49 protein-coding genes and 1 riboswitch are annotated in these 52,489 nt (G+C 71.8%); of the genes, 26 read left to right on the plus strand and 23 right to left on the minus strand.

The window, feature by feature from the left end; all coding sequences use genetic code 11:
- Positions 1-216 precede the first annotated feature (216 nt).
- Both CITRI_RS0111875 and CITRI_RS17585 read left to right on the plus strand, forming a co-directional pair.
- On the plus strand, positions 217-1,299 hold the full coding sequence (locus CITRI_RS0111875; protein WP_010145045.1) for a LysR family transcriptional regulator: 1,083 nt from the start codon (positions 217-219) through the stop codon (positions 1,297-1,299).
- Between the two features lie 106 nt (positions 1,300-1,405).
- Positions 1,406-2,602 (plus strand): agmatine/peptidylarginine deiminase, encoded by a 1,197-nt coding sequence (locus CITRI_RS17585; protein ID WP_083843433.1) that lies wholly within the window; start codon positions 1,406-1,408, stop codon positions 2,600-2,602.
- 3 nt (positions 2,603-2,605) lie between these two features.
- On the opposite strand, the gene CITRI_RS0111885 is transcribed toward CITRI_RS17585, so the two are convergent.
- The 4 genes from CITRI_RS0111885 to CITRI_RS18505 all read right to left on the minus strand — a co-directional run bounded on the left by CITRI_RS0111885 (position 2,606) and on the right by CITRI_RS18505 (position 8,757).
- Positions 2,606-3,052, minus strand: coding sequence for a universal stress protein (locus CITRI_RS0111885; protein ID WP_010145048.1), 447 nt, complete (start codon positions 3,050-3,052; stop codon positions 2,606-2,608).
- Between the two features lie 242 nt (positions 3,053-3,294).
- Positions 3,295-6,951: a DEAD/DEAH box helicase gene (locus CITRI_RS0111890; RefSeq protein ID WP_010145049.1), complete on the minus strand. Its 3,657-nt coding sequence runs from the start codon at positions 6,949-6,951 to the stop codon at positions 3,295-3,297.
- Positions 6,952-7,018: 67 nt separating this feature from the next.
- The gene (locus CITRI_RS0111895) at positions 7,019-8,329 is read right to left on the minus strand and encodes an AI-2E family transporter (protein ID WP_237709058.1); all 1,311 of its coding nucleotides are present in this window, start codon (positions 8,327-8,329) and stop codon (positions 7,019-7,021) included.
- Positions 8,330-8,445: 116 nt separating this feature from the next.
- On the minus strand, positions 8,446-8,757 hold the full coding sequence (locus tag CITRI_RS18505) for a hypothetical protein (RefSeq protein ID WP_141566092.1): 312 nt from the start codon (positions 8,755-8,757) through the stop codon (positions 8,446-8,448).
- A gap of 74 nt (positions 8,758-8,831) precedes the next feature.
- Between CITRI_RS18505 and CITRI_RS0111905 the strand changes: the two genes are divergently transcribed.
- Both CITRI_RS0111905 and CITRI_RS0111910 read left to right on the plus strand, forming a co-directional pair.
- Positions 8,832-9,560, plus strand: coding sequence for a helix-turn-helix domain-containing protein (locus CITRI_RS0111905; RefSeq protein ID WP_010145052.1), 729 nt, complete (start codon positions 8,832-8,834; stop codon positions 9,558-9,560).
- A gap of 81 nt (positions 9,561-9,641) precedes the next feature.
- Positions 9,642-10,787: an acyl-CoA dehydrogenase family protein gene (locus CITRI_RS0111910; protein WP_010145053.1), complete on the plus strand. Its 1,146-nt coding sequence runs from the start codon at positions 9,642-9,644 to the stop codon at positions 10,785-10,787.
- A 98-nt stretch (positions 10,788-10,885) separates the two neighbouring features.
- On the opposite strand, the gene CITRI_RS0111915 is transcribed toward CITRI_RS0111910, so the two are convergent.
- Positions 10,886-11,239, minus strand: a complete 354-nt coding sequence (locus tag CITRI_RS0111915; protein WP_010145055.1) for a cupin domain-containing protein — start codon at positions 11,237-11,239, stop codon at positions 10,886-10,888.
- A gap of 143 nt (positions 11,240-11,382) precedes the next feature.
- Here CITRI_RS0111915 and CITRI_RS0111920 point away from each other — a divergent pair, with 143 nt between their 5' ends.
- From CITRI_RS0111920 to CITRI_RS0111930, 3 genes are all read left to right on the plus strand, one after another.
- Positions 11,383-12,135, plus strand: a complete 753-nt coding sequence (locus CITRI_RS0111920; RefSeq protein WP_010145056.1) for a ZIP family metal transporter — start codon at positions 11,383-11,385, stop codon at positions 12,133-12,135.
- A gap of 40 nt (positions 12,136-12,175) precedes the next feature.
- Complete coding sequence (locus CITRI_RS0111925; protein ID WP_010145057.1) at positions 12,176-12,781, plus strand: hypothetical protein; 606 nt, start codon at positions 12,176-12,178, stop codon at positions 12,779-12,781.
- A gap of 63 nt (positions 12,782-12,844) precedes the next feature.
- The gene (locus CITRI_RS0111930; protein ID WP_010145058.1) at positions 12,845-13,441 is read left to right on the plus strand and encodes a cyclodeaminase/cyclohydrolase family protein; all 597 of its coding nucleotides are present in this window, start codon (positions 12,845-12,847) and stop codon (positions 13,439-13,441) included.
- A 151-nt stretch (positions 13,442-13,592) separates the two neighbouring features.
- Here CITRI_RS0111930 and CITRI_RS0111935 read toward each other — a convergent pair whose 3' ends face one another.
- Positions 13,593-14,510 (minus strand): serine hydrolase, encoded by a 918-nt coding sequence (locus CITRI_RS0111935; protein WP_083843434.1) that lies wholly within the window; start codon positions 14,508-14,510, stop codon positions 13,593-13,595.
- A gap of 85 nt (positions 14,511-14,595) precedes the next feature.
- Between CITRI_RS0111935 and CITRI_RS0111940 the strand changes: the two genes are divergently transcribed.
- Entirely contained in the window at positions 14,596-14,982 is a 387-nt protein-coding gene (locus tag CITRI_RS0111940) for an MmcQ/YjbR family DNA-binding protein (RefSeq protein ID WP_010145060.1), read from the plus strand.
- Between the two features lie 65 nt (positions 14,983-15,047).
- Here the strand turns inward: CITRI_RS0111940 and CITRI_RS0111945 are convergent, their stop codons facing one another.
- Positions 15,048-16,013: a serine hydrolase gene (locus tag CITRI_RS0111945; RefSeq protein WP_010145061.1), complete on the minus strand. Its 966-nt coding sequence runs from the start codon at positions 16,011-16,013 to the stop codon at positions 15,048-15,050.
- A gap of 74 nt (positions 16,014-16,087) precedes the next feature.
- Here CITRI_RS0111945 and CITRI_RS0111950 point away from each other — a divergent pair, with 74 nt between their 5' ends.
- Positions 16,088-17,437 carry a serine hydrolase gene (locus tag CITRI_RS0111950; RefSeq protein ID WP_010145062.1) on the plus strand — a complete coding sequence of 450 codons (1,350 nt, stop codon included), beginning with the start codon at positions 16,088-16,090 and terminating at the stop codon, positions 17,435-17,437.
- Between the two features lie 33 nt (positions 17,438-17,470).
- On the opposite strand, the gene CITRI_RS0111955 is transcribed toward CITRI_RS0111950, so the two are convergent.
- The 5 genes from CITRI_RS0111955 to hutU form a co-directional block, all read right to left on the minus strand.
- On the minus strand, positions 17,471-17,875 hold the full coding sequence (locus tag CITRI_RS0111955) for a hypothetical protein (protein ID WP_010145063.1): 405 nt from the start codon (positions 17,873-17,875) through the stop codon (positions 17,471-17,473).
- 113 nt (positions 17,876-17,988) lie between these two features.
- Positions 17,989-19,146: a formimidoylglutamase gene (hutG, locus tag CITRI_RS0111960; RefSeq protein ID WP_010145064.1), complete on the minus strand. Its 1,158-nt coding sequence runs from the start codon at positions 19,144-19,146 to the stop codon at positions 17,989-17,991.
- Entirely contained in the window at positions 19,139-20,734 is a 1,596-nt protein-coding gene (hutH, locus tag CITRI_RS0111965; protein ID WP_010145066.1) for a histidine ammonia-lyase, read from the minus strand. Before hutH ends, hutG begins: the two co-directional genes overlap by 8 nt.
- The gene (hutI, locus tag CITRI_RS0111970; RefSeq protein WP_010145067.1) at positions 20,731-21,924 is read right to left on the minus strand and encodes an imidazolonepropionase; all 1,194 of its coding nucleotides are present in this window, start codon (positions 21,922-21,924) and stop codon (positions 20,731-20,733) included. The genes hutH and hutI overlap by 4 nt, the downstream gene beginning before the upstream one ends.
- Positions 21,924-23,648, minus strand: coding sequence for a urocanate hydratase (hutU, locus tag CITRI_RS0111975; RefSeq protein ID WP_010145068.1), 1,725 nt, complete (start codon positions 23,646-23,648; stop codon positions 21,924-21,926). The genes hutI and hutU overlap by 1 nt, the downstream gene beginning before the upstream one ends.
- Before the next feature lie 186 nt (positions 23,649-23,834).
- On the opposite strand from hutU, the gene CITRI_RS0111980 reads away from it, so the two are divergent.
- The 4 genes from CITRI_RS0111980 to CITRI_RS0111995 all read left to right on the plus strand — a co-directional run bounded on the left by CITRI_RS0111980 (position 23,835) and on the right by CITRI_RS0111995 (position 27,460).
- Positions 23,835-24,272, plus strand: coding sequence for a MarR family winged helix-turn-helix transcriptional regulator (locus tag CITRI_RS0111980; protein WP_010145069.1), 438 nt, complete (start codon positions 23,835-23,837; stop codon positions 24,270-24,272).
- Positions 24,273-24,333: 61 nt separating this feature from the next.
- Positions 24,334-24,756 (plus strand): organic hydroperoxide resistance protein, encoded by a 423-nt coding sequence (locus tag CITRI_RS0111985; protein ID WP_010145070.1) that lies wholly within the window; start codon positions 24,334-24,336, stop codon positions 24,754-24,756.
- Positions 24,756-25,238 carry a glutathione peroxidase gene (locus CITRI_RS0111990; RefSeq protein ID WP_010145071.1) on the plus strand — a complete coding sequence of 161 codons (483 nt, stop codon included), beginning with the start codon at positions 24,756-24,758 and terminating at the stop codon, positions 25,236-25,238. The genes CITRI_RS0111985 and CITRI_RS0111990 overlap by 1 nt, the downstream gene beginning before the upstream one ends.
- Before the next feature lie 110 nt (positions 25,239-25,348).
- A complete protein-coding gene (locus CITRI_RS0111995) occupies positions 25,349-27,460 on the plus strand; it encodes a BCCT family transporter (protein WP_010145073.1) in 2,112 nt (703 codons plus the stop codon).
- A 118-nt stretch (positions 27,461-27,578) separates the two neighbouring features.
- On the opposite strand, the gene CITRI_RS0112000 is transcribed toward CITRI_RS0111995, so the two are convergent.
- Together CITRI_RS0112000 and CITRI_RS0112005 are read right to left on the minus strand one after the other, a co-directional pair.
- Entirely contained in the window at positions 27,579-28,991 is a 1,413-nt protein-coding gene (locus CITRI_RS0112000; protein ID WP_010145074.1) for an MFS transporter, read from the minus strand.
- A gap of 18 nt (positions 28,992-29,009) precedes the next feature.
- On the minus strand, positions 29,010-30,074 hold the full coding sequence (locus CITRI_RS0112005; protein ID WP_010145075.1) for an MBL fold metallo-hydrolase: 1,065 nt from the start codon (positions 30,072-30,074) through the stop codon (positions 29,010-29,012).
- 101 nt (positions 30,075-30,175) lie between these two features.
- Between CITRI_RS0112005 and CITRI_RS0112010 the strand changes: the two genes are divergently transcribed.
- The 4 genes from CITRI_RS0112010 to CITRI_RS0112025 all read left to right on the plus strand — a co-directional run bounded on the left by CITRI_RS0112010 (position 30,176) and on the right by CITRI_RS0112025 (position 34,863).
- Complete coding sequence (locus tag CITRI_RS0112010; protein WP_010145076.1) at positions 30,176-31,108, plus strand: LysR family transcriptional regulator; 933 nt, start codon at positions 30,176-30,178, stop codon at positions 31,106-31,108.
- A gap of 203 nt (positions 31,109-31,311) precedes the next feature.
- On the plus strand, positions 31,312-31,467 hold the full coding sequence (locus CITRI_RS19675) for a hypothetical protein (protein WP_157998927.1): 156 nt from the start codon (positions 31,312-31,314) through the stop codon (positions 31,465-31,467).
- Between the two features lie 189 nt (positions 31,468-31,656).
- Positions 31,657-34,224, plus strand: coding sequence for an ATP-dependent Clp protease ATP-binding subunit (locus CITRI_RS0112020; RefSeq protein WP_010145078.1), 2,568 nt, complete (start codon positions 31,657-31,659; stop codon positions 34,222-34,224).
- Positions 34,225-34,467: 243 nt separating this feature from the next.
- Complete coding sequence (locus tag CITRI_RS0112025; protein ID WP_010145079.1) at positions 34,468-34,863, plus strand: hypothetical protein; 396 nt, start codon at positions 34,468-34,470, stop codon at positions 34,861-34,863.
- Positions 34,864-34,885: 22 nt separating this feature from the next.
- Here CITRI_RS0112025 and CITRI_RS0112030 read toward each other — a convergent pair whose 3' ends face one another.
- Positions 34,886-36,268 carry an NAD-dependent succinate-semialdehyde dehydrogenase gene (locus CITRI_RS0112030; RefSeq protein WP_010145080.1) on the minus strand — a complete coding sequence of 461 codons (1,383 nt, stop codon included), beginning with the start codon at positions 36,266-36,268 and terminating at the stop codon, positions 34,886-34,888.
- Between the two features lie 186 nt (positions 36,269-36,454).
- Positions 36,455-36,558, plus strand: a riboswitch (TPP riboswitch).
- 51 nt (positions 36,559-36,609) lie between these two features.
- On the opposite strand from CITRI_RS0112030, the gene CITRI_RS0112035 reads away from it, so the two are divergent.
- From CITRI_RS0112035 to CITRI_RS0112050, 4 genes are read left to right on the plus strand one after another with little or no spacing between them, the layout of a single operon-like run.
- The gene (locus CITRI_RS0112035; RefSeq protein WP_010145081.1) at positions 36,610-37,722 is read left to right on the plus strand and encodes a thiamine ABC transporter substrate binding subunit; all 1,113 of its coding nucleotides are present in this window, start codon (positions 36,610-36,612) and stop codon (positions 37,720-37,722) included.
- A gap of 31 nt (positions 37,723-37,753) precedes the next feature.
- Positions 37,754-39,562 (plus strand): iron ABC transporter permease, encoded by a 1,809-nt coding sequence (locus CITRI_RS0112040; RefSeq protein ID WP_010145082.1) that lies wholly within the window; start codon positions 37,754-37,756, stop codon positions 39,560-39,562.
- Positions 39,562-40,509, plus strand: a complete 948-nt coding sequence (locus CITRI_RS17590) for an ABC transporter ATP-binding protein (RefSeq protein WP_010145083.1) — start codon at positions 39,562-39,564, stop codon at positions 40,507-40,509. Before CITRI_RS0112040 ends, CITRI_RS17590 begins: the two co-directional genes overlap by 1 nt.
- Positions 40,510-40,548: 39 nt before the next feature.
- A complete protein-coding gene (locus CITRI_RS0112050) occupies positions 40,549-41,007 on the plus strand; it encodes a GNAT family N-acetyltransferase (RefSeq protein ID WP_050813683.1) in 459 nt (152 codons plus the stop codon).
- Between the two features lie 26 nt (positions 41,008-41,033).
- Here CITRI_RS0112050 and CITRI_RS20270 read toward each other — a convergent pair whose 3' ends face one another.
- From CITRI_RS20270 to CITRI_RS0112085, 7 genes are all read right to left on the minus strand, one after another.
- A complete protein-coding gene (locus CITRI_RS20270) occupies positions 41,034-41,294 on the minus strand; it encodes a hypothetical protein (RefSeq protein ID WP_010145086.1) in 261 nt (86 codons plus the stop codon).
- Positions 41,295-41,570: 276 nt separating this feature from the next.
- Complete coding sequence (locus tag CITRI_RS0112060) at positions 41,571-42,527, minus strand: zinc-binding dehydrogenase (protein WP_010145087.1); 957 nt, start codon at positions 42,525-42,527, stop codon at positions 41,571-41,573.
- A gap of 168 nt (positions 42,528-42,695) precedes the next feature.
- On the minus strand, positions 42,696-43,262 hold the full coding sequence (locus CITRI_RS0112065) for a hypothetical protein (RefSeq protein WP_010145088.1): 567 nt from the start codon (positions 43,260-43,262) through the stop codon (positions 42,696-42,698).
- Between the two features lie 3 nt (positions 43,263-43,265).
- Entirely contained in the window at positions 43,266-43,835 is a 570-nt protein-coding gene (locus CITRI_RS17595; protein WP_010145089.1) for a hypothetical protein, read from the minus strand.
- Positions 43,836-44,049: 214 nt separating this feature from the next.
- Positions 44,050-44,253, minus strand: a complete 204-nt coding sequence (locus CITRI_RS0112075; RefSeq protein WP_010145090.1) for a cold-shock protein — start codon at positions 44,251-44,253, stop codon at positions 44,050-44,052.
- A gap of 248 nt (positions 44,254-44,501) precedes the next feature.
- Positions 44,502-44,765 (minus strand): GlsB/YeaQ/YmgE family stress response membrane protein, encoded by a 264-nt coding sequence (locus CITRI_RS0112080; RefSeq protein WP_010145091.1) that lies wholly within the window; start codon positions 44,763-44,765, stop codon positions 44,502-44,504.
- Positions 44,766-44,923: 158 nt separating this feature from the next.
- The gene (locus tag CITRI_RS0112085) at positions 44,924-46,210 is read right to left on the minus strand and encodes an MFS transporter (protein ID WP_010145092.1); all 1,287 of its coding nucleotides are present in this window, start codon (positions 46,208-46,210) and stop codon (positions 44,924-44,926) included.
- A gap of 250 nt (positions 46,211-46,460) precedes the next feature.
- Between CITRI_RS0112085 and CITRI_RS17600 the strand changes: the two genes are divergently transcribed.
- From CITRI_RS17600 to CITRI_RS0112105, 4 genes are all read left to right on the plus strand, one after another.
- Positions 46,461-46,985 (plus strand): hypothetical protein, encoded by a 525-nt coding sequence (locus tag CITRI_RS17600; protein WP_010145094.1) that lies wholly within the window; start codon positions 46,461-46,463, stop codon positions 46,983-46,985.
- A 64-nt stretch (positions 46,986-47,049) separates the two neighbouring features.
- Complete coding sequence (locus CITRI_RS0112095) at positions 47,050-48,795, plus strand: dihydroxy-acid dehydratase (RefSeq protein ID WP_010145095.1); 1,746 nt, start codon at positions 47,050-47,052, stop codon at positions 48,793-48,795.
- Positions 48,792-49,670: an NAD(P)-dependent oxidoreductase gene (locus CITRI_RS17605; RefSeq protein ID WP_010145096.1), complete on the plus strand. Its 879-nt coding sequence runs from the start codon at positions 48,792-48,794 to the stop codon at positions 49,668-49,670. Before CITRI_RS0112095 ends, CITRI_RS17605 begins: the two co-directional genes overlap by 4 nt.
- Positions 49,671-50,097: 427 nt before the next feature.
- Positions 50,098-51,249, plus strand: coding sequence for an MBL fold metallo-hydrolase (locus CITRI_RS0112105; RefSeq protein WP_010145097.1), 1,152 nt, complete (start codon positions 50,098-50,100; stop codon positions 51,247-51,249).
- An 831-nt stretch (positions 51,250-52,080) separates the two neighbouring features.
- Here CITRI_RS0112105 and CITRI_RS20275 read toward each other — a convergent pair.
- Positions 52,081-52,326 (minus strand): hypothetical protein, encoded by a 246-nt coding sequence (locus CITRI_RS20275; RefSeq protein WP_029139281.1) that lies wholly within the window; start codon positions 52,324-52,326, stop codon positions 52,081-52,083.
- Between CITRI_RS20275 and CITRI_RS20280 the strand changes: the two genes are divergently transcribed.
- Positions 52,325-52,489 (plus strand): BCCT family transporter (locus CITRI_RS20280; RefSeq protein ID WP_237709059.1); only part of this gene is annotated, 165 nt, incomplete at its 3' end. The genes CITRI_RS20275 and CITRI_RS20280 overlap by 2 nt on opposite strands.

Raw genomic sequence — 52,489 nt, forward strand, 5'->3', positions numbered from 1 at the left:
CGGAGAAGGTCGTCGGGTGGTTCCGGGCCTCGCGCAGCCAGGTGCGGACCTGCTCGACGGCGGCCGGGGCCAGGTCCTTCAGCGGTCCGGGATCGGGGACCACCGGGTGGGAGACGTGGATGCTCATACCGACATTGTTCTCCGTCACATCCTGCACCACCAGCGAACGTTTCCGCAGGGTACCCTTCGGATCAGCCGAACTGATGGGAGGGCATCGTGCTGGACGTCCGACGCCTGGTGCTGCTGCGTGAACTGTCCATCCGGGGGACCATGACCGCCGTGGCGCGGGCCATGAACCTGGCGCCGTCCTCCGTGTCGGAACAGCTGGCGCTGCTGGAACGGGAGACGAAGACGGTCCTGCTGCGCCGGGCCGGTCGCACGGTGCAGCTCACGGAGGCGGCCCTGGCCCTCGTGGAGCGCACCGACCCGATCCTCGACGCCCTCGAGCAGGCCGAGGCCGCCCTGGCCTCCACGGGCCAGGAGGTCACCGGCCGGGTCACCCTCGCCGTGTTCCAGTCCGCCGCCCTGACCCTGCTGCCACCGGCGCTGACCCTGCTGCGCACCCGGCATCCGGGGCTGCGGCTCGAGGTGGTCCAGTACGAGCCCGAGACCGCGCTGCACGAGACCTGGGCGCGAGACTTCGACGTGGTCGTCGCCGAGCAGTACCCCGGGCATTCCGCCCCGCACTGGCCGGGCCTGGACCGCCGTCCGCTGCTGCGCGACGAACTGCAGCTGGCCGTTCCCTCGTCGCTGGACGTCGATCGGCTGGACGCCGGGCCGGGGATCGAGGTGGGCGCGGGGGCCGGACCGCACACAGCACCGCGCACAGCACCGGGGGCCGGGCCGGACGGGCCGGGGGCCGAACCGCGCACAGCACCGGGGACCGGGCCGGACGGCCGACGGCCGACGCCCGGTGCCGTGCTGCAGGCGCTGCTCGCGCACCGGCCCCTGCCGTGGGTGATGGAACCCCGCGGCACGGCCACCCGGCACTGGGCCGAACAGGTGTGCCGCTCGGCCGGCCACGAACCGGACGTGCGCTACGTGTCCTCCGACCTGCAGTCGCACCTGGCCCTGGTGGAGTCCGGCAACGCGGTGGCCCTGCTGCCGGGGCTGATGCTGGTGGGCTCCCGGGCCCGGTTGCGGCGGATCCCCCTCGACGGCCGGCCGATGCGCACCGTCTTCACCTCCACCCGGTCCTCCACGGCCAGGTCTCCCGCCGTCGTCGCCGTCCGCTCGGTCCTGGAGGAGGCGGCCGGTGACCTCGGGCTGGGGCCGGCGTCCCGGACCGGCTCCGTGTGAAGCGCGTCGCACGCTCGCATAGCATGGGAGGTGCCGGCCGCACGGGGCCCCGCCGGCGGCCGCCGTCGCCGGCACATCCCGTGAACGACCTGATGAGAGGGGATCCATGGACGAGCAGCCCCGGGCGTCATCGGGCCGGGAGGCCTCCTCGGGGACTCCGGCTCCGTCCACGGGCCTCCCGCGGTCATCATCCCCCGGGGCGCGGTCTCCCGCGGCGGAGCCCCCCGGTTCCGGCACGTTGCTGACCGGCACCACGGAGGACACCTGGCACCTGCCGGCGGACACCGAACCCCAGGAACGGTTGTGGCTGGCCTTCCCCCGGGACTACTCGCGGATGGGAGCCAGCTCGTGGGAGGTCTCCGGGGCCCGGCGCGCCTGGGCCCGGGTCGCCCACGCGGTGATGGACTACGAGCCGGTCACCCTGCTGGTGGACCCCGCCGACCGGCAGATCGTGCACACCTACGTGGACCCCCTGATCCCGGTGGTCCCGCTGTCCATGGACAACCCGTTCCTGCGGCTGTCCGGCCCCACCTTCACGGTGGGCGGCGTGGACGGGCGGACCGGTCAGCGCCGGATCGGCATGATCGACTGGGTCTTCAACGGCTTCGGCCGCCGCCCGGGCGTCGAGTTCCGGCTGGACGACGTGGCCGGGGGCACCCTGGCCGAGCTGACCGGTGCCCGCCGGCAGCTGTCCCTGCTGGTCAATGAGGGTGGTGCGTTCATCACCGACGGCGAGGGAACGCTGATCGCCTCCGAGTCCGTGCTCCTGGACCCGGCGCGCAACCCGGGATGGTCCCGCGCGCACGTGGAGGCGGAGTTCGCCCGGTACACGGACATCCGCAAGGTCATCTGGCTGCCCCGCGGCCTGGCCCGCGACGCCGGCCCGCACGGGGTGGGCGGGCAGATCGACCAGGTGGTGGCGTTCGCCTCCCCCACCGTGGTGCTGCTGCACTGGCAGGAGAACCCGTCCCACCCGGACCACGAGGTGTCCGTGCAGGCACTGGAGATCCTGCAGGGCGAGACCGACGCCCGGGGCCGTCCCCTGAACGTCGCCGCCATCACCGCTCCACTGGCGGAGTCCGACGGCAGGGGCCAGGTGTCCTGGTCCTACGTCAACGTCCTACCGGTCAACGGGGCCGTGGTGGTGCCGTCCTTCGATGACCCCCATGACGAGGGGGCGCACCAGGTCCTCGAGGCCGCCTACCCCGGGCGGACCGTGGTGCCGGTTCCCGCGCACCGGTTGTACCGCCGCGGCGTGGGCATCCGCCACGTGGGCCTGCCGCAGCCGACGCGGATGGCCTGACGTTCAGCGGCCCCCGTCCCCTCCGTGCTTGTGCGTGATGAGCACCGAACAGTGGGCGTGGGCGGCCACGGCGGAGCTGACCGAGCCCAGGAGCAGGCCGGCGAAGCCCCCGTGACCCCGGTTGCCCACCACCACGAGGGAGGCGTCCTTGCTCAGGTCGCGCAGCACCTGCGCCGGCGGCCCCTCCCGGACCACCCGTTCCAGCCCCTCGGGCACGTCGTCCCCGAAGGCCGCCGTGATCGCCTGGTCGACGGCCTCCTGGGCCCGGCCGCGGAAGTCCTGGGCATCCGGGGCGGGGACCGCTGCCGCCACGACCGACCAGTGCCAGGCCGTCACCACCTTCAGCGGGGCGCCCAGCAATGCGGCCATGCGCCCGGCCTCCTTCAGGGCCTCCACGGAGGTCTCCGAACCGTCCACGCCGACGACGACCGGCTTCACTGCCTCTCCCATCACCACTGCCCCTCTCTGACGTCGGGTCCGGTCCGGCCCTTGGCGCGCCGTCGGTGAACTCCGGATGTGCGAACACCGTAGGTCCGCCCGGCGCGCGGGACAATATCCGGCGTCCCGGGCGCAGTCACTCTCTGGTTTGGGGGCAGCCCCTGTACCGGTCCGGGGGCAGCCCCTGTACCGGTCCGGGGGCAGCCCCTGTACCGGTCCGGGCGCAGCCCTGACGCCGGTCCGGGAGCGTCCCCTCAGCCCCGGTCCGGGGCGAACAGCTCGCGGACGTCGTCGGCGGTGATGGTGCTGGAGAACGCGGTGTCCCCGTCGGTGAGGGAGGAGAACAGGGCCGCCTTGCGCTGCTGCAGGGCCAGCACCTTCTCCTCGATGGTCCCCTCGGCCACCATCCGGTACACCATGACGGTGCGCTCCTGGCCGATCCGGTGGGCGCGGTCCACGGCCTGGGCCTCGGTGGCCGGGTTCCACCAGGGGTCCAGGAGGAACACGTAGTCGGCCTCGGTCAGGGTCAGCCCGAAGCCGCCGGCCTTGAGGCTGATCAGGAAGGCCGGGGCGGTGCCCTTCTTGAACTGGCTGATCACCTCGGAGCGGTTGCGGGTGGAGCCGTCCAGGTAGGCGAAGGCCACGCCGCGGTCGGCCAGCCGGTCCCCCACCCGGGACAGGAACGAGGTGAACTGGCTGAAGATGATCACCCGGTGCCCCTCCGCCACGATCTCCTCCAGGTTCTCCATCAGCTGCTCCATCTTGGAGGAGGGCACGGAGGCGTACTCCTCGTCCACGATCGCCGGGTCCAGCGCCAGCATGCGCAGCAGGGTCAGGGACCGGAAGATCACGAAGCGGTTCTCGTCCATGTTCTGCAGCAGCCCCAGGACCTTCTTGCGCTCGCGCTGCAGCACCTGGTCGTAGAGCCGGCGGTGCTTGGGCACCAGTTCGACGTGGCTGACCTGCTCCTGCTTCGGGGGCAGGTCCGAGGCCACGAGCTCCTTGGTGCGCCGCAGCATGAACGGCCGGATCCGCCGCCGCAGCCGCGCCATCCGCTCGGCGGCGAATCGGGCGCCGTCATCGGAGGGGTCCGGCGTCTCGATCGGCTTGGTGTACTCCTGCCGGAACACCGTGTGTGAGGGGAACAGCCCGGTGGCCGTCAGGGACAACAGGGCCCACAGGTCGGACAGGGAGTTCTCCATCGGCGTGCCGGTGATCGCCAGCCGGAAGGGCGCGCGGACGTCCCTGGCCGCCTGGTGGGCCTTGGCCGTACGGTTCTTCACGAACTGCGCCTCGTCCAGCACCAGCCCGTCCCAGTCCAGCGCGGTGTACTGCCCCGAGTCCAGCCGCAGCAGGGTGTAGCTGGTGACCACGACGTCGGCCCCGGCCACCTCCTCGGCCACCGTCGTCCCGCGCTTGGCGGCGGTGGTGTCCAGCACCCGCAGGTCCAGGCCCGGCACGAAGCGCTCGGCCTCCTCCTTCCAGACGGACAGCACCGAGGACGGCGCCACCACCAGGAACGGGGGCGCCACCGGTGGGGGCGGCACGGGTTCGCCGTGGTCCGGCGGGCGCTGTTCCGCCAGGGGCTCGGCGGGGTGCTGGCCGGGGTGGTCACCGGGGTTGGCGCCGGGGCCGTGAGCGCCGCGCTCGCGCGCCCGGGCGATGAGGGCAAGGGTCTGGACGGTCTTGCCCAGGCCCATGTCGTCGGCGAGGATCCCGCCGAGTCCGTGGTCGTACAGGAAGCTCAGCCACGCGAAGCCCTCGAGCTGATAGGGACGCAACCGGGCGTCGAGGCCCTCGGGGACCTCGGGCGTGGGGATCTCGGCCAGGTCCTTGAGCGCGCCCACCGTCTCCTGCCAGGCCCGGGCCGCCACGGACTCGTGGGCAAGGTCCTCGAACTCCTCCCACAGCGCCACGTCATAGCGCGAGATCCTTGGGCGCTCGGCGCTCCAGTCCCCCATCACCTCGGCCTCGTTGATGAGGTCGCGCAGCTTCTGGAAGGAGGGGTGGTCGAGGCGGAACCAGGTGCCGTCCTTGAGCATCAGGGCCTTCTGCCCCTCCGCCAGGGCCGTGAACACCTCGGTGAAGGGGAACAGCTCCCCGCCGATGGTGATCTCGAAGCCGAGGTCGTACCAGTCGTTGTCCTTCTTCCGCCCGGACTCGACCTGGGTGATGCGCACCAGCGGGTCGTCGGTCAGTTCCCGGTAGTCCGGCCTGGACCCGTGCTCGGTCACGCTCACGTGCTCCAGGCCCTGCAGCACCGGCAGCACGTTCTCCACGAACCGCGCCGTCTCCATCCCGGCCAGGTGCTGCACCCCGCCCGCGCCGGCGACCGGCCAGTGCTCGCCCACCGCGTCCAGCACGGCGTCCTCGTGCTCGAGGTCCCGGTCGGCCTCGGGGTTCCGGGCCCGGCCCGAGTACCCCGTGGGGGACCAGCCACCGCGGGACCGGGACCGGCGCGATTCCAGCGGCAGTTCGCGCCGCGGACCCCAGTACAGCCAGGACCAGTCCAGGCTCGCCCGGTGGTCCTTGCCGTACCGCACGCGCAGCTGCAACTCGGGGGCGGGCACCTTCGGGAACTCGACGGATCCGTCCGTGCTGGCCACGGGCATCATGCGGGAGAGCCGCGGGTAGACGTCGTAGAAGAACTCCTCCGTCTCCCCCGCCGGGATCTGCAGCGGCTCGTCCTGCTTCAACAGGTCCAGTACCGGTCGCGGCAGCGTGCGCTCGGCCGGCACCAGTGTCAGGCGCACCGGGGCACCCCACTGCGGGGCGTCGTCGGGCACGTCCACCGCGATGAATCCCCCGGTGCCGGCCGCCCGAGCCCCGGGCACCGGTGTCCCGCCGGACTCGACCACGGGCACCACGGCGAGGTCCGACTCCCCGCGCACGTCCAGGCGCACGCTGGCCGGCCCGGCCAGGACGACCTCGCCGACCACGCCCTGGCCCACGAACTCGACCCCGAGCTCCCGGGCGCGGGTGAGCAGTTGCCAGGCAGGCGGTCCGGAGAGCTGGTCCAGCCGCAACGTCTCGTCGTTGCCGAACATCCCCTGGGGACGTTCGGCGAGGAAGAGGCGGTAGAACTGCCCGAGCAGTTCCACGTGGTCCTCGCGCAGCTGGTGGCGCAGTCCCCCGTACTGGAACTTCTTCCAGGTCAGCCCACCCTTGATCCAGTTGTCCCGCGAGCCGCGGCGCATCGGACGCAGGTGGACCTGCAGGGCGGCACCGGAGCGCACGTCCGCGACGCTGGCGGCGTGGGCGCCCCAGCGTCGGCGCATCTGGTTCTGCGGCTCGGCCATCAGCTCCACGCCGATCCCCACCGGCTCGTCCGAACCGAGGCTCAGGTTCTCCCCGGTGAGCTCCCCCAGCACCGAGCGCCAGTCCTCGCGTTCGGCCCCCTCCCCCCAGGGGCCGCCGCCGTCCTCACCGTCCCACACGTCCGCCTCGGTGTAGCGGTGCACCTGGCCCCAGCCCTGGACCGGGGGTGCAGCGTCCTGCCCGGCCGTCCCCCCGGGCACGGCACGCAGTGCCTGGTGGCGCAGGTGCCGGCGCATCGCCTCCTCGGTCGCGGCGTAGAGCAGCGCCGCGGCGTGCTTGCAGTCGTTGCGGACCGGGCAGGTGCAGCCACCGCGCAGCGGGCGCCAGGATTCCAGTGCCTCCGGGGACGACGCCGGCCGGCCGGGCACCAACAGGACGTACGTCTCGTACGGCAACGGGTCGTTGCCCTGCACCGACCCGGTCAGGGTCGCGGACGGGGCGGACGTTGCCTCGCCCGCCCCCTCCGGGGCGTCCCACTGCATCGAGGTGACGGCACCCTGGCGGGCGTAGGCCTTGCCCTTGTCTGCCGCCGCGGACCCCACCAGGCCAGCGATGTCCTGGTCGGCGACGTACGGCAGCGTGGGGGTGGTCATCCCTCCATGGTTTCACGGACGACGGACAGGGTCCGGCTTGCCCGGGCCGGGCCGTGGGCGGGCCCGTTCACTCGGTCCGCTGTGGAGGGGACTGCGCCCCCGGGTCCCCGGGCGCACCGCCGTCATCGGCCCCGTCACCGCCACCCGCAGCGGCGCCATCGCGCGCCTCCTCGCCGGGCAGCACGCCGTCGCGGGCACCGGACACCCGGGCGGCCACGGTATCCTCCGCGGCCCGTTCGGAACGCTGCCGCGCCAGCGCTGTTCGGTTCCGGTCCTCCATCCCGCGCAGGTCGGAGGCGATGAACGTGTTGATCCAGCGGGACTGCGGGTCGGCGTCGACCATGACCGCCTTCAGCAGCAGCGTGGCGGGCAGGGCGAGGATGGCGCCGAGCGGACCGAGGATCCAGGCCCAGAACAGCAGGGACAGGAAGGAGACGGTGGGGATCACGCCCACGGCATCGCCCGTGAACTTGGGCTGGATGATCGACTGCAGCACGAAGTTCAGGACGGAGTAGGCCACGACCACGGCGAAGAACGCACCCCAGCCGCCCTCCACCAGGCCGAGCAGCGCCGGCGGGACCATGCCGATGATGAATCCGATGTTGGGGATGTAGTTGGTCAGGAAGCTCAGCACGCCCCAGACCCAGATCATCGGGACGCCGATGACGGCCAGCGCGGCGACGTCCAGCGCGGCGACGATCAGCCCGAAGACCGTGGTGACGACCCAGTACCGCCGCACCCCCTGGGCGAACGCGGTCAGCGCCTGGCCGAGCTCGTAGTCGGCGGTGTTCAGAAGCGCGATCCGCCGCTCCACGGCCACGGAGTCCATGGCCAGGAAGAACACGGCCATGATGACGGTGGCCAGCAGGCCGATGATGGCGGTGACGTTGGACAGGACCGCGGTGAGCAGGCCGGTCGCCGTGGACACCACGGTGGACATGTTCAGCCCGGAGAGCTGCTGGATGACCATGTCCGGGGTGACGCCGAAACTGCCGATCCAGTTCACCATGCCGAAGTAGATGTTGGTGAACTCCGCGCTGTACTCCGGCAGCGCCATCACCAGTTCCGAGGCCGACCACAGGATCAGGGCCAGGAACACGATCAGCACGACCACCACGATCAGCACGGTCACGGAGGCCCCGAGGAAGCGATTGACCCCCCGGTGGATCATCCACGCCTGCAGCGGGTAGGCGATGATCACCAGGTTCAGGCCGAGGAACACCGGCCCGATGATGCCCTGCAGCCCCTGGACGAACTGCAGCGCGATGACCAGCCCGGCCAGGCACAGCACGATGACGAGGAATCGCGGCCACACCCGGCGGGTCCTGTCCTCGACCGTCTCCCCCATTGCCGCGTCCGCGGCCTGCGCCTTTTCCACGACCCGCAGTCTACGGCGCGGCCCCGACGCGTCGCCTGCCGGACCTGCGCAGGCGACGCGCCCCTGCGGCCCCTGCCCATCCGACGGATGAGACGGCCACCGGCCCTGACGGGGCCTCAGCGCAGGCCGGGACCGCCCCCGAGGGCGGCCGCGCGCCGGATCCGGTGCATGGCCTGCCCCTCGCGGTGGTCGATGCCGACGCCGGGGCGCTGGCCCATCCCTGACCCCGTGCCGGAGCCGGCCCCTGAACCGGGGTGGCGCTGGGCGCCGGCGCCCACGCGGATCGCGGACGGCCCGAGGAGGGCGCGGAACGCCCGGCCCAGGCTCCAAGGGGGTGCCGGCTTCGCGGGCTGGCGGGCAGGGCGGGGCAGGTCCCGGGAGGAGTGGTCGGCCGGGAGCGCGACGGTGGATCGCAGCATGGGGGTCATCTCCGTAGACTGGTGCCGAGAAGACTTTGCAGAGATTTCTTTGCAAAGCTGTCTATGCAAAGGTAGCTCTGCACATGCCCCGTGACAAGTCCTCGGCCCCGGGCGACCCCCTCCCCGACGAGGCCCCCCGACCCTCCCCGGACCCCGTGGCGGACGGCCCGGCCCAGTTGCCCGGCGTCGCCCCCCGGAAGGTCGACGCCCGGGCGATGAAGGCCTTCGCCCACCCGCTGCGGATGTCGATCTACTCCCACCTGACGGACGTGGGGTCGGCCACCGCGACCGCCCTGGCCCGGCACCTGGACGAGAGCACGGGGCAGACGAGCTACCACCTGCGCCAACTGGAGAAGCACGGCTTCGTGGAGGAGGACACCGGCCGGGGCTCGGGCCGGGAGCGCTGGTGGAAGCCGGTCGGGTTCGCGGTGCCCACCTACGACCTCGCCCAGGATGAGGCGAACAGGCCGGCCATCCAGGCCCTGCTGCAGGCCTCGCTCGACCAGCGCGCGGCCGCGCTGGGCCGCTGGCTGTCCGTGGAGAACCACGAGGATCGGGAATGGATCGAGGCCTCGATCGACAACACCACCACCCGCGAGCTGACGGCGGCCCAGACCCGGGCCCTGACCGAGGAGCTCATGACGGTCATCGACCGGCACCTGGGCAGGCCCGGTGACCCCTCCGGGGCGGACGGCGACGCCGGAGCGCCCCCGGACCGGCCGACATCGGACGAGGACCCGGCGGCGCAGACCCGCCGGGTACGCCTGTACCTGAGCGTCTTCCCCCTGGCGGCCGACGACACGACGCCATAAGTTACCCGCCGGTATTGCATGTGGGGGTCCCCGGTGGCACCCTCGAGGTGTACCCAGCAGTAACCCCGAGAGGACCGTCCCATGCGCCGTCGCATGTTCGAGACCGAGCACGATGACTTCCGCGAATCCGTCGCCGAGTTCATCAAGCGCCACGTCACTCCGCACGTCGAGCAGTGGGCGGAGGACAAGGGGCTGTCGCGCGAGCTCTGGCAGGCCGCCGGGGAACAGGGACTGCTCGGCCTGGAGGTCCCGGAACAGTACGGCGGCGGATACCCGCAGGACTACCGGTTCAACGCGGTGCTGTTCGAGGAGTTCTCCCGGGTCAACTTCGCCCTGCCGTCCTGCATCGGCATCCACGCGGACGTCGTCCCGCCGTACATCGTCAAGCTCGGCACCCCGGAGCAGCACCAGCGCTGGCTGCCCGGCATCGCCGACGGGTCCATCATCGCCGCCATCGCCATGACCGAGCCCTCCGGCGGTTCCGACCTGGCCAACCTGCGCACCACCGCGGTCAGGGACGGGGACGACTGGGTCCTCAACGGTTCCAAGACCTTCATCACCAACGGCTACTCGGCGGACTTCGTGATCGTCGCCGCCCGGACCAGCCCGGAGAAGAAGGCCCGGGGCATCACCCTGTTCGGCGTCGAGGCCACCATGGAGGGCTTCCACCGCGGCCGCAAGCTGGACAAGGTGGGCCAGCCGGAGTCGGACACCGCCGAGCTGTTCTTCGACAACCTGCGCGCCCCGTCCGAGAACATCATCGGCGAGGTGGACACCGGTTTCATCCAGATGATGGTGAACCTGCCCCAGGAGCGACTGGGCGCCGCGGTCTACGGGCTCGCGCACGCCCGGCAGATCCTGGACGAGACCCTCGAGTACACCAAGGAGCGCACGGCGTTCGGCCAGCCGATCGGCGCCTTCCAGCACAACAAGTTCCTGCTCGCCGAGCTGGTGACCAAGGCCGAGGTCACCCAGGCGTTCGTGGACGAGGCGGTGCTGGCCCACACCACCGGTGAACTCTCGGCCGTGGACGCCGCCAAGGCCAAGTACTGGGCCTCGGACGTGCAGAACGAGATCCTGGACCACTGCGTCCAGCTCTACGGCGGCTACGGCTACATGAACGAGTACCGGGTGGCCCGGGCCTGGAAGGACGCTCGCGTGAACCGCATCTGGGCCGGCTCCAACGAGATCATGAAGGAACTCATCGGGCGCGACCTCGGGCTCTGAGCCGGCTGCTTCGCGTTCGTCCGGATCGAGAGGACTGGTCCGCCCGGGTCCCCGGGTGACCAGTCCTCTCGGTGATGACGGGACGGTATCCGGAGTGTTCAGCTCGGTCCGAGTGCCCCCGTGTCCGGCGACGTCCCGGTGTCCGACCGCGGCCCGGCGCGCTTGAGCTCCACGAAGATCGCCCTCGAGGGCGTGTCCCCCGTGTTCTCGCCGGAATGACGCTGGGCGGGCACCCAGTTGACCGTCCCGGCCGGGATGTCCACGTCCCGCTGGTGATCACCCGCGACCAGCCGGCGGCGGATGTGGCTGAGGGAGTACATGACGCTGTCGGGGTGGTCGTGCGGCGTCGTCCGGTCGCCGGGCCGGTCGGTGTATTCCAGCACCCGCACCTCGTCGTTCTCGAACAGGACGGAGTAGTGCTCCGGATTGGTGACCACGGGATCGAGTTCCACAGCAGCAGTGTCCTCCTGCCGCGGGCCCAGGCCCAGGCCTGCCGACCGGTGACGTGCCCGAATCCGCGAGTCCACGGGCCCACGTCACGCACCGGCACTTCCCCGCGGCCCGGCCGTGCACGATCCTGAACCCGGAGGTGCGCATGCCGGAATGGCTGCTGGCCGGCGGGGCCGGCCTGATCGCCGGTGCGGCGCTGCTGCTGGGCAGCGTCATCGCCTGGTTCGTCGACGTGCCGCGGCGGGTGGTGGCGGCCGTGATGGCCTTCGGCTCCGGTGTGCTGATCTCCGCCCTGACCTTCGAGCTCGTCGACGAGGCCCTGACCACCGGTGGACTCGCCGCCACGGTCATCGGCTTCGCCGTCGGGGCGGTGACCTACGTCGGGCTGAACATCGTGCTGGCCCGGTTCGGGGCCCGGCACCGCAAGCGCTCGGGTCACCAGCAGTCCGGCCTGGACGGGGACGGCGCCGGAGGGGCGATCGCGATCGGCGCCCTGCTGGACGGGGTCCCGGAATCCATGGTGCTGGGCCTGAGCGTGCTCGTCGGCGGCGGGGTCAGCCTGCCGATGTTCGTGGCCGTGTTCATCTCCAACGTCCCGGAGGGGCTCTCCAGCACGGCCGGCTGGAAACGTGCCGGGCGCGGACCGGGTTACGTCTTCGGGATCTGGGGCGGCATCGCGGTGGCCTCCGGGCTGGCGGCACTGGCCGGCTACCTCCTGTTGGACGGCGCCCCACCGGCCACGATGGCCGTCGTCAACGCGCTGGCCGCCGGGGCCATCCTGGCGATGATCACGGACACCATGATCCCGGAGGCCTTCGAGGACGCCGCCCTGTACTCGGGGCTGATCGCCGCGGCGGGTTTCCTCGCGGCCTTCAGCCTGCACGCTGCGCGCGGGTGATGATGGGATGACCAGACCACGACGGCGGCGGGAGACGCGCATGGACCGATGGCAGTTCACCGGGCACATCGCCGGGGCCGGGACCTCCGGTGGGACCCGGCTGGTGCTCGGCGCCTGGGACCACAGCCCCCACGGGCCCTTCGCGGACGTCATGGTGGAGCACCCGGACGGCCGGCGCGAACTGCTGGCCCCGGACGACTGGGTCGCCGACTTCGTCTCGGCCACCTACGTGTTCGACGACGTCCGGCAGGTCCCCGTGTCCGTCGCCGTCGAGGGTTCCGCCTGGACCGTGCGGGCCGGGCCGCTGCACTGGGATTTCACGGTGGGGCGGCGGACGCCCTGGGGGCACCTGTTGCGCGCCGTCCCGCCCCGGCTGGGCCGCACCCTGGCGGTGGCGCGGGTCAGCGACCGGGTGGCCCGGGTGGTGATGCCCGGGGTGCGGACGCTGGGCACGGCGGGGAACGACCGGCTCGAGTGGTACTCCGCCCGGGACCTGCACCGCATCACCGCCTCCACGGCCTCCTGGGACGGCCGGGACCTGGGTGACCTGATGGAGATGGACCCGCCACCGCGGTTCGGGTTCAGCTCCACTCCCCGGGAGCCCATGCTCACCACGCTGACCAGCACGGTGCGGTTGCCGAGTTGACGAGGCCACACCCGGGCCGCCGCAGGACTGGCGCGACTCCGGACGCGGTGCTGTGATGGACCCATGATCCGGCACGAGCGCATCGAGGACTACCTGAACCGCCTGGCCTCCGGCGAGCCGACACCCGGTGGCGGGGCCACGGGCGCGCTGATGGCCGCCCAGGGAGCGGCCCTGGTGGCCATGGCGGCCCGGTTCAGTGAGCGGGAGGAACTGGCCGCCCGCTGCGAGCGGATCGCCGTCACCGCGCTGGGGCTCTCGGACGCGGACGAGTCGGGGTTCGCCTCCGTCGCCGACGCCTTCGCGATGCCCCGGGACACCGAGCCGGAACGTGCCGAACGCTCGCGGCAGATCCAGCAGGCCATCGAACGGGCCGCGGAACCGCCGGGGGCCATCGTGAGGGTGGCGGCCGACGTCGTGGGCGTGGCGACGGAACTGCTGGAGGACTACAACCAGAACGTGCTCAGTGACGTGGGCGCCGCGCTGGGCGCCGAACGCGCGGCCCTGATGGCCGCGGTGGTCACCCTCGAGACGGACCTCGCGCCGCTGAAGGATCTCGAGGCCGAGACGCGGTTGCGCAAGGACATCGACGGCGCCGCCCGGCTCATCGACGACGTGGACGCCCTGGTCACGCGGGTTCGCCGGCTGATCCGGGGCGGCTGATCCGGGGCGGGTGAGCCGCCCGGTCATCGTCCGTCCGGGTCGAGAGGACATCGCCCCCTGCGCCCCCGCACGGACGTGTCCTCCCAGTCCGGACGAACGGGCGGCGGGCAGGATCGGCCGGCGGCCGCGCGGACCGGGACGCGTTCCGGCCTCAGCCCACGTCCCGGGCCCGGGCCGCGGCCAGGCCGAGCGAGCCCAGCACCGCGCCGGCCTCGAGCGCGGATCCCGCCGGGTCCTCGGTGCGGGTCCGCGGGTGGTAGGCGGCCACGCACGCGGCCGGCCGCCCGGTCCCGACGTCGGCCGGCAGGAGCAGCACGGAGGCGCACCCGGGCACCCCGGGCGGCCTCAGGAGCTCGAAGCCGGAGACGGTGCGGTGCGGGATGGTGCGCGGTCCGAAGCCGGGCAGGGCGCTGGCCAGGCCGGCCGGTTCGAAGGCCGTGTCCATCCAGCCCAGGATCCGCTCGGACCGAACCGTCCCGTCGGTGGCCAGGCGTTCCAGCAGGGTGCAGAGGTCGGCCGTGGTCGTCGTTCCGAGGAGGCCCTCCCCCCAGCTCTCCCCCGGCGCGTCCGCGTCCCCGCGGGCCGCGGGTTCCAGCGCGGTCAAGGTCGTCGCGTCGAGGCCCAGGCCGGCCACCGCCCGCCGGGCCTCGCCCAGGACGTCCGCTCCCCTGGCCGTCAGGAGCTCGAGCAGCGCCACCACACACGCCGCGTCGCCGGTCCCGACGACCAGGGCGATCGCGTCGTCCACGGTCAGCTGCAGCTCGCCGCCCATCCGCCGCAGCGTCCCGGAGCGGGCGGCCGCGCGGTGCTCGCCACGGATGGTCACCGGCTGCCCCAGTAACTCCGAGGCGTGCTCGGCCAGCTGCGCCACCGCCACCGCGAGGAACAGCTTGCCGGTCCCGGCCAGCGGGTGCCGGTCCTCCGCCCCGTGCGCCACCGCGGCACGATGCGCATTCCCGGGCGCCGTGGGGAACCGGACGGTGAAGCGCAGCCCGGGCGCCGACGTCGTGAGGTCCTGCAGGGAGACCACTCCGGGGCCGAGCGGGCGCGGTGAGCCGTGTCCAGACATGCGTCCCAGCCTACGAGGACCGCGCCCGGCGGGTGTGGGAGGCTGGCGGTCAGGCGGAGGGACGACGTCCGGCAGGAGGGATGCCGTGAACGGCACTGAGCTGCAGGACAGCGCGCGGGAGATGGCCGAGGAGTTGCCCGCGTCCACCGTGGGCCACCCCTTCGGCCCCGAGCACGAGGTCTACAAGGTCAGGGGCAAGGTCTTCATGCTGCTGACGGACGTGGTGGGCGCGCCCGTCGTGACCCTGAAGGCCGAGCCGGAGGACTCCACGGCGCTGCGCGCGGCCCACGAGGAGATCACGCCGGGTTACCACATGAACAAGCGGCACTGGATCACGATCGGTCCGGGCGAGACCGTGGACAGGACCCTCGTGCGGGAACTGGTCATCGACTCCTACCGGCTCGTGGTGGCCGGGCTGCCGCGTGCCGAGCGTCCCGTGGACCCCGACACCTTCGGGGCCGCGCCGGCGTAGACCCGGCGGCCCTCCGGGCATCCGGGCATCCGGGCATCCGGGCATCCGGGCATCCGGCCCGATGGTCAGGCGGTCACGAGCGGTGAGACCGCGTCCTGCACGGCCAGGCCGACCGCGGCGAACGCCTCGAAGACGGCGTTGCGCCCGGGCAGCCCGTCCGGCAACCGGGTGGGGATCGACTCGGCGAACACCGCGAGCGCGGCCAGCGGCGTGCCGTCCCCGTCCAGCGCGAGGCCCACCTGGGACAGCGAGCGCAGTCCGCGGCCGTTCTTCTCGGCGAAGCCGATCCGCCCGGTGGCGGCCCCCAGCCGCGGGGTGTGGATGCCCCGCATGAGCTCCACGGCGTACCGGCAGTCCTCGGGGGTCAGCTGCAACGCGGCCGCGGCCTCCTCGTCCGAGACTCCCCGGGCGAGCGAGGCCAGCAGGTGGCACTGGTCCGCCGCCGTGGTGACGGTGATGGCGTCCAGCGGGTGGGACCAGGTCAGGTCGCCGGTGCGCGGGAACGTCTCGCGGTGCCAGGTGGCGCCCATCCCGGCCCAGGCGCAGTAGTCGTTGACGTACTGCAGCGCGGCCTCCTCCGCGGAGGTCCCGGGCAGGACGGGGTCGACCGCGGAGCCGATCGCCTCGAACACCAGTTGCGTGCAGATGTTGTCACTGGTCGCCATCATCTGCACCAGGCAGTCGCGCAGGCTCAGCTCGATCCCGGCCGAGAGGTTGCGCATGATCCCGGCCTGCACCCCGTCCTTGAGGTCCTCTGTGACGGTCAGCCGCCGGTCCAGGTCGAGCCGCCCGGCGCGCACGAGGGCGAGGGCCGCGCAGAGCACGCCCACCTTGCGCGTGGAGAAGGAGGGGACCACGACGTCGGCGCCGCTCGAGAGCGTGAGGCCCTCCGCCGGCGTCGGGAGGCCGCCGGCGGGTGCGGTCCGCGCGGCCCCCGGCGCGGGTCCCAGCAGGCGGACCTGGTAGTGCAGGGCGAAGGGAGCGGTGTCGGCCAGGGCGGTGAGACGGCGCTCCAGCGCGGTCGGTTCCATGGGTCCATCTTAAGAAGTTGTCCACGTCACACATCCTCCGTACCGTGGAGGCACACCAACGAGAGGAACGCGTCATGCGTCGTCGTCCGGCCGCCCTCGTCGCGGCCAGTGCACTGGTCGTCGGGATCTCCGCGGGCGGGATGGCTCCGGCCGCCGCCGTGCAGGCGAGTGCGGAGGACGCCGGTCAGGGACCGCCGACGTCCCAGGGCCAGCCGTTCCTGGACCGGCTGGACCTGCAGGAGCGCCTGGAGCAGCGGGACCGCCCGGAGCAACAGCGTCTGGCGCCCGAGGTTGAGGTGCCCAGGCCCACGCACGGGGACGGGGACCGCGAGTCCCGGCAGCTCGAGCGCGCACTGGACCGGGCCGCCCAGGGGTTGGTCGAGGACGGCGCCGTCGGCGTGACGGCCCGCGTGGACTCCCCGGACTTCTCCTGGCGTGGCTCGGCCGGGCACCGGGAGATCGACCGCAGGCCGCAGGCGCGGCCGCAGGACCGGTTCCGCGTCGGCAGCATCACCAAGGCCATGGTCGCCACGGTGGCCCTGCAGGAGATCGAACGGGGGAACCTGGCGCTGGACACCGAGGTCGAGGACATCGTCCCCGGCCTGTTCCCCGGCCAGCCGGACGTCACCGTGGAGCACCTGCTCAGCCACCGGTCCGGCGCCCAGACCGCGTCGGTGGACCTGATCGCCACGCGCATGACGGACCTGTCCGACTGGAACCAGTTCATCGCCGCACTCGGCGAGGACTACACGCCGCAGGACCACCTGGACGTCGTCAACGCACTGCCCTGGCTGTTCGCACCGGGCGCCGACTTCAGCTACTCCAACGCGGGCTACGTGGCCCTCGGCGTGGTGCTCGAGGAGGTGACCGGTGAGGACCTCGGGGACCTGCTGGAGGACCGGGTGTTCGACGAGGCAGGGATGCACCACAGCTCCTTCCCGGACGAGTCCCGGCGCGGCGGGCGGTTCCTCACCGGCGCCATGTGGACGGGTGGGACCGACGTCGGCGGTGTCGGCTGGCAGTCCCTGAGCGGGTTCGACCCGGACGTCTTCGACGCGGCCGGTGCCGTGGTCAGCACCACCCGGGACCTGAACCGCTTCGCGGAGGCGCTGACCTCCGGCGAGCTGGTCCACGAGGACCTGGTGGAGGAGATGGTCACCCCGCGGACCGGGGACGTCGGCGGGTACGGGCTGGGGATCTACCGCCTGCCGGATCCCTGCACCGGGCCGGGTGAGGCGCCGCAGTGGATCTACGGTCATGACGGGCTGACCTTCGGGACCGCGGCCCTGGTGTTCTCCTCCGCCGACGGCACCCGGCAGGTCTCCCTCGGCGCCACGGGCCGGGACATGACCAGCGCCCAACCCCTGACCTATGACGTCAACGAGCTGCTGCTGCCGATGCTGGAGGCGACGTGCGAGTCCTGAGGAGCCGCCCGTGGCCGGGACGTCACCTGCGGGTCAGTCGTCGCACTCCGTCTCGAAGGTGAGTCCGCTGCCCGGGTCGTAGTGGACCAGCAGCACCTCATCGGGCGCGGAGCCCTGACTGATCAGGTCGGCGCGATAGTCGAAGGTGTAGTCACCCAGGGCGAAGACCTCACTGTGGCTCTCCTCGAGGACGTACTCGTCGCCCTGGTCGCCGACCGCCGTGCCCCGGGCATCGCCCTCGACGCTGATCGACCAGTCTGCCTGGATCTCGTAGGCCGCGTGGAGGGTCCCCTCCCCCCGGATGGTTCCCCCCTCGCAGTCGTCGACGGTGAAGGAGAACGGTTCGACGCGCTCGGTGGCGGCGTTCGCGGCACCGGCCGGGGCCAGCAGGCTCAGGAAGAGGGTGGCGGGGACAAGGGTTCGGAGGACTGCACGCATGATGACCTACCTAGGACACGGCTGAAGGGCTCTGTGGATGGAGGACGTGCATCGCGAGGGCATGCACGGACGGGGCAGGATCACTGCCGTCTCACCGCGGTTGAGAAGCCACCCTAGGACCGCGGCCGCGGGAAGCGGAAGGGATCAGCGCCCCGTGCCGTGGCCCCGGCTGCGTGGGCTCGCCCCGGCTCGGGCTGGTCATCCGGCCCCGGTGCCCGCTGTGCGGCCGCGGCGTGGACCACGGTCGTGATCAGCCGGGCGGCCGTCCGGGCCGTGCGGCCGTCGACGTCGAACCGCGGATTGAGCTCGACGACGTCCAGCACCGCCGTCCTGCCGCTGGCGGCCACCTGCCGGCAGACGGCATGGATGACGTGGACCGGCACGCCGAACCCGGCCGGGGCGCTCACCCCGGGGGCGACGGCGGCCGGCAACACGTCCAGGTCGACGCTCAGGTGGATGACGTCGGCCCGGTCCAGCACGTCATCGACGAACGCCGCCACGCGCTCCGGCCGGTCCATACAGTCCTCGTCGGTGAGGTGGTGCGCCCCGAGGCGCTCGGCGGTGTCGAACAGCGCGCGGGTGTTGTTCGGCGGGCTGATGCCGAGCACCGCGTAGCCGAAGGGGCGCCCGGCGGCGGCCTCGGCCTCGGCGATCTGCCGGAACGGTGTTCCGGAGGTGGCCCGGTCCGCGGCCCGCAGGTCGAAGTGCGCGTCGAGGTTCAGGATCCCGAGCCGGCCGCCGGCCCCGCGAGACGTGGGAGCCTCACCGGACGAGGCGGCCAGACGGGACGAGGCAGACAGGCGGGACGAGGCGGCCAGGCCCAGGTAGCTGCCGTAGGCCGCCTCGTGGCCGCCCCCGAGCACGACGACCAGCCGGTGGTCCTCCAGCAGCCGCGCCACCCGGTGGCCCAGCTCCTCCTGGGCGGACTCGAGGTCCTCGCCGGCCACGGTGACGTCACCGGCGTCGTGGAGGCCGAACTCGCCGTGCACCGCCAGGGGGGCGAGGGCCCGGCGCAACGCCGCCGGGCCGGCGGCCGCGCCGGGCCGTCCGTGGTTGCGGCGGACGCCCTCGTCACTGGCGAAGCCGATGAGGGCGGTCGTCGCCGACACCCCGGAAAGGTTCGAGCCACCGGGCGGGCCCGGCACCTCAGACGGGTGGACGGCCCCCGGCCCGCGCACCACGTCGTGCCAGCGCCGGTGTTCCGGCCCCGGGCCGTCGGAGCGACCGGACCACGCCTCACCCCGCGCGTCCGGAGCCGGTCCCTCAGGCATGTCCCCCGTCCCCCTCCCGGTCCGGCCAGACCCGCGGCGCCCAGTCGGTCAGTGTGTGGCCGAGGTCCATGGCCTCGGCCGCGGCGGCCACGACCGCCCCGCTGGTGACCAGCTCGACCACCGCGGCCAGGTCCGGGGACAGGAACCGGTCCGGCCCGGGCCCGGGCACCCTGCCGCGCACCAGCCGCAGGAGTGCCCCGGTGACCGGTGCCGGCGCGGCCCCGCGCAGCTCGAGGGCGCGGGTGGCCGCGTAGAGCTCGACGCCGAGCACGGCGGCCAGGTTCTCGAGGGCCGTGCGCAGCTTCCGTCCGGCGTGCCAGCCCATGGACGCGTGGTCCTCCTGCATCGCCGAGCTGGGGATCGAGTCCACGCTGGCCGGCACCGCCAGCCGCTTGGTCTCGGCGACCATCGCGGCCTGCGTGTAGTGCGCGATCATCAGCCCCGAGTCCACGCCCGGGTCGTCCGCCAGGAACGGGGGCAGGCCCTGGTTCCGGGCGACGTCCATCAGCCGGTCCGTCCGCCGCTCGGCGATCGAGGCCACGTCGGCCGCCACGATGGCCAGGAAGTCCAGGGCGTGGGCCAGCGGGGCGCCGTGGAAGTTCCCGTTCGAGGAGACGGACCCGTCGTCGAGCACCACCGGGTTGTCGATCGCGGCCCGGAGCTCGCGCCCGGCCACCTGCTCGGCGAAGGCCAGGGTGTCCCGGGCGGCGCCGGTCACCTGCGGGGCGCAGCGCAGCGAATAGGCGTCCTGCACCAGGTGGTCGGACTCCCGGTGCGAGGCCACGATGGCCGAACCCCTCAGGGCGGCGAACATGTTGGCCCCGCTGGTCGTCTGCCCCTCGTAGGGGCGCAGGGGCCCCAGCACCTCCGGCCGGAACACCTGGTCGGTGCTCAGCAACGCCTCCACGCTCGCCGCGGCGGACAGGTCCGCCACCGTCAGCAGGTTCTCCAGGTCGTCCAGCGCCAGGACCAGCATGCCCAGCATCCCGTCCGTGCCGTTGACCAGCGCCAGGCCCTCCTTCTCCTCGAGCCGCACCGGGGTGATCCCGGCGTCCGCCAGGGCGCCGGCGGCAGGGACGGCCCGGTCCTCGGCGTCCAGGACCTCGCCCTCACCCGTCAGCACCAGGGCGCACGCCGCGAGCGGCGCCAGGTCCCCCGAGCACCCGAGCGAGCCGTACTCGCGGACCACCGGGGTGATCCCGGCGTTGAGGACCGCCACGTAGCCGGTCAGCGTCTCGGGCCGCACGCCGGTCCGGCCGGTGGCCATGGTGCGGGCCCGCAACAGCATCAGCGCGCGCACCACCTCCCGCTCCACCGGCCGGCCCATCCCGGCGGCGTGCGAGCGGACCAGGGACCGCTGCAGCCGGCCGCGCAGCGCACCGGGGATGTGCCGCTGGGCCAGGGCCCCGAACCCGGTGGAGACCCCGTAGACGGGGCGTGCGGCCCCGGCGAGCCGGTCGACGTGCTGCCGGGCCGCCCGGACCCGGTCGAGCGTGGCGGCGCCGATCCTCACCGGCGCCCCGTACCGGGCCACGGCAACGACGTCACGCAGGCTCAGGGCGTCCGGGTCCAGCTCGATCGGCGTCACGGGAAGTCCTGCCCCGCCGCGATCAGGCGACCGCCCCGGTACACCCGCCGGACGAGGTCGACCCCGGGCCGGTAGGCCAGGTACCGGTGGCTGGGCGCGTCCAGGACGATGAAGTCGGCGCGGGCGCCGGCGGTGAGGCGGCCGACGTCGGGCCGGCGCAGGGCGGCCGCTCCCCCGGCGGTCGCGGCCCACACCGCCTGGTCCACGGTGAAGTGCATGTCCCGCACGGCCACGGCGATGCAGAAGGGCATGCTGCTGGTGAAGCTCGAGCCGGGGTTGCAGTCGGTGGCCAGGGCGAGGGTGACGCCGGCGGCGAGGTAGCGGCGGGCGTCCGGGTAGGGCTGGCGGGTGCAGAACTCGGCGCCGGGCAGCAGGGTCACCACGGTGCCGGCGTCCGCCAGGGCGGCCAGGTCGGCCTCGGAGGCGAACGTGGCGTGATCGGCCGAGGCACAGCCCAGGCGCGCGGCAAGCTGCAGCGCGCCGCCGCCGGTGAGCTGGTTCGCGTGCAGCCGGGGCATCATCCCGTGCTCCCGGCCGGCCGTGAGCACGCGGGCGCACTGGGCCTCGGTGAAGGCCCCCGCCTCGCAGAACGCGTCGACCCACCGGGCCCGGCCGGCCGCCGCCGGGATGATCCGCTCGACCACCAGGTCGACATAGCCCTCGGGATCGTCGCGGTACTCCGGCGGGACCACGTGGGCGGCCAGCAGGGTGGAGTCCTCCGTGTGCCGGTTGATGATGCCCAGGGCGCGCAGTTCCTCCTCCAGGCTCAGCCCGTACCCGGTCTTGACCTCCACCGTGGTGGTGCCGGAGCGCTCGGCCTGCCGGAGCAGGCCGACGAGGTTCTCCTCGAGCTCTGCCGTGCCGGCCGCCCGGGTGGCGGCCACCGTGGCGGTGATGCCGCCGGCCGTGTAGGGCTGACCGGCCATGCGGGCGGCGAACTCCGCCGAGCGGTCCCCGGCGAACACGAGGTGGGTGTGGCTGTCGACGAACCCCGGCAGGACCGCACCGCCGCCGGCGCTGATGCCCTCCTCTGCCAGGGCCGCCTCGATCGGGGCCTCGGCGGCCGGACCGGCCCAGCGGACCCGGCCGTCCTCGAGGAGCAGGGTGGCGTCGGTGACGATGCCCAGCAGGCCGGGGGCGCCGGCATCGTTGGTCACCAGCTCGGCGATGTCCGTCACGACGGTGCGCATCAGGTCCCGTTCCCGCCGGGCTCCCCGGGCCGGACGGGTGCATCGGGACCCTCGGCCATCGGGATCCGCACCCCGCGTTCGGCGGCGACCTCCCGCGCCCGGTCGTAACCGGCGTCCACGTGGCGCATCACGCCCGTGGCGGGGTCGTTGGTCAGCAGCCGTTCCAGCTTCCGGGCGGCCAGCTCGGTCCCGTCGGCCACGCAGACCTGGCCGGCGTGGATCGACCGGCCCATCCCCACGCCGCCGCCCTGGTGGATGGACACCCAGGTGGCGCCCGAGGAGGTGTTGACGAGGGCGTTGAGCAGCGGCCAGTCGGCCACGGCGTCGGTGCCGTCCAGCATCCCCTCGGTCTCCCGGTAGGGGCTGGCCACCGACCCGGAATCGAGGTGGTCGCGGCCGATGACGATCGGGGCCGAGACCCTGCCCTCGGCCACGAGGCGGTTGAACAGCAGCCCGGCCCGGGCCCGCTCGCCGTAGCCCAACCAGCAGATCCGGGCGGGCAGCCCCTGGAACTCGACGTGCTCGGCGGCGGCCCGCAGCCACCGGTGCAGGTCCGCGTGGTCCGGGAACAGCTCCATCAGGGCACGGTCCGTGACGGCGATGTCGGCCGGGTCTCCGGACAGCGCCACCCACCGGAACGGGCCGCGCCCCTCGCAGAACTGCGGGCGGATATAGGCCTTCACGAAGCCGGGGAAGGCGAAGGCGCGGTCGTACCCGGCCGTGCGGGCCTCGTCGCGGATCGAGTTGCCGTAGTCGAAGACCTCTGCGCCGCGGTCGGCGAACCCGACCATCGCCTCCACGTGGCGGGCCATCGACTCCCGCGCCCGCCGGGTGAACTTCTCCGCGTCCTGCGCGGCCTCGGCCCGCCAGGAGTCGACGTCCACGCCCACCGGCAGGTAGGACAGCGGGTCGTGGGCGGAGGTCTGGTCGGTGACGACGTCGGCCGGGAGCCTCCGGTCCAGCAGCTCGGGCAGCACCTCGGCAGCGTTGCCGACCAGCCCGACCGACAGGGCCCGCCCCTCCGCCCGGGCGGCCAGGACACGGTGCACGGCGGTGTCCAGGTCCGGGGCGATCTCGTCCAGGTAACGCTGGTCCCGGCGGCGGCGCAGCCGGGCCGCGTCGACGTCGACGATGAGGCAGGCTCCCCCGTTGAGGGTCACGGCCAGCGGTTGCGCCCCGCCCATCCCGCCGCAGCCGGCGGTGAGGGTCAGGGTGCCCGCCAGCGTCCCGCCGAAGCGCTTGCGGGCGACGGCGGCGAAGGTCTCGAAGGTGCCCTGCAGGATGCCCTGGGTGCCGATGTAGATCCAGGACCCGGCCGTCATCTGGCCGTACATCATCAGCCCCTCGGTCTCGAGGGCCCGGAAGTGCTCCCAGGTGGCCCAGTCCCCGACGAGGTTGGAGTTGGCGATGAGCACCCGCGGGGCCCATTCGTGGGTGGTGAGCACCCCCACCGGCTTGCCCGACTGGACGAGCAGGGTCTCGTCCGCTCCGAGGGTGTCGAGCGTGCGCACGATCGCGTCGAAGGCCTCCCAGGACCGCGCGGCCCGGCCCGTTCCGCCGTAGACGACCAGGTCCTCGGGGCGCTCGGCCACCTCGGGGTCCAGGTTGTTCATGAGCATCCGCTTGGCCGCCTCGGTCTGCCAGGACCGGGCGGTGATCCGCGTCCCGCGCGGGGCGCGCACGACCCGCGGGCCCGACGCCGGCGGCGTGTGATGGGTGGCCACGGCTCCTCCTCGGGGATGAGGCGTTACACCCTCATGGTGGCGGAGGACGGCGGCGCCGGGAACAGCCGGGGCCCCGGAGGCGTGGAGGAACCGGGGGCACCGGTGGCCGGACCAGTGACCACACTGGTGGCCGCGCCTCACTCCCAAAACATTGTGCTCAATTGAATTGTGCGCAATACTTTAGGCATGAGCACCGCCGCGACACCGAACCTGCACCTCGAGGACCAGGTCTGCTTCGCCCTGTACTCGGCCGCCCGCGCGGCCCAGCAGGCCTACCGCCCCCTGCTGGACGAGCTCGGCCTGACCTACCCGCAGTACCTCGTGCTGCTCGTGCTCTGGGAGCAGGACGGGCTGACCGTCACGGCCCTGGGCGAGCGCCTGCACCTGGACAGCGGCACGCTCTCTCCCCTGCTGCGCCGGCTGGAGGCCCACGGGTTCATCGCCCGCGAACGCGCCGACGTCGACTCCCGCCGGGTGCTCGTCAGCCTGACCCCCGCCGGTGATGCCCTGCGGGAGCGGGCGGCGGACGTCCAGCGGTGCCTGCTGGAGGCGGTCACGCTGGCTCCCGCGGAACTCCTGGCGCTGCGGGACCTGTCCCGGCGCTTCGTGGGCCCCGAAGCCTGAGGCCCCCTCACCCACCCGATTCACCCGATCCACCCCCGATCCACCCACTGAAGGAGACCCCATGAAGACGATCTACACCGCAGAGGCCCTGGCCACCGGCGGCGGCCGCGACGGCCACACCCGGACCGCCGACGGCACCCTGAGCCTGGACCTGGCCGCGCCGAAGGAGATGGGCGGCACCGGCAACGGCGCGAATCCCGAGCAGCTGTTCGCCGCCGGCTACGCGGCCTGCTTCCACTCCGCCCTGCAGATGGTGGCCCGCCAGGCCAAGAAGAACCTCGGCGAGTCCAGCGTCGGGGCCCGGGTGGGCATCGGCCCCAACGACGCCGGTGGGTTCGGCCTCGAGGTGACCCTCGAGGTGGTCATCCCCGATCTCCCGCGGGACGAGGCCCAGGAGCTGGCCGATGCGGCCCACCAGGTCTGCCCGTACTCCAACGCCACCCGCGGCAACATCGACGTCCACGTCACGGTGGTGCAGGACTGATGAGCACCCTGCACGACTTCACGGCCCGCACCGCCGCGGGCACCGACCAGCCGCTGTCCGAGTACGCCGGGCAGGTGGCCGTCGTGGTCAACACCGCGAGCAAGTGCGGCCTGACCCCGCAATTCGAGGGGCTGCAGGAGCTCTACGCGCAGTACAGGGACCGCGGGCTGGTGGTGCTGGGCTTCCCCTGCAACCAGTTCGCCCACCAGGAGCCGGGCACGGATGCCGAGGCCAGCGAGTTCTGCCAGCTGAACTACGGGGTGGACTTCCCCATGTTCGCCAAGGTCGAGGTCAACGGCTCCGGCGCCCATCCACTGTTCGGCTGGCTGCGTCAGGAGACCTCCGGCCTGCTGGGGGACGCGATCAAGTGGAACTTCACGAAGTTCCTCATCGGCCGGGACGGCCGCGTGATCGAGCGCTTCGCCCCCACGACGGCGCCCGGCAGGATGCGCGGCGCGATCGAGGAGGCGCTGGGGGAATAGGCTCCCGGGGAGGCCACGTGGGCCGGATCACGGTGCCCGGATGGTGACCGAGCAGGACTGTTAGCCTCACCGGGTCCCTGATCCGTCCATCCCGCCCCGAAAGGCGACACATGTCCTCCCCCGTTCCCGGGCCGCCCCACACGCTGTCCGACGACTCGAGCGCCGGCACCCCGGCCACGCCCCGCGCGAAGATCCTCAAGCCGGTCTTCATCCCCGCGGCGTTGATCATCATCGGCCTCGTCGTGGCCTCGATCGTCTTCGCCAACGTGGCCGGCGACGCCCTCACCGAGGCGACGACCGAGCTCAACGAGGCCATCACGAGCGGCGTCGGCTGGTGGTACGTCATCGCCGTGAACGCCTTCCTGGTGTTCGTGCTGTACTGCGCGATCTCCAAGGTGGGACGCATCCGGCTGGGCCGGGACGACGAACGCCCCGAGTTCGGCCTGCTGTCCTGGTTCCTCATGCTGTTCAGCGCCGGCATGGGCATCGGCCTGGTGTTCTTCGGCGTGGCCGAGCCGCTGTGGAACTACGTGGCACCGCCCGGTGCCTTCGGGAACGAGCCACTGTCCACGGACGCCGCCCGCGAGTCCGTGGGCCTGATGATGCTCCAGTGGGGCCTGCACCCCTGGGGGATCTACGCCGTCGTCGGCCTGGGGCTGGCGTACATGTCCTTCCGCCGCGGCCGCCCGATGTCCGTGCGCTGGCTGGTGGAGCCGCTGATCGGCCGCCAGCGCGTGGAGGGCTGGATCGGCCACGTCATCGACGTCATCGCGATCGTCGGGACACTGTTCGGCGTGGCCACCTCCTTCGGCTTCGGCGTCAGCCAGGTGGTCGACGGGATCGAGTTCTACGGCTGGATGGAGCGCTCCCCCGCGCTGGTCATCGGGCTCATCGCCGTGGTGACCCTCATCGCCACGTGGTCCGTGGTCTCCGGGGTGCACAAGGGCCTGAAGTGGCTGTCCAACCTGAACATGTCCCTGGCCGCCGTCCTGGCGCTGCTCGTGTTCGTCCTGGGCCCGACGATCTTCCTGCTGCAGTCCATCCCCGAGAACCTGGGCCAGTACCTGAGCCAGCTGCCGCAGACCGCCCTGCACGTCGGGCCGTTCTCCGAGGACAACTGGGAGGGCATCTGGACCATCGCCTACTGGGGCTGGTGGACGTCGTGGGCGCCCTTCGTGGGCATGTTCATCGCGCGCATCTCGCGCGGACGCACCATCCGCGAGTTCGTCGTGGGCGTCCTGCTGGCGCCCACCCTGGTGAGCCTGGTCTGGTTCACGATCTTCGGCAACACCGGCATCCTGTACCAGCAGACGGGCCGGGAGATCACGGTGGCGGACGCGGAGACCGGTGAGCAGACGGTGAACAGCACCACCGCCCTGTTCCAGCTGTTCGACCACTTCCCGGCCGGCATGTTCCTGGGCATCCTGGCCATGGTCGTGGTGATCTTCTTCTTCGTCACCTCCTCCGACTCGGGATCCCTGGTGATCGACATGATGGCCCACGGCGGAGCGACGTCCACCCCGGTCGTGACGCGCGTGTTCTGGTCCGTCCTGGTGGGCGTGGCCGCGGCGGCCCTGCTCGTGGCCGGCGGCGACGTGGCCATGACGGCCCTGCAGACGCTGGCCGTGTCCACGGCGGCACCGTTCTCGGTGATCCTGGTGATCGCGTGCATCTCGCTGCTGCGGGCCTTCCGGCACGAGACACTGTCCATGCCGCAGCACATCGAGGTCATCCTGCCGGAGGGCGAGGCGGCGCCCCAGACCCCGACGACGGCCGGCGCGGTCGCTCCGGCGGGTGCGGCGCCGGCGGGAGCGCCCCGGCGGGACGAGGCCGTCGGGCGGCTGGGGGCAGCCGCCGTGGACGCGGCCAAGCCGCACCGTTACGGCCGGGAGGTGTTCCGCGGCCTGGGCGGGGCGTCGATGTCCCTCAGCGGCCTGGCCACCGTGGTGCCCACCCCCGGCGACGAGCCGGACAAGCACATCATCTCCTACCGCCGGGTGCGGCCCAGCGAGATCACGGTCAACCCGCAGACGGGGGCCGCCGAGCTCGCGGACACCGCCGGCGATCCCCTGGCCGGCGAGACCTTCGACACCCCGGAGTTCGAGTCCTCCCAGGAATACCTGGACCAGGGCGGGCACCGCGATCCTGCCCTCGAGGAGACGGGCGCGGACCTCGCGTCCGAGGACGATGACGCGGCCCGGGACGCCCCCATGGGACGCTGACCGACCGGGCCACCGAGCCCACCGCGCTCCGCTGACACGACGGCGGCGGCACCCCTGGGGTGCCGCCGCCGTCGTCGTGTCCCCGGCCGGCCCCGCGGGCACGGCCGGGGACCGGGGCTCAGGAACGGACCACGGTGGCCTCGGCCGGCGCGGCGGCAGGAGCGGTGACCTCCGAACCGGCGGCGACGGTGGGTCCGTCCAGTTCCTGGATGTCCTCCGTCGAGCGGTCACGGGCTGCCAGCAGGGACACCAGGCTCATGGCCGAGAAGGCCATCCACAGGCAGGCCACCAGCCACAGGGATCCGCCGCCGGCCATGACCAGGGCCGTGGCGATCATCGGGGTGAAACCGGCACCCAGCGTGGAGGCCAGCTGATAGCCGATCGAGGTGCCGGAGTAGCGCACCGAGGTGGGGAACAGCTCGCCGACGAAGGCGCCGTACGGCCCCGAGGTGAAGCCCTGGATCACGGACAGGCCCAGGAAGATCGCCAGCATGAAGGCCACGGTGGATCCCATCTCCAACAGGGACATCACCGGGAAGGCGAGTGCGATGGCGGCCAGGTTGCCCCAGATGAGCACCTTGCGCCGGCCCAGGCGGTCGGAGAGCCGGGAGGCGATGATGATCATCAGGATGGTGGCCACGCCGCCGAGGGCCTTGATGTTGAGCACCTCGGTCTGGGCCAGCACGGCCTGCTGGACCGCGAAGGAGATGGCCCACGCACCCATCAGGCCCTGCGCCATCTGTCCGGACAGGCCCGAGCCGATGGCGATCAGCAGGGACTTGGGGTGTTCGCGGAACAGTTCCGCGGCGGGGACGGGGCGCTTCTTGGCCTCCACGGCCGTGGAGAGCTCCTGGAAGACGCGGGACTCGGAGACCTTCATGCGGATGAAGATCGCCAGGCCCATCAGCACGGCCGACAGGATGAACGGCACGCGCCAGCCCCAGTTGAGGAACTGGTCCTGCGGCAGCATGGACATCAGGGAGAGCATCAGCGTGCCGACGATCGTGCCGGCGGGGGCGCCCATGTAGGCGAAGGACGCGGCGAACCCGCGGGACTCCTTCTTGGAGTTCTCGAAGGCCAGCAGCATCGCCCCGCCCCACTCCCCGCCGACGGCGATGCCCTGCGCCAGGCGCAGGGTCACCAGCAGGATCGGCGCCCAGACGCCGATCTGCTCGGAGGTGGGCAGCAGGCCGATGAGGGTGGAGGCGATGCCCATGATCAGGACCGTGCCGATCAGGATGGCCTTGCGTCCGATGCGGTCACCCAGGTGGCCGAACAGGAGGCCGCCGAGCGGACGGGCGACGTAGCCGGCGGCGAGGGTGCCGAAGGAGACGAAGAGGGCCGCAGCGGGGTCGAGACCGGAGAAGAACACCTGGTTGAAGACGATCCCTGCCGCCGTGGCGTAGAGGATGAAGTCGTAGTACTCCACGGCGGTGCCCAGGAAGCTCGAGAAGAGGATCCTGCGCATGTCCCGCGGAGAGGCGTGGTAGGTGCCCGTCGGCGTCGCCGGGGTGGGTGGTTGAGTCGTCATGGATGTCCTCGGTTCCTGTCAGAGGCTGAGCGTAGTGGTGCCGACGGCCTGCAGCGACGGCGTGTCGCCGGTGCCGCCGAAGGGGATGACGTCGAGGTCCTCGGGGATACTGAGGGGGCCGTCGAACGTGGTGCGGGCCTCGTCCCAGGCCTCGGGCGGTGAGTAGCTGGGGACGAGGTGGTGGAGTGCCAGGTGCCCGACGCCGGCCGCGGCGGCGATGCTGCCGGCCTCGGCCGCCGTGGTGTGGGCGCGGCGATGGTGGTCCATGGTGGCCTGCATCATCTCGGCGTCCGTGTACTGCGCCTGCAGGATGTCCAGGTTGATGGCCTCGTGCAGCAGCAGGCTCGCTCCCCGGGCCAGGCGCACCATGTTGGCGCAGGGGGCGGTGTCCCCCGAGATCACGACCGAACCGGCTGCGGTGTCGAACCGGAAGGCGTAGGCCGGGGCAGTGGGGTGGTGGGAGACGAGGATGGCGCTGACGGTGACGTTCTCGTCCCGGAAGACCTCGATCGGCTCCATCTCCGGGGCGACGTCGGAGTCCGGGTCGAAGCCCAGGTCCGCCGGCAGCTCGATCTCGCGGGGCTCGAACTGCTCGGCCGGGCTCTTGGCCAGGGAGTCGAAGATGCGGTCGTTGCAGTCCGTGGCGTAGGCGGCCAGGAGGCCGTGGACCAGTCCGTCGACCCCGGGGGTGGGCCGCTCCGGGGCGATGGGCGTCGGCACGGAGGCGGCTCGGGGGGACAACGGCGGCAGCTTACCGCGGTCACCCGGCCCGATGACGGGGATGGTCCCGGCGGGTGCGTTCTTCAGCTCGAACGCCCCGAAGAGCAACAGGGACGGCAGGTCCACCGTGTGGTCCGAGTGCATGTGGGTGATGAAGATCCCGCCCAGGTCGGCCATGCGCAGTCCGGCGGCCGCGGCCTGGCGGCCGGCGCCCTGGCCGCAGTCGACGAGGTACCACGTCTCGTTCACCACGACGGCGGTGGCGATCCCGAAGCGGGGCTGGCCCTGGTGGTCGTTCCACCACCTCGGCCCGCCGGCCGTGCCGAGGGTGACCACGTAGGGCCGGTCCATGTGCTGCTCCACGTTGACTCCTGACTGGGGGTGATGGGGCTCACATCCGAGCCTCGTGGCGCGCATCACATTTGTCTAGCTAAGATAACTAGTGAGAGTCATAAGGAGCACTGATGAGTGAGCTGACCCTGCGTCAACTGGAGTACTTCGCCGCCATCGCGGAGACCCGGTCGATCACGGAGGCGGCCAGGCGGTGCCACGTCTCCCAGGCGGCCGTCAGCCTGGCGCTGGCCCAGCTGGAACAGGCCGTGGGCGCCTCGCTGGCCATCCGGCGTCGGGGCCGCGGCATCGCCCTGACCGCGGAGGGGCAGGTCGTCGCCGCCCGCGCCCGGCAGGTGGTCGATCAGGTCGCGGACATCGGCTCCGCCGTGGAGGGGGCGCACGGCCGGCTCTCCGGCCGGTTGACCGTGGGGGTGTTCAGGACCCTGGCCCCGCACGTCATCCCTCCCCTGCTGGACTGGTTCACCAGCCGGCACCCGGCCGTGGAACTGGACTTCATCGAGGCGGCCGGTCCCGAGGTGCAACAACTCATGCTGGCGGGCGTGGCCCAGCTCAGCGTGATCTACGAGGCCCAGGCGCTGCCGGACTGCGCCACCGAGGTGCTCCAGGAGGCGCGCCGGCGGGCCGTGCTGAGCCCCGAGCACCCACTGTCCGACCGGGAGGCCGTGAGCCTGGAGGAACTGGCCCCCTACCCGGTCATGCTGATGAGCGAGGAGCCGGCCCTGCAGCGCACCCTGGCCGAGTATGCCAAGGCCGGAGTGGAGCCGAATGTGCGCTGCCGGTCGGCGAGCGTGGGGGCCATCCACAACGTCGTGGGCCGCAACCTCGCCTACTCCCTGTTGATGCAGCCGGCGGTGGCCAGCCCGGAGGGCAGACCACTGGTTTTCCGTCCCCTGAGGGGAAACGTCCGGACGAACTCCGTGGTGGCCGCCCTTCCGATCGGGGTGACCCGCAGCGCGCTGGTCACGGAGGCGATCACCGCCCTGCACGCGCACTGGGGGACCGCCGCCCCGGAGGACCGGGAAGCGCCCCCGCCCCCTGGGTAGCGCCTCGTCGCGGGGTGTTTCCGGGACCGTCGACAGGTCGGAACGGCACCCGTTTAGGACCGGTTGCGTCTCATCCGGCGTGTCGCCCGGCGTGGCGTTTTCCCGCCCCCGGGGACGCGTGTAATGTCCTGCCCAATGCCCGCTCTGGGCAGGACCAGAGGCCATATCTTGGCCGGTTCAGATCCCACTCATGGAGGACGCTCATGTCCGCTTTCCTGCCCTCCTTCACTCCCGCCTGCCGGACCGCGCTGACCGGTTCGCCGAGCACCGACGTCGCCGCGTTCTGGGCGATCACCGGCGTCGTCACGCTCGCCGCGGCCGCCGGCGTCGTCGAGGTCATCATGCACATGATGGGGTAGACCGACTGACGGAATGATCTCTTGAGCACGGCCCCCGACGATCCTCGCCGGGGGCCGTGCCGTATCTTGAGCCGCCTCGACTCAACTTTCTTGACCTCCGCGCGGTGATTCGGGAACATTTCCAAGAGCACCCGCGTTACTTGAGCTGAACACACTCAACTCTCGCTGAGCATGTCTCGAGGAGGACCAATGCCCGCATTCTTCGGCCCCGCCGGCTCCCACGGCGATTCCTTCGACGAATTCTTCACCCGCTACCTGCAGGGTCAGCGGGTGGGCCGTCAGGGACGCCCCGTCGACATCACCCGCCTGCTGAGCAAGCGGACCCACGACGTCATCGCCGCCGCCGCGCGGTTCGCCGTCGAACGCGGCCAGACCGAGGTCGACGCCCTGCACGTCCTGCGCACCATGCTCGGCGAGGATCCGGCCGCCGCCGGCGTCCGCTCCTCCGGCGCCGACCCCCAGGCCCTCATCGCGGCCGTGGACGAGCGCCTGCCCGCCCCCGTCGAGGGCAAGGAGGAGACGTCCGCGGCGCTGAATGCCTCGGCGCAAAAGGTCCTGCTGGACGGCTATCAGGTGGCCCGCGCCTTCGGCTCCACGTACATCGACCCGGAGCACGTGTTCTTCGCCTTCGTGCTCAACCAGGACTCCCCCGCCGGGCACCTGCTGGCCCAGGCCGGTGTCACCCCCCAGTCGCTGCAGGCCGCCGCCCAGCAGCAGGCCCAGCACGCCCAGCCGGGACAGGGGCCGGGTGAGGGCCAGGGCGAGACCGGCGCCGAGGGATCCGTGCTGGAGAAGTTCGGCCTCGACCTGACCGAGGAGGCCCGCGCCGGCCGGCTGGACCCGGTGATCGGCCGCGAGGACGAGATCGAGCAAACCATCGAGGTCCTGGCCCGCCGAACCAAGAACAATCCTGTGCTGATCGGCGAAGCCGGCGTCGGCAAGACCGCCATCGTCGAGGGCCTGGCCCAGGCCATCGCCGACGACGAGGTGCCCGCCCAGCTCAGGGGCCGGCGCGTCATCACGCTGGACCTGGCCGGCATGGTCGCCGGCACCCGCTACCGCGGCGACTTCGAGGAGCGGCTCACCACCGCGATGGATGAGATCGCCGAGGACGGCAACACCATCGTGTTCATCGACGAGCTGCACACTGTCGTCGGCGCTGGGGGTTCCGGGGAGTCCGGCGGCATGGACGCCGGCAACATCCTCAAGCCGCGGCTGGCCCGCGGGGACCTGCACATGGTCGGCGCCACCACGCTCAAGGAGTACCGCAAGATCGAGAAGGACGCCGCCCTGGAGCGCCGCTTCCAGCCGGTCACCGTCCCGGAGCCCTCCGTGGAGGACACCGTGCAGATCCTGACCGGACTGGCCGGCCGCTACGCGGACCACCACCAGGTGACGTACACGGACGAGGCGCTGCGCGCCGCCGTCGTGCTCTCCGACCGGTACATCACCGACCGGTTCCTGCCGGACAAGGCGATCGACCTGATCGACCAGGCCGGGGCGCGGTTGTCGCTGCGGCGCGGCCCGGTCGAGGACGGCGCGCCAGTGGACGTCGACGCGCTGCGCGCCACGCTCGCCGGGTTGGAGGCCGAGAAGAACTCCGCCGTCAACGCCGAGAACTACGAGCGTGCCGGCGAGCTCCGCGACGAGGTCAACCGGATCAGCGAGCAACTGGCCGAGGCCGCCGCACGGCAGAACGCGGGCCAGACCGGTGACGTCGTCGACGAGGGCGCCATCGCCGAGATGGTCTCCCGCGCCACCGGCATCCCGGCCGCGCGGATGACCGAGGCCGAGAAGTCGCGCCTGGCCCGGCTCGAGGATGAGCTGCACCACCGGGTGGTCGGCCAGGACGACGCGGTCACCGCGATCGCCCGGTCCGTCCGCCGGTCCCGGACCGGGATGTCCGACCCGTCGCGGCCGGTCGGGTCCTTCCTGTTCCTGGGTCCCACCGGGGTCGGCAAGACCGAGCTGGCCAAGGCGCTGGCACAGTCGCTGTTCGACGACGAGCACGCCATGGTCCGGTTCGACATGTCCGAGTTCGGCGAGCGCCACACGGTCTCGCGCCTGGTCGGTGCCCCTCCGGGGTACGTCGGCTATGACGAGGCCGGGCAGCTGACCGAGCAGGTCCGGCGCCGCCCGTACTCGGTGATCCTGCTCGACGAGATCGAGAAGGCCCACCCGGACGTGTTCAACCTGCTGCTGCAGGTGCTCGACGACGGCCGGCTCACCGACGGCCAGGGCCGCACCGTGGACTTCCGCAACACGGTGCTGATCATGACCTCGAACCTCGGTTCCGAGTTCCTGTCCTCGGGCGGGACGTCCCTGGGGTTCGCCTCCGCCGACGCGGCGGCCGCCCAGCGGGACGTGCGCCAGAAGGTGATGGGCCGGGTGAAGGAGTTCATGCGGCCGGAGTTCCTGAACCGGATCGACGAGACGGTGCTGTTCTCCCCGCTCTCGGCGGCGCAGCTGCGCGAGATCGTGGGACTGCAGCTGCGGGCCTCCGAGGCCCGGCTCGCCGCCCAGGGCATCGCGCTCGAGGTCGACGACGCCGCCCGCGACTGGATCGCCGAGGCCGGGTACGAACCGGCCTACGGTGCGCGCCCGCTGCGCCGGGTCATCCAGCGTGAGCTGGACGACCGGGTGGCTGACCTGCTGGTCTCCGAGGCCGTGGCCGAGGGGGACGCGGTGCGGGTGACCGTCGAGGACGGCCGGCTGCGCGCGACGCCGGTGCGCACGCCGGAGGCGCTGGCGGCCTGAGCCGCGGCCGGCGCGTCGTGCTCCCGGGTGGCGCCCCGCGCACCGTGCTCTCGGGTCACGGTCACGCCGCGCGGTGGGACACGCCGGTGTAACCCACGCGCGCCGTGATCATGACTGCCGAGACCGGGGTGTTCGTCGACTCGCGTCAGCGAACACCCCGGGCGCGTGCCGGACGGCGCCGGTCCCCGGCACGCTCACCGGGGCAGCCCCCAGTTCACGGTCGGTTGAGACTAGCCTTGAAGCGTGAACGGCCTCGAGGACCTCGCCGTCGCCGCAGACGTGCTCGCCTGGGTCAGCCCGGGGATCGGGCTGCCCCTGTTCGTGCTGGGCATGCTCCTGCGTTCCACCGACCGCGGGTTCGTCCCCACGCAGATCGTCATCATGGGCCAGCCGCACCAGCCCCGGGCACGGTGGTTCACCGCCGAGGACATCTACGAACGCCGTCTCCGTGCCCCGGAACGCGCCCGCCTGGGCGGCAGGGACCACGCCCTGGCCTACGTGAGCCCGGACAAGCCCACGCTGATGAGCCTGGGGCGTCGCCGGCCCATCACCAGCGTGTGCCTGTCCCTGGGGGCGACCCTGATCGTCATCGGGGTGGGCGGGCTCGTGCTCTCCCTCATCCGGGCCTTCACCCTCTGAGGACCCGCCCACCCCGCCCGGGTCAGCCCTTGGCGGCGGCGGTGCGGCGCAACCGGGTGTTGACGAACTCGCCCATCCCCCAGCGGCCGAGCTCGCGGCCGAAGCCCGAGCGCTTGACACCGCCGAAGGGCAGGCCGGGCAGCGTGGTGCCGTGCTCGTTGACGTAGGCCATGCCCACCTCGAGGCCGTCCGCGACCTCCTGGGCGCGATCGATGTCCTGGCTCCAGACGGATCCACTGAGGCCGAAGCTCACGTCGTTGGCGAGTTCGAGCGCCTCCTCCACGGAGTCCACGCCGTAGACCACGGCCACCGGTCCGAAGATCTCCTCCGAGTAGGCGTCCATCTCCGGGGTGACCCCGGTCAGCACGGCCGGGGCCATGAAGGCGCCCTCGCCGTCCAGCGGCTGGCCGCCGGTGTGCAGGGTCGCCCCCTGGTCCACGGCCTTCTGCACCTGCTGGACCACCGTGTCCCGTGCCGTGACGGAGGACAGTGGCCCGACGGCGGTGCCCTCCTGGGTGGGATCGCCCACCGCGGCCTTCTCGAAGGTGGACACGACGGTGGCGACGAACTGGTCGAGCTTGTCGTTCGGCACGATCATGCGCTTGGGCGAGTTGCAGGCCTGGCCGGCGTTGGAGAGCCGCCCCTTCGCTGCCGTCCTGGCCGTCGACTCGACGTCGACGTCGTCCAACACGATCATCGCGTCCGAGCCGCCGAGTTCCAGCACGGCCTTCTTGAGGTTCTCGGCCGCGGTCTTGGCGACGGCAGTGCCGGCGCGCTCCGAACCGGTGAGCGAGACGCCCTGCACGCGCGGGTCGGCGATCATCGTGGCGACCTGCTCGTTGGTGGCGTAGACGTTGATGTAGGCGTCCTGAGGGACCCCGGCCTCGTGCAGGATCTGCTCCATCACCGCGGAGGACGCGGCGCAGATGGGGGCGTGCTTGAGGATGATCGTGTTGCCGGCCATCAGGTTCGGCGCGGCGAACCGGGCCACCTGGTAGTACGGGTAATTCCACGGCATGATGCCCACGAGCGACCCGAGCGGCGTGGTCTGCACGATCGACTCGACGGCGCCCTGCGGGTCCAGGGTCTCCGTCTCCAGCAGTTCGGGCCCGTGGTCGGCGTACCACTGGTAGATCTTGCCGGCCAGCTTGGCCTCGCCGATGGCCTGGGGCAGCGGCTTGCCCATCTCGGTGGCTATCAGCCGGCCCAGTTCCTCGGCACGGTCGCGGTAGGCCTGGGCCACGTCGGCCAGCACCTTCGCCCGGTCCTGTGGGGAGGTCGACCGCCAGCCGTCGTGGGCGGCATGGGAGCGGGCCAGGATCCCCTCGACCTCGCCGTCCTGCAGGGTGGGGAACTCGCGCTCGATCTGTCCGGTGGTCGGGTTCGTGGTGGTGTACTTGCTCATCCGTCCACCCTAGGGACCGGTGGGGTGCGGGCAAAAGGGGTCCGCTCCACGCGGACATGACCATCCCCCGAGGTGGGCCTTCTCCCGCGGGCGCGCCGCTCAGGGGGATCCGCGTGGATCCCCTCGTGCTGCCGCGACGGCCCGGTCACGAGATGACCCCGCCCGACCCCCGGCACTAGACTGAAGGTTCAACGACAGGGGAGCGCCAGGCCGGCGCTGAGAGTGCGCACACCGCAGACCCTCGAACCTGCCCGGTTAGCACCGGCGAAGGAAGTCGAGCTTTCTCTCCTCGGGTCGGCGCACCCGCCGCCCCGTCCCCTCCAGAGGTATTGGAGGAACTCATGCACCACCTTTCCGCAGCGCCCACCAGCAGACACCGTGCCCGTGGCGCCCTCGCGGCCCTGGGCATCGCCGCGCTGGCCCTGACCGGCTGCTCGGTCGCGGACCAGTCCGGCGCGGGCAACGGCACGACGCCGGCCACCACCGACGGCGCGAGCGGCGCCTCGGGAGCCGGCACCGGTGGCACCGTGACCGTGATGACCCACGACTCCTTCAACATCACCGAGGAGCAGATCGCCGCCTTCGAGCAGGAGTCCGGCTACGAGCTCACCACCACCGCCCCGGGCGACGCCGGCACCCTGGTCAACCAGTTGATCCTGTCCAAGGACAATCCCACCGTGGACGCGGTCTACGGCATCGACAACCTCTCGGCCCAGCGCGTCATCGACGAGGGCATCGTCGCCGAGTACGCCTCCGGGGCACTGCCGGAGTCCGCCCAGGACCTGGTCGTCCAGGACCGGCTGACCCCCATCGACCAGGGCCAGGTCTGCGTCAACGTGGACGGGGAATGGTTCACGGAGAACGACCTCGCCGCGCCGACCACCCTGGAGGACCTGGCCCGGCCCGAGTACGCGAAGCTGTTCGTCACCACCAACCCGGTCACCTCCTCCCCCGGCCTGGCCTTCCTGGCCGCCACCGTCACCGAGAAGGGCGAGGACGGCTGGCAGGACTACTGGCAGCGGCTGCTCGCAGGCGGCACCAAGGTCGCCGCCGGCTGGTCGGACGCCTACTACTCCGACTTCTCCGCCGGCGAGGGCCAGGGTGCCTACCCGCTGGTGCTCAGCTACTCGTCCTCCCCCGCCTTCGCCCCGGCCACCGGGGTCGTCGAGGACACCTGCACCACCCAGGTCGAGTACGCCGGCGTCGTCGAGGGCGCGAAGAACCCGGAGGGCGCGCGGGCGTTCATCGACTTCCTGCTCGCCGAGGACTTCCAGGCCTCGCTGCCGGAGAACATGTTCATGTACCCGGTGGACGAGTCCCTCGAGCTGCCGGCCGAGTGGGCGCAGAACGCCACCCTCGCTGAGGACCCGATCGAGGCGGACCTGCGGCAGATCGCCGAGAAGCGCGAGACCTGGCGCGAGGACTGGAACGCGCTCTACGAGGCAGCGAGCTGATCGGCCTGCCCCGCCGGACAGGACGCGACGGATGAGCCTGGTCCCGGGAGACCCGGCCCTGGTCCCGACGCCGGCCCCCACCCGGGTGCCGGCGCCCGGTCAGGCCCCGGACACCGGAACCGCCCTGCCGGGCGGTGACCGAGCCGACGTCGTGCCCGGACGGTGGAGGCGTGCCGCCGGCCCGGTGGGCCGGGGGCTGGTGTGGGCGGTGGTCGCCGCCGTCCCGCTGGCGTTCCTGGCGGTGTTCTTCCTGTGGCCCGTCGGGTCGATGCTGGCCCGCGGCGTGACGGACGCCGCCGGGCAGCTCGACCTCAGCGCGTTCGCCGAGGTGCTGGCCGAGTCGCGCACGTGGCGGCTCGTGGGGCAGACGCTGGGACTGGCCGTGGCCGGAACGCTGGGATCGCTGCTGCTGGGGTTGCCCGGGGCGTACGTCCTGTACCGGTGCCGGTTCCCCGGGCGGAACCTGCTGCGCGGGTTGTCCACGGTGCCCTTCGTGCTGCCGACGGTGGTGGTGGGCACCGCGTTCCGGGCCCTGCTGGCCGAGAACGGGCCGCTGGGGTTCCTGGGGCTGGACCAGACGCTCACGGCCGTCGTGCTGGCGATGGTGTTCTTCAACTTCTCGGTGGTGGTGCGCCAGGTCGGGGCCCTGTGGTCCACGCTGGACCCGCGCACCGGGGAGGCCGCCCGGATGCTCGGGGCCTCTCCGTGGCGGACGTTCGTGACCGTCACCGTCCCGGCGCTGGGGCCGGCGATCGCCTCGGCCGGGTCGCTGGTGTTCCTGTTCTGCTCCACGGCGTTCGGGATCGTGCAGACCCTGGGCCGGCCGGGCGTGGGCACCCTGGAGACCGAGATCTACATCCAGACGACGGCGTTCCTGGACCTGCGCACGGCGGCGGTGTTCTCCACGCTGCAGTTCGTGGTGGTGATCCTGGCGGTGACGCTGGCGAACCGGTTCCGCGCCGGGACGGAGACGGCACTGCGGTTGCGCGAGCCGACGTCCCACCCGCTGCGGCGCGGTGACGCGGTGCCGTTCGCGGTGACGATGCTGACCGTGGTGCTGCTGATCGCCGCGCCGATCGTGGCGCTGGTGGCGCGGTCCTTCCAGTCCTCCCAGGGGTGGGGGCTGCGCAACTACGAGCTCCTCGGTTCCAGCGCCGGGTCCGGGTTCGCCGGCGGGACCACGGTGCTGCAGGCCCTGGAGCACTCGGTGAAGATCGCCCTGGACGCCACGGTCATCACGCTGGTGGTCGGGGTGCCGCTGGCGCTGCTGCTGACCCGGCCGGTGCGCTCGCGGTGGGCGGCGCGGGCCCAGCGGTTGTTCGACGCGGCGATCATGCTGCCGCTGGGGGTGTCCGCGGTGACGGTGGGCTTCGGGTTCGTGGTGTCCCTCGTGGCCTCCGCCCCGCAGTTGGCGTACTCGGGGGCGCTGGTGCCGCTGGCCCAGGCCGTGGTCGCGCTGCCGCTCGTCGTCCGCTCGCTGGTGCCGGTGCTGCGGGCCGTGGACCCGCGGCTGCGGGAGGCCGCGGCCGTGCTGGGTGCCCCTCCCGGGCGGGTGCTGCGGACCGTGGACGGGCCGTTCCTGGTGCGCGGGCTCGGGCTGGCCGCAGGGTTCGCGTTCGCGGTGTCCCTGGGCGAGTTCGGGGCGACGACGTTCCTGGCCTCCCCCGACTACCAGACCCTGCCGGTGCTCATCGTGCGCCTGCTGGGCCGGCCCGGGGAGGACAACTACGGGATGGCGATGGCCGGGTCGGTGATCCTGGCGGTGCTGACCGCGACGGTGATGCTGGTGTGTGAGCGGTTGCGCCCGCGGGGCGCGGCCGGGACGGGAGCGGGGTTCTGATGGGTGTCGAGACAGAGCGGGCGCTGGTGTGCGAGGGCGTGTCCGTGGCCTACCCGAACGGGTTCGTGGCGGTGCAGGACGTGGACCTGGCCGTCGACGCCGGCGAGATCGTCGCGCTGCTGGGCGCCTCGGGCTCGGGCAAGTCGACGCTGCTGCGCGGGATCGCCGGGCTGGAGAGGGTGTCCGCCGGAACCGTGTGGATGCGCGGCCGGCGGATGAACCAGGTGCCCGTGCACGAACGTGAGTGCGGGATGGTGTTCCAGGACGGGCAGCTGTTCCCGCACCGGTCGGTGGCCCGGAACATCGGCTACGGATTGGAGACCTCGGGGCTGAGCCGGGCCGAGCGGCGGGCACGCGTGGACGAGATGCTGAGGCTCGTGGGACTGGAGGGCTACGGGAACCGCGCCGTGCAGACGCTCTCCGGCGGCCAGGCCCAGCGCGTGGCCCTGGCCCGGTCCCTGGCGACCCGGCCGCGGCTGCTGCTGCTGGACGAGCCGCTGTCCGCCCTGGACCGGGCGCTGCGCGAACGCCTGGCCGTGGACCTGCGCAGGATCCTGACGAGCACGGGGACGACCGCCGTGTACGTGACCCATGACCACGCCGAGGCCTTCACCGTGGCGGACCGGATCGCCGTGATGGGCGAGGGCCGGGTGCTGACGGTGGGGACGCGGGCGGAACTCCTCGGTGTCGCGGAGGGCGCGGCGGACTCCCCCGGGGGCAGTACCAGGACGACAGCGGGGGCCGGGTCCGCGGATGGCCGGTCCGCGCTGGCCCCGGACGCGGGTGCCGCCGGAGTGGCCGAGGTGCTCGGCAGCCGCGGGCGACTGCTCGGGGTGGTGCTGCGCCCCACGGACGCCGGCGCCGTCGTCGAACTGCTCGCCACCGAGGTGGAGGTGCCCGGCCTGCGGGCCGAGCCCGGTGCCGAGGTGCTGTTGCGGGTGGGGTGACGTGACGGCCCGGTGGCCGCGCCCGACTACGCTGACCACGTGCCCTTTGCCCTGGAGACCCGTGATGCCGGCAGCATCACGGCCGTCGAGCTCTACGCCCTGCTGCGCCTGCGGACCGATGTGTTCGTCGTGGAGCAGGACTGCCCCTACCCCGAGCTCGACGGCCGGGACCTGCACGAGGGCACCCTGCACGTCTGGGCCCACGAGGGCGGCGACGTGCTCGGGACGATCCGCGTCCTGGACGTCCACGGCACCACCCCGGCCATCGGTCGCGTGGCCACCGCCCCGGTGGCGCGGGGCCGCGGCGTCGCCGGCCGGTTGATCCGCCATGGCATCAGCCTGTGCCGGCCGGACGCCGTCATCCACCTGCACGCCCAGGCACACCTGGAGGGCTGGTACGAAGGCTTCGGCTTCCGGCGCGCGGGAGATCCCTACGACGAGGATGGGATCCCGCACGTGCCCATGTGGCGCATCCCCGCCAACGGCTCGGGACTATAGACGGACCAGAGGAGTGGCAGCGCCGGTCAGTCCGCGGTCACGGCGGCGCGGCCACCGCGCCCGGCCCGGCCGGTGAGCCAGGTCAGCGGCAGCAGCAGGATCAGGGCCAGGAATCCGGCCAGCACGACGGTGACCACCGCGGCGGAGTCCCCGAAGTTCGCCACGGCCACCAGCGTGGCCACGCCCATGTTGCGCTGGGAGGCGGAGATGCCCACGATCGGGCCGACCCCGGGCTTCATGGTCCCCAGAGCCCACCCGGCCGCAAGGTTGGCCAGGGTGAACAGCACGATGGCCAGGTGTTCCCGGACGCCGTGGGCCTGCGCCCGGACTGACGGGAGAACCTGAGGGAGACCGGGCTCGGCGCGAACTTCTGGACGGTCGCCGACGAGGGCCGGCTCGAGCTGACCGGCGAGGTCACCCCGTGGATCCACAACGTGCTGCGCGGCTTCGCCCGGATGCCGTTGCGGTTGGTGCCGAACAACTGACACCCGGCGTCGCCCGACGAGAAGGCCGCACTCCCCACGGGAGTGCGGCCTTCTCCGTGCTACCTCACTCGCACGTCCTCACTCGTACATCGCGATGAACCGGCCGATCACGCCGCCCTGGCGCAACTTGTCGATCGCCTCGGGGATCTCGGCGTGGGAGATGTGGTTGATCGGCGGGGTGAGCTGGCCGGAGCGCATCAGCTCGTAGATGCCCGCCAGGTCCTCCTTGGTGCCGGACTTCGAGCCCTTGATGCTCAGCTGGTTGACGATCAGCGGGTAGGTGTTGATCGTCGACTCCAGCCGGCCCATGCCGACCTGCACGAGCGTGCCGAACTCCGCCAGCGTCTCGAGCGCGGCGGCGGTGGTGGTGCCGAAGCCGGCATAGTCCACGATCAGCTCCAGGCCCTTGTCCTTGAAGGCGTCGATCGAGTCGGCCACCCCGGCCAGTCCGATCTCGTCGGCCAGCTTCTGGGTCTCGGGGTTGATCTCGGCGCCGTAGACCTCCGCGCCCGTCAGTGCGGCCACCCGGGCGCCGATGTAACCCAGCCCGCCCAGGCCGATCACGCCGACCTTCATGCCCTTCTTCGCCCCGCCCACCGTCATGATCGCGTGGTAGGAGGTCAGGCCGGCGTCGGTGGCCATGGCCCCGAGGTCAAAGGGGACCTCGTCCGGCAGGGCGACGAGGTTGTCGTCCGTCGCACGCAGCTTGGGGGCGAAGCCGCCGTCCCACTTCCCGTAGCCGAGCGCGTCGCCGTCGGACATCACCGGGGCCAGGCCCACGCGGTCCCCGACCTTGCAGTGTTCCATGCCCTCGCCGACCTGGCTGATCACGCCGGCCGACTCGTGGCCCATGGTGCGCGGCAGGCCGTGCTGGAACAGTGCCATCCAGCCGGGATCGTCGATGGTGGTGACGTCCGAGTGGCACACCCCGGAGGCCTTGACGTCCACGACCACCTCACCGGGGCCGGCGGTCGGCTCCGGGACCTCGTTGAGCTCCAACGGCTGGTCCGTTCCCACGAATTGCCAGGCCTTCATGCCATCAACCTCTTTCCACACTGAACTGCGGGGCGATGTCCGTCCCGGCGTCGCCCTCGTCGGCGGCGCACACGGCCAGCGTAGACCCGGGTGAGGTGGCGGATCTGGGGCCTCCGCTACCGGCGCAACCCTGCCCCGGTCCCCGCTCCGATCATCCCGGGGCGAGGGTCAGGGCGCGGGGACGACCTCGGCCAGGCTGGCGGCACCCTCCCCGGCGGGGGCCTCCAGGTGCAGCTGCACCCGCTCGCCGCCCTCGGCGGTGAACGCCGTGTTGACCACGTCCCGCCCGCACCGCAGACGACTGGCGGAGACCTCGAGGTCGTCCACCGTCAACCGGTAGCGCATCCAGCCGTGGCCGGCGCAGGCGGCGTGGACCACGTAGGTCACCCCGGCCTCGGCCGGGGTCAACGTGGCGGCGACGACGCGGTGTTCGGAGCCCTCGGCCACGGCGATGGCGTCCTGGCGCCGCTCACTGACGGTGAACTCCTCCCCCGCCGCGCCCGGAGCCCCGTCGGCGCCCGGGTCGGGGGTGGTCTGCCCGCTCGCGACGGGGGTGGCGGGGGTGGCGGCGTCACCGGGACGGGTGGGCGTGGCGGCCTGGGGCGAGGCCACGGAGCAGGCGACCAGCAGGGCGCCGGCCGCGGCGAGTCCCAGGATCGTGGGCAGCGCGCGCACCCGGCCACGCCGCAGACCGGGAGTCAGTCCGCCTGCACCGGCGCCCGGGCCCGCGTCCATGGCCTAGCTCCCCGTCTCCCAGTAGTACCAGCCCTCGGAGTCACTGGGGTACTGGATCCTGCCGCTGGCCAGCGTGGTGCGGGTGCAGTCCCGGTTGATGCGGAACTTCTGGTACGAGACCTCCTGGCCCCAGGAGACGTACCGGGCGTTGCCGTACTTGTCCCGGGAGATGTGGCGCTCATAGGTGTTCGTGGAGGCGGTGGAGTTGCTGCTGGCCAGGGACCGGCTCAGGGATGCCGTGGCACGAGCCAGTACCGCGCCGACCTCGGCCTCCGCACCGGCCACGACCTGCGCGGAGACGCTGCCCGAGTAGGACCGGGCGACGACCATCTTCCCGCCGGGGCCGTTCTTGAACGTCGGCACCCCGCTGAAGGGCATGCGCACGCCCTTGCTGGCCAGCGAGTAATTCGTCTGGGTGACGCAGCAGACGCCGGTCGGGGCGCTGTCCGGGCGGGAGGTTAAGCTCCCGACCATGCAGGCGTCGGTTTCCGATGAGGCGGTGGCGGGGGCCAGGAGCGTGGCGCTCAGGGACAGGGCGGCCAGCACTCCCACGGCCCCCCGGTGAATGGACATTGTCTACTCCGGTGGAACGTGATAGATGCCCTCATGATGAAATCATTGCTTCACACCGTCAATGGACATTGCGTACCGATCCGGTAACGAGGCACCAGCGATCTCCCGGGAGACGGCGGCGGCGCGCGGGTGAACCGCGCAGCCCGGTTCCCGGGCACAGCAAAGCGGCCGCCCTCCCGATGGGGAGAGCGGCCGCTTCGTGCGTCTGACTAGATCAGAGCGGGCGGACCGAGGAGGCCTGCATGCCCTTGGCGCCCTGGGTCGCCTCGAACTCGACCTTCTGGTCCTCCTGGAGCTCCTTGAAGCCGGAGCCCTCGATGGCGGAGAAGTGAACGAAGATGTCAGCGGAGTTGTCGTCCGGGGAGATGAAGCCGAAGCCCTTCTCAGCGTTGAACCACTTGACGGTACCGGTGGCCATGGTGGCCTCTTTTCTTTCGGGGTGTATACCCACTGAAGGTTCCAGCGGGGGCGAAGCGGCATGTTGCGAACCGCTTCTCGACGCCCCGTTCAGCCCCGAGGGGCTGCCCGGTCCGCAAATCTGACGGACTTACTGCTACTACTACTTCTGGTACCACCGTACGGCACAAATCGTCAGGGACCTAATGCGCTCCCCGACGCGCGGTGAATGCCCGCGCCCACCGGCGGACCGGCGAGCGCGGGCAGCGGTCAGCGGGTGTGCGTGCGCTTGCGCCCCACCAGGGTCTCCGCGACGCCGATCAACAGCACCGCGGCGATCACGGCCACCACGAAGCCCAGGACGTTGAGCTCGAAGATGTCCCCCGTGCCCAACAGGTTGGCCACCACACCGCCGATCACCGAACCCGCCAGCCCCAACAGCAGGGTGGCCACCAGGCCGAGGTTCTGCTTGCCGGGCTTGATCAGGCGGGCAAGGGCGCCGATGACAAGTCCTGCCACGATAAATCCGATCACACTGGGTCCTCTCTCGATGATGAACTGGTCTGTTCCGGCCCCGATGAACCGGGTCTCGCCTCATCAGGGCCGACTATCGAACCTAGCGGACATCTTCGTCGACGCCGCACGCGAACCGGTGTGACGTTCGTTCCGGGGCCGCGGCCGGGACGCCTCCCCTAGGGGGTTGGGGCCGCGAGTTCGTCGTCGATGTACCCCGGGCGGCTGGCACGGAATCCGGCGAGGGCCATGGCCACGGTCCCGGCGACCAGGGCCAGCAGGATCACGGACCACTGGCCGGTGATGTCATAGACGATGCCGACCAGCAGCGGACCGGCCGCAGCGACGAAGTAGCCGAACGGCTGGACGAACCCGGACAACCGGGCCGTGACCAGCGCGGTCCGGCTGCGGGCGGCGATCAGGGCCAGTGCGGTGGGGAAGCAGAACCCGCCCAGGCCCAGCAACAGCGCCCACAGCAGCGGCATCAGGTCCGCGGCGACGTACAGCCCGAGATACCCCGTGGCCGAGAAGGCGGAGAACAGGACGGGGAACAGGGTCAGGTTGTGCACCCGGCTGATGAGGAAGGGCATGACCAGGCCGCCCACGATGTTCAGTGCGCCGATCAGTGCCAGGGCAACGGCTCCCACCGAGGCCGGGGCTCCACTGTCGATGTAGATCTGCGGTAGCCAACCCATCTGCACGTAGGCGTTCATCGACTGCAGTCCGAAGAACGCCATGAGGAACACCGCCGTCGGGGCCCTCCACAGCGAGCCGCCCGGTTCGGCCCCGCTCACGCTGACCGACGGGAAGTCGAAGCCGGTGCGCGCCGAGACGATCACCCACACCACCACCTGCACGGCCGCGAACGAGGCCCAGACGAACAGGGCCCACCGCCAGGAGTCCTCGCCGTGGAAGAACAGGGCGCTCAGCGGGCCGACGGCACCCGAGACCCCCAGGACCCCGGTGTACACCGTCATCAGCGCCACCGTGCGGCGCCGGCCGTGGTTCTTGATCCAGGCCGGCAGGAGGACGTTGGCCAGGGCGATGCCCGCCACCACGAACGCGGTGAGGACGATGAACACCCAGATCTGCCCCACCCAGGGGCGCACCGCCAGGCCGATCAGGGTGAGGACCATGCCGGCCGTGAGCGCGGTGCTCAACCCCAGCCGTCGCGCCAGCGGAACGGCGGCCAGACCCATCAGTGCGAAGAACAGCCCCGGGATGGCCGTCACCACTCCGGCCAGCCAGCCGGCGGCGTCGAAGGCGTCCAGGACACCGCCGAGGACGGGGCCCAGGGAGGCGATGCCGGCGCGCAGGTTGATGGCCGCCACGAAAACGGCGATCACGGCCAGCAGGACCGGGACGGTTCCCAGGGTGCGCCGCTGGTGCCGTGCATCGCCGACCGGCAGCGAACCGTCCGCTGCACGAGCAACGCCCTGCCGGTCGCGGGGAGCGAGGAATCGCACAGCGCCTTCTTTCATCGATCAGCAGGTCACGGGCCGCCCGGACGCATGCGGGCGGAGTCTACTCCCCATGATGCCCACGACCCGGGGCGGGCTCGCTGCCACCTACTGCGAGCTGCCCCGGGGCGCACGACGCGGAGGGGCCCAGCGTCCGACGAGGGAGGCCCGGCATGAGACCGATCTCACCACCTCTCGCCATCACCCCTCGTCACGATTGTGATGGCGGTCACAACGTCAGCTAAGCTGGTGCATCATGAACGGGAACGATGTCACGCGGGCGCTCGATGAGCTGTTCGAGACTCAGGTGATCAATCACGGGGACTACAGCGTGGTCTACGCGGAGTCCTGCACCCCCGGCACGGCCCTGGTGATCGGCTATCGCCACACGCCCCTCGAGCTCGTGCTCGTCCCGGTCGAGCTGACGCACCTGCCGCACTCCGGTGGCGACGCGCCCCGCGTGACGGCCCGTGCGTCCGGCCCGGTCTCCAGCATCGACCTGTCGAACGTGGCCACCCTGGCGGACACCGGCACCGGGTACCGCGTGGAGACCGTCACCGGGTTCCGCACCGGTTTCGAGGTCGAGGACACCGCGCACATCTCCGTCGGCACTGCTGCCGACGAGTTCAGCGACGACCCGGTGATGCTGCAGCAGGACCAGGAGGCCGAGGACTTCCACGAGTTCATGAGCCACTTCATGGACGTCCTGGACGGGTTCTATCAGGTGCCCGAGGCCCCCGAGTTCCTCGAGGACGCCTCCGCGCACTCCCTGGCCGCCTGAGGGCGTTGAGGGATCCTGGGCTCGGTCACCGCCGAGCCACTGTCATCTGCTCAGGAGGATCCTGATGTCCCAGGAGGGAATCGGCCGCGGCGGCGGCGCGCTGTTCCGCGGCCAGGGCCAGGACGGCCTGCTGCACCGGGCGTTCCTGCGCGGTGAGGGGTTCAGCGCCGAGGACGTGCGCCGCTCCCCCGTGATCGGCATCGCCACCACCGCCAGCGAGCTCAACCCCTGCAACGCGGGGCTGCCCTCGCTGGCCGAGGAGGTCAAGGCCGGCGTCCGCGCGGCCGGCGGCCTGCCCCTGGAGTTCCCCACCATCTCGATCTCCGAGCCGTTCTCCCGGCCCTCGAGCATGTACCTGCGCAACCTGCTGTCCATGGACGTCGAGGAGATGGTGCGCGCCTCCCCCATCGACGGAGTCGTCCTGCTCGGCGGCTGTGACAAGACCATTCCCGCCCAGATCATGGGCGCACTCAGCGCCGGACTGCCCGCCCTGGTCGTCGCCGCTGGCCCGCGGCCGGTGTCCTGCTTCGGGGACAATCCCGAGTTCACCGTGGACGATGTCTGGCCCCTGTGCGAACAGCGCCGCGTGGGAGCGCTCGACGACGGCGCCTGGGAGAGGCTCGAGGGTTCCGTCAACGTGGGGGTCGGGACGTGCAACGTGATGGGCACGGCGACCACGATGGCGGCGGTCGCCGAGGTGCTCGGCTTCGCCCTGCCCGGTTCGACCCTGCCGGCGGCGGCGAGCCAGGCCCGCCGCGCGGTGGCGCGGGACACCGGGGAGGCGATCGTGGCCGCCGTCGGGCGCGGGGAGGTGCCCGGCGGGCTGGTGACCATGCGGTCCCTGGAGAACGCGCTCCGGGCGATCACGGCGATGGGCGGGTCCACCAACGCGGTGATCCACCTGGAGGCGATCGCCGGGCGGGCCGGGCTGCGGATCGGGCAGGAGCGGCTGGACGAGTGGTCGCGCACCACCCCGGTGCTGGCCGACGTGAGGCCCGGCGGGCGCTACCTGCTGGAGCAGCTCGAGCAGGCCGGTGGCGTGGTGGAGGTGCTGCGCCGGCTGGGCGAGCGGATCCACCCGGAGGCTGTGGCGGCCGGTGGGCGCACGTGGGGCGAGGTCCTCGCCAACACTCCCCCGGCGGACGACCATCCGGCGCTGCGGAGCGTGCAGGACCCGGTGGCGCCGCGGGGCGCACTGCGGCTGATGCGCGGGTCCCTGGCCCCGGAGGGCTGCGTGATGAAGCTGGCCGCCGGGGCGCCGGCCCGGCACCGGGCCCGGGTGGTGGTCTTCGACGGGCTGGAGGACTTGCACGCCCGGATCGACGACCCGGACCTGGACATCGACGCCGGCACGGTCCTGGTGCTGCGCGGGCTCGGGATGGTCGGGGCGCCGGGGATGCCGGAGGTCGGGCACCTGCCCATCCCGGCCAGACTGCACCGCCAGGGCGTGCGGGACATGGTGCGGATCTCGGACGCGCGGATGAGCGGGACCTCGACCGGGTCGGTGGTGCTGCACGTCAGTCCCGAGTCCGCCGTCGGCGGGCCGCTGGCGCAGTTGCGCACCGGGGACGAGGTGGTGATCGACGCCGAGGCCGGTGAGCTCAATCATTGCGTCCCGGAGGAGGAGTTCGCCGCCCGGGAGCCGGTGGCCCCGCCGCCACTGCCGGCCCGGGGTTTCGCCCGGCTGCAGGCCCAGCACGCCCTGCAACCGCACGAGGGCTGCGACCTGGACTTCCTGGTCGCCGTGCCGGACGCGACCGAGCGGATGAGGTCACCCGAGCCGACCGGTCAGATGAAGGAGCGCGCATGAGCAGCATCGGGTTCATCGGCGCCGGGGCAATGGGTGAGCCCATGGCCGCACGGTTGCAGCAGGCCGGGCACGACGTGCTCGTCTGGGCGCGCCGCCCCGAGCGGGCGCGCGAGTTGCAGGACGCCGGGTTCGCGGTCGGGACGCTGGAGGACGTGCTGGCACGACCGGTGCTGGTCAGTTGCCTGCGGGACGCGGCGGCGGTTCGGGAGGTCTTCCTCGACGACGACGGCGCCGCTGTTTCTACTCTGCGCGCCGAGCTGGTCATCGAACACGCGACGGTGGACCCTGCCACGGCGCGGGAGGTCGCCGCGGCGCTGGCCGCGCACGGGATTGACTACGTGGACGCGCCGGTCTCCGGTGGGCCCGCCGGTGCCGCCGCGGGGACGCTCGTGGCGATGTGTGGCGGCACGGACGAGGCGGTGGCTGGTGCGCGGCCGTTTCTCGAGGCGATGTGCGCGCGGATCGTGCACGTGGGTGGGCCGGGCACCGGGGTGGCGGTCAAGCTCGTCAACCAGCTGCTCGTGGCGGTGCACTCGGTGGCCGCGGCCGAGGCGGCGGCGCTGGTGCGGACGCTGGGCGTCGATCCCGAGGTGACGCTGGAGGCGCTGATGGGCGGGTGGGCGGCCTCGAAGCGGCTGGAGTTGCAGTTCATCGACTCGGTGGGCGGGAACGTCGAGCCGGACGGCGCGGGGCTGGAGAAGTTCCTCAAGGACCTCGACCTGGCGGACGAGGCCCTGGCCGGCGCCGACGTCGCCAGCACGCTGTTGTCCGGGATCCGGAGGACGTGGGAGACGGCGGCCGCAATGCACCCCGAGGCGGGGTTCGCCGCGCTGACAGAGGCGTACGCTGCACACCCGGACGAGATGGCGGAGTAGCACGACGCACCCATCCGCGGCAGATACGCGACTGCCCGAACGCCGCCCGGGTGCTGCAATCTCGAATCCGGACTTTGAGTTTGCAGTCTTGGCGCGCCAGGCGGTGTGCTGAGTCCTGGATTGAGGTGGGTGGCCTATGCCCCCGGTGGCCGCCTCGCGTTTCCGAACTCTGTCCGAGCCCCGGGCATCTGAGGTTCACTAGGATCCATATTTCGACTAGCTCAATGCGCCGCAATTAAGTATGGGAAACAGTACACACGGTGCCGCTGCCCGCGTCAGAGCGGAGACATACTTGGTGATCAATCCATACCCGTGTTCCACGCTCTGAGGTGTTTCCATACCTGAATCCCGCCCTGATACTGCTTATTCGCAGAGGGTCTCACGCCGTCGAGCCCTCGGCCTGGCCTCCGCCCTCGGCCTGGCACCGGTGATCACCGCGTGCACGCCGGGCGGGGATGAGCCGCAGGCCACGGGAGGGACCGGTGGCGCGGCCGGGTCGGCCAGTGCCACCTCATCGGTCACCGCAGGCGCCGGGCGTGCGCCCCTGACCACCGATGCGACGAACCGCCTGGTGCTGCTGGGCACCAGCGGTGGCCCGCCGTGGTGGAATGACTCCCACCGGGAGGGCGTGGCCTCGGCGATCGTGGTGGGTGACAAGTACTACCTCGTGGACGCCGGGGACGGGGTCGGCAAGCAGATCAAGAAGGCCAGGCTGGGCACCTGGGACAAGGACATGCGCGGCCCGCTGGACGCCCTGGTCGCCGTGTTCCTCACCCACCTGCACTCGGACCACATCTCCGACCTCTGCAACCTGGTCGGCACCGGCCTGCAGAACGGGGTCGCCGTCCCGGACCGGGTCCTGGAGATCTACGGCCCGGGCGACCGTGGAGCCCTGCCGGTGAACTACAAGGGTGAGAGCATCCCCGCCGACCAGGTCGTGAATCCGAAGAGCCCCACGCCGGGCACCCGGGAGACGATCGAGGCCATGATCAAGACCTTCGCCACCGACTTCAACGACCGCATCATCGACTCCGGGTACCCGCCGCCGCGTGACTTCTTCGTGGGCCGGGACATCGAACTGCCCGCCGGCCTGATCGATGACCCCAACGGGGACCCCCACCCGCGCATGCGCCCGATCGAGGTGTTCGAGGACGACCGCGTCAAGGTCACGGCCACCCTGGTCCAGCACGCCCCCGTCTTCCCGGCCTTCGGCTTCCGCTTCGACACGGACTCGGGTTCGGTCACCTTCTCGGGGGACACCGGTCCGAGCGAGAACCTAGTGGAACTGGCCAAGGGCTCGGACATCCTGGTGCACGAGGCCATTGCCGCGCAGTGGGTCGCCCAGCGCCACCCCGAGCCACGCGATGCGGCAGCCGAAGCGGAATACCAGCACCTGATCGGGGCGCACACCACCATCGAGGACATCGGTTCGATCGCCGAGCAGGCCGGGGTGAAGAAGCTGGTGCTCAATCACCTGGTGCCGGGCAACTGGCCGGTCGAAGAATGGCAGAAGGCCGGGACCGGCTTCTCCGGCGAACTCGTCATCGGAGAGGACCTGGACGCGATCGCCATCGGTTGAGCCCGGCGGCAGGAGCGTCCGGCGGGGCACAACGCTCTCACCGGGCATAAGCATTGGTCATCGCAAGCCGTCGGACAGACCTGGCCCGCCGGATCTTCTCCGTCCCGGGAGTGTTCGGCCTACTAGTCCTGTTCGATCCCAGGAGAGGCGGACGCCATCGACCGGGTCGGGTGGAACCTGCCACCCGCCCCGGGGAACGCCGGTGCACCCGTAAACCGCGACTCCCGTTGTTGGCTGGGCCGTTTTCTCGACCGCCATGCCGGTACACACAAGGGGCACAGCCGGTCCGCCCCAAGCCATGTCTCAGCCACCCTCGTTGGGGCAGGGAACGTGATTCCGGGAACGCCGGATGAGTAGGTCTTGAGCGTGACCGGGTGCCCGGCCACGCTTAACGAAAGAATCATTATCGGCTTGTGGAAGCGCGGCAATTAGTGGGCAGGATCCACGCTATGCAGTGATGTTTAAGCGGTGGTAAATAAGTCCAGCGCATCGCTTGCTGGTCGCCTCGAAGCGTCTTGTTGGGTGTCAATTTTCTGTCCGGTCGGCTCGGCGTCCTGAGATGGGTCGAATTCGCCCAGGGTGGTCACTGAGGGTCCACTGATGTCGCAGGCGATGGCGCCTAGGACCCTGAGATTCGGTGACGAACATTGGGCCACCGGGTCCGCGGACCTGCCGAGAGTAGACTCAGGCAGCCTCCGGTCGTACTTTTGGCTTCAACATCGGACGCTCCGATCCCGTCGGAGGGGGCGGTGATCGTGCGGTGTGGGTCGACCTTGAGGTCATTCACCTGTCGCACAGCAGAGGAGCACGACCGTGTCCGAAGCAGAAGGCTCAGCCTCCCGCCCCCGCCGCCAGTCCGAGGGTCACCTCGAGCGCACCCGACTCGGCGGGACCGATCCGGCCGTGGACCGCCGGCGGATCCGGCAGAGCCGCGGGGACGAGTTCCGCGCCCCCCCTCACCAGCAGCGAACTGGTCCGGGGACCGTCCGAGATCAACGTCGACACCACCCCGCGGGTCAACTGGCGGGTCCTGGTCGTCTCCTCGGCGATCATCATCGCGTTCTCCGTCTGGGCCATGCTCGCCCCGTCCAACGCCTCGTCCGTGATGCAGTCCGTGGTCACCTGGATCGCCACCAACCTCGGCTGGTACTACGTGGTCACGGTCGTCGCCGTGATCGTGTTCATCCTGTGGGTGGCGCTGTCCAAGGAGGGCAAGGTCCGGCTCGGACCGGACCACTCG

Source organism: Citricoccus sp. CH26A, from assembly GCF_000224415.1.
GTDB lineage: Bacteria > Actinomycetota > Actinomycetes > Actinomycetales > Micrococcaceae > Citricoccus.

What these genes read in the sequence shown, in the direction of transcription:
- CITRI_RS17585 (WP_083843433.1), top strand. Translation starts at nt 1,406, where the DNA reads ATGGACGAGCAGCCCCGGGCGTCATCGGGCCGGGAGGCCTCCTCGGGG.
- CITRI_RS0111885 (WP_010145048.1), bottom strand. Translation starts at nt 3,052, where the DNA reads ATGGGAGAGGCAGTGAAGCCGGTCGTCGTCGGCGTGGACGGTTCGGAG.
- CITRI_RS0111890 (WP_010145049.1), bottom strand. Translation starts at nt 6,951, where the DNA reads ATGACCACCCCCACGCTGCCGTACGTCGCCGACCAGGACATCGCTGGC.
- CITRI_RS18505 (WP_141566092.1), bottom strand. Translation starts at nt 8,757, where the DNA reads ATGACCCCCATGCTGCGATCCACCGTCGCGCTCCCGGCCGACCACTCC.
- CITRI_RS0111905 (WP_010145052.1), top strand. Translation starts at nt 8,832, where the DNA reads ATGCCCCGTGACAAGTCCTCGGCCCCGGGCGACCCCCTCCCCGACGAG.
- CITRI_RS0111910 (WP_010145053.1), top strand. Translation starts at nt 9,642, where the DNA reads ATGCGCCGTCGCATGTTCGAGACCGAGCACGATGACTTCCGCGAATCC.
- CITRI_RS0111920 (WP_010145056.1), top strand. Translation starts at nt 11,383, where the DNA reads ATGCCGGAATGGCTGCTGGCCGGCGGGGCCGGCCTGATCGCCGGTGCG.
- CITRI_RS0111925 (WP_010145057.1), top strand. Translation starts at nt 12,176, where the DNA reads ATGGACCGATGGCAGTTCACCGGGCACATCGCCGGGGCCGGGACCTCC.
- CITRI_RS0111930 (WP_010145058.1), top strand. Translation starts at nt 12,845, where the DNA reads ATGATCCGGCACGAGCGCATCGAGGACTACCTGAACCGCCTGGCCTCC.
- CITRI_RS0111935 (WP_083843434.1), bottom strand. Translation starts at nt 14,510, where the DNA reads ATGTCTGGACACGGCTCACCGCGCCCGCTCGGCCCCGGAGTGGTCTCC.
- CITRI_RS0111945 (WP_010145061.1), bottom strand. Translation starts at nt 16,013, where the DNA reads ATGGAACCGACCGCGCTGGAGCGCCGTCTCACCGCCCTGGCCGACACC.
- CITRI_RS0111950 (WP_010145062.1), top strand. Translation starts at nt 16,088, where the DNA reads ATGCGTCGTCGTCCGGCCGCCCTCGTCGCGGCCAGTGCACTGGTCGTC.
- CITRI_RS0111955 (WP_010145063.1), bottom strand. Translation starts at nt 17,875, where the DNA reads ATGCGTGCAGTCCTCCGAACCCTTGTCCCCGCCACCCTCTTCCTGAGC.
- hutG (WP_010145064.1), bottom strand. Translation starts at nt 19,146, where the DNA reads ATGCCTGAGGGACCGGCTCCGGACGCGCGGGGTGAGGCGTGGTCCGGT.
- hutI (WP_010145067.1), bottom strand. Translation starts at nt 21,924, where the DNA reads ATGCGCACCGTCGTGACGGACATCGCCGAGCTGGTGACCAACGATGCC.
- CITRI_RS0111980 (WP_010145069.1), top strand. Translation starts at nt 23,835, where the DNA reads ATGAGCACCGCCGCGACACCGAACCTGCACCTCGAGGACCAGGTCTGC.
- CITRI_RS0111985 (WP_010145070.1), top strand. Translation starts at nt 24,334, where the DNA reads ATGAAGACGATCTACACCGCAGAGGCCCTGGCCACCGGCGGCGGCCGC.
- CITRI_RS0111990 (WP_010145071.1), top strand. Translation starts at nt 24,756, where the DNA reads ATGAGCACCCTGCACGACTTCACGGCCCGCACCGCCGCGGGCACCGAC.
- CITRI_RS0111995 (WP_010145073.1), top strand. Translation starts at nt 25,349, where the DNA reads ATGTCCTCCCCCGTTCCCGGGCCGCCCCACACGCTGTCCGACGACTCG.
- CITRI_RS0112000 (WP_010145074.1), bottom strand. Translation starts at nt 28,991, where the DNA reads ATGACGACTCAACCACCCACCCCGGCGACGCCGACGGGCACCTACCAC.
- CITRI_RS0112010 (WP_010145076.1), top strand. Translation starts at nt 30,176, where the DNA reads ATGAGTGAGCTGACCCTGCGTCAACTGGAGTACTTCGCCGCCATCGCG.
- CITRI_RS19675 (WP_157998927.1), top strand. Translation starts at nt 31,312, where the DNA reads ATGTCCGCTTTCCTGCCCTCCTTCACTCCCGCCTGCCGGACCGCGCTG.
- CITRI_RS0112020 (WP_010145078.1), top strand. Translation starts at nt 31,657, where the DNA reads ATGCCCGCATTCTTCGGCCCCGCCGGCTCCCACGGCGATTCCTTCGAC.
- CITRI_RS0112030 (WP_010145080.1), bottom strand. Translation starts at nt 36,268, where the DNA reads ATGAGCAAGTACACCACCACGAACCCGACCACCGGACAGATCGAGCGC.
- CITRI_RS0112035 (WP_010145081.1), top strand. Translation starts at nt 36,610, where the DNA reads ATGCACCACCTTTCCGCAGCGCCCACCAGCAGACACCGTGCCCGTGGC.
- CITRI_RS0112040 (WP_010145082.1), top strand. Translation starts at nt 37,754, where the DNA reads ATGAGCCTGGTCCCGGGAGACCCGGCCCTGGTCCCGACGCCGGCCCCC.
- CITRI_RS17590 (WP_010145083.1), top strand. Translation starts at nt 39,562, where the DNA reads ATGGGTGTCGAGACAGAGCGGGCGCTGGTGTGCGAGGGCGTGTCCGTG.
- CITRI_RS0112060 (WP_010145087.1), bottom strand. Translation starts at nt 42,527, where the DNA reads ATGAAGGCCTGGCAATTCGTGGGAACGGACCAGCCGTTGGAGCTCAAC.
- CITRI_RS0112065 (WP_010145088.1), bottom strand. Translation starts at nt 43,262, where the DNA reads ATGGACGCGGGCCCGGGCGCCGGTGCAGGCGGACTGACTCCCGGTCTG.
- CITRI_RS17595 (WP_010145089.1), bottom strand. Translation starts at nt 43,835, where the DNA reads ATGTCCATTCACCGGGGGGCCGTGGGAGTGCTGGCCGCCCTGTCCCTG.
- CITRI_RS0112075 (WP_010145090.1), bottom strand. Translation starts at nt 44,253, where the DNA reads ATGGCCACCGGTACCGTCAAGTGGTTCAACGCTGAGAAGGGCTTCGGC.
- CITRI_RS17600 (WP_010145094.1), top strand. Translation starts at nt 46,461, where the DNA reads ATGAACGGGAACGATGTCACGCGGGCGCTCGATGAGCTGTTCGAGACT.
- CITRI_RS0112095 (WP_010145095.1), top strand. Translation starts at nt 47,050, where the DNA reads ATGTCCCAGGAGGGAATCGGCCGCGGCGGCGGCGCGCTGTTCCGCGGC.
- CITRI_RS17605 (WP_010145096.1), top strand. Translation starts at nt 48,792, where the DNA reads ATGAGCAGCATCGGGTTCATCGGCGCCGGGGCAATGGGTGAGCCCATG.
- CITRI_RS20275 (WP_029139281.1), bottom strand. Translation starts at nt 52,326, where the DNA reads ATGGCCCAGACGGAGAACGCGATGATGATCGCCGAGGAGACGACCAGG.